Source organism: Clostridioides sp. ZZV14-6345 (genome assembly GCF_020657775.1).
Classification (GTDB): domain Bacteria; phylum Bacillota; class Clostridia; order Peptostreptococcales; family Peptostreptococcaceae; genus Clostridioides; species Clostridioides difficile_D.
In genome coordinates, this window is sequence record NZ_JAGWCX010000024.1 from 1 (window position 1) to 51,457 (window position 51,457).

Sequence of the window (51,457 nt, forward strand, 5' to 3'; positions counted from 1 at the left end):
TTAGAACTTAACACAAATAATGTGTTATAAAATTATAAAAAATGGAGGGAACAACATGTATAATATTTTAAAAAGAATGATTGAACAAAAGAATTTTATTACTAAAGAAGAGTTACAAACTAAATTAGATGTATTCTATGCTATGAACAGAATAAAGGAAAATGAATATACAGAGTTAACAAATTTATTGAATAAAGAAGAAATACCAGTAGAGCCAATTATTTAAGAAGGTTCTTTTTTTATGGCAATTTTAGAGGATTGATTAATTTCAATTCTCTTTTTAATTAAAAGGAGTGGTAATTTTGAATATAAAAACATTAACTGCCCATGCAGGACACAACCCAGATGGTAGAATAGGTTCTGGAGCAGTAGGGAATATAAAAGAATCTACAGAAGCAAGAAATGTACTAAAAGAGTTAATACCTTTAGCCCAAAAAGAATGTAAAGTTTATGATACTACATGTAATAATGGAACTTCTCAAAGTGACATATTGAATAAAATTATAGCTAAATGTAATTCATATAATACAGATTTAAATGTAAGTATCCATTTTAACTCAGGTGGTGGTCGAGGTGTAGAAGTTTTAGTATATAATTTAAATGACAAAGAAACTGTTGAAATAGCATCAAGAATATGTAAAAAAATAACTGAAACTTATCATGCAAAAGGTGATAAAGATTTTAAAAATCGTGGAGTTAAAGAAAAGAAAACTCTAGCATTTTTAAGAAGAACGAAGGCAAAGTCAATTTTAGTTGAGTGCTGTTTTGTAGACACATCTGACACTAAAAAATATAATGCTAAAGATATGGCCATAGATATTTACGAAGGAATATTTAATAAGTCTATAAATAACACACCACAAGAAGTAAAAAAGAATAAATATACAATAGTTTATGAGGGTGAAGTAGATAAAGTTATAGCCCAATTAATGGCCATGAACTATAAAATTAATGAAGTTTATGTATGTGAGTTAAAAAATTATGTTCCTGGACATTGTGAAAACCTATATGTAATAGGTGGAGCATCTAGCAAAATTAAAACTAGTGAGAGATTTACTAAGCTACAAGGTAGTGATAGATGGGATACTTTACATAAAGTATTGAATTTTATAAAAAAATAGGAGATGATAATTATGGATATAATGCAATTTATACCTGAAAATTTAATAATGTTAATAGGTGGGCTTTACATATTAGGAACATTTATAAAAGAATCTAATATTAAAAATAAATACATACCTTTTATATTGTTAGTTATAGCAATGATAAGCAGTTGTTTATTTATGAAAGAACTGTCAATAGAAGCTGTCTTTGAAGGTATTTTATGTTGGGGTGCATCTATAGGAATAAATCAAATACAAGTACAAAACAGAAAGGATAAGTAAATGTTATCAAAGGAAATAATTGAGCTATTAAGCCAGTATGGATTTACAGCTATATTATTAACTTTGCTAATGATATGGCTTGGAAAATATTTAGAAAAGAATAGACAACTAGAACAAGATGATAGAAAAAAGGAAAGAGCTTATTTTTCAAGAGAAATTAAAGAACAGAGAACTTTATTTGGTAATACAATAGATAAGTTTGATGATAAATTAGATAAATTTGCTGAAGCATTAAATACTAATAACAGCAGACTTGAAAGAGTTGAAACAGACATAACAAAGATTAAAGATAAATTAGAGACTAGAGATTAATTTCTCTAGTCTTTTTATAAGGAAGTGAAGTATTTGGCAAAACAACGTAGTAAAAGAATAAGTATAAATGGAGAACCAAATCCAGAGAATGTTAAATTATGGAGGCAATACAAAAGAGCAAAACAAATAGCTGGGAAAAGTGAAAAAACAATATATAATTATGAATGTGATATAATGCAATTTTTTAAGTTTTTAAATATAGAATGTTTTGATGCACTATTGACAGATATAAATGAAGAAGAAATAGAAGCTTATATAGGTTATTGCATGGAACAGGGAAACAATGAGAAAAGAATTAGACGTAGAATAAGTTCTATTTCTTCTTTACTATCATTTTTAAAGAAGAAGAGGAAAATTACTGACAATTGGTGCGAAATGATAGAAAGACCAGGAACAGGCGAAGAAGTTCAGAAAAGAACTTTTTTAACTGAAGAACAGTTAAGCAAATTAAAAGAAAAGCTTTCAGAGCAAGACAACTTACAGTTAGAAGTTTATATAAATTTAGGATTAGCTACAATGGCTAGAAGTAATGAGATAAGTCAATTTAGATGGGACAATATAGATTTAGATAATAGATGGATTCATGGTATTACAGCTAAAGGTGGAGTTTCAAGAGATTTTAGATTTTCAGAAGAAGTCCAGCATCTATTAATAGAATGGAAGGATTATTTATCTCAAAATAATATAGATTATCCATATATATTCTTTACAAGATATGGAGGCAAATACAATCAAGTCAATTCAAATGTCTTAAGTTCATGGGTTAAAAAAGCTTTCAGGTTAATTGGTATAGAAGGTGGATATAATCATGACCTTAGACATAGTATGTCTAATCTTTTAAAAGACAGAGGAGTTCCAATAACTACAGTTTCAAAATTGCTTGGCCACAGTGGGGTTGATGTAACTATAAATCACTACACAATAGAAAATAAAAATAAATTAGCTGAGGAATATGATAAGTTTATGTAAATTGAAAGGAAGTGATATAATGGCATGTAAAGGCCGTAAAAAAGGTAAGAAAAAGAGATAGATAATAAGCCCTCTAGGGATTACTCTTAATTGAGTTTTCTTTAGAGGGCTTTATTTTTTTGTCTACAATAGCTCTTTGTTTAATATACTTGTATAACATATATTTAATAATATTATATGTTATATAAGTATATTTTTGACATGTATAACATATTATTAAGATAAATAAACTAATATAATCTAATAAGGAATGATAAAAATGTTAGAAGATGAAATATATAATATAATTGGTAAAAGAATAAGAAATTATAGAAGAAAAGCAGGGTATAATCAAAATACACTAGCAAAAAAAGCTGGTTTATTTCCTGCTTATATTGGTCAAATTGAAAGAGGTGAAAGTAAAGCATCACTTCGTTCAATTTTTAAAATTGCAAATGCATTAGAAATACCTTTAGAAATTTTATTTGAAAATATTATACAGAATGAAAATGATGTTGAAACTCTTTCGTCTGAAGCCTATGAGTTAATTGATAGCTTAACAGTAAAAGAACAAAAAGCGATAATTAGATTGATAAAAGAAATAATTGAGTATCGAAAATTTGAAGAATAGAAATTTAATAAAGAAGATGTCTTAAGATTGAGGCATCTTCTTTTACTTTATGTTAATATATACTTATAACATATATTTTATTATTTTAATGTCTATATATGTTTCTATTCTAATTGCAGAAAGGAATGTACTTATCTATGCTAAAAATACCACAAGCTGAATTTAAAATTATGAAGTTTATTTGGAGTAAGAATGACATAGTAACATCAAAAGAAGTCATAGAAGCTATGGAGCTTAGATGTAGCTGGAAAGCAACAACTACATTAACTCTTCTTTCGAGATTAGTTAATAAACGTTTCTTAAGTTCTGAAAGAATAAGAAGAATTACACACTATACAATACTTATAACAAAAAAAGACTATAAAGTGTTTGAAACAAAAAGATTTCTAGAAGAAGTACATTCTAATTCTGTAGAAAGTCTAATGAGTTCTTTAAAAGATATTTTAACATAGAAAAAGCTTATCTAATTAAAACTAAAACACACTTATTTTGTATTTGTATAAAAGTGTGTTTTAGTTTATTATTCTCTAAATAGATTTTTAAGGAATAGTATATATTATCTTTATTCATCTTCTTCCCAGTTTTTTACCCATTCTTCCAATGAAGTTATTTTTTCATTTGTTAATTCTTCTTGAAACAATGATGCTAAAAGGCTTTTTATAGAGTTAGAACCTAGAAGTTCATGTATTTTTTTTGATACAAATTCAGAATACTCATCTTCTCTAATTGCAATTGTATAATATGTACATTTGCTTGTTTCCTGAACATATAGAAATCTTTTATTTGATAACTTAGACAAAGTCTTTAATGCTGTTTTTTCTGACCGGCTATATTTTTCTTTCATATAATTAACAACATCATATGATTTTACTTTTGTATCTAAATCCCATATAAATTTCATTACAGTTAATTCTGATTTTGATAATCTTCTTAAATACATAATTATCTCCCCAATCATTCGTTTGTTTAACTAAATATTACAGCAATAATTTCATACAATCAAATCCAATTTATTCCAAATAATTAGAGCAACAATTAAACAGGTATTTACAAAATTTTGTTTTAATATTCTTAATTTGTGGTATAATAAAAGCAAGGAAACATATTTTACTTAACTTTCGAGCGATGTTTCCAAACTAAATTAGTTTATTTGGATTTTCTTTGGAACTTAATATTAAGTTCCCAGTCACTCTTAGTTGGTCGCTCAGAGTGGCTTTTTAACTTATCGTAGATATAACTAGCTATAACACCAGCTATAATACTTATCATTAGATTTTCCATAGTTTTTCACCTCCTTTCACAAGAAAGTGAGGAAAATTTTCTATGGAAACACCACTCATAGCTTTTTCAAATATTATTCCTTGCTATATTTATTATAGCATAAACACTGGAAATATATAGATACAATAAGTATAGAAAATAAATATACTTTTAAAGAAAGGAAAAATTAGTATGAAATTAAAAATGATAGATAATGCAATTGATTCGCTTAAATTAGTGAAAGAATATTTTTATGACTACACTACAGGCAGTAAGCATAAGAAAGATAATACGAATTTAGAATTGACTATTATATTTTTACATAACTCTATTGAATTGCTACTTAAATCAATACTTATAAATGAAAATGGGTTATTAATATACGGAGATTTATCTAAAAATAAACTTGATGATGGTACTGAAATGAGAAAATCATATAACGATACCCTATCATTATATGAAGTTTTAATAAAAAAAGAAGAAATTACAAACTTAATAACTACTTATTGTAGTATATTTGATGTTGATAAAAGAATTCAAATAGTACTTACTGATTTAGTAAAACTAAGAAATACTGTAGTTTGTCTTAATATAGATGAGTCAGATAATTTTGAACATATTTTAATCACTATTTATGAAAGCATAAATATAATTCTTGATGTTTTATGTGAAGACTTGAAGAAAATTAATAATTATTTTGAATATGATGATGTTAAAGATATACTAGAGCCACTTGTAGAATCTTATAATAATATTTTCGCTCCAATTCAATGATTTTTTAAAAATAAATAGTATAACTTTTGAAGTTTATAAAAATTTCTACCCTGAATTTTAACAATTTGATTCAACAAATAGTATACTTTAATATTTCTTTTTATAGCTTCACTCAAGTAATCTTATAATAAAATGAGTGAAGCTATAAAAAGACGCTCTGTATGCCATTCTAAGGCGTTATAAAATTTTCCCTTTACGTTTATACCTTTAATTTTTATTATTAATTTTATATTTATTGATAATAATTATTAATTGACCTTGAATAAATTTTCAGATATTCTATCTGAAGCTTCTTTATCCATTTCCTTAAGTACATGTGAATATACATTAAGTGTGGTATTAATATTTGAATGTCCTACTCTTTCAGATATAACTTTTATAGGTACTTTAGAATTTATAAGTAAAGTAACATGTGAATGTCTTAAGTCGTGAAATCTAATATGAGGTAAATCATTATTCTCTAAGAATTTTCTAAATTTCTTACTCATTACATCTTCAGCAATTGGATTTCCTTTTCTATCAAAGAATAGTAAGTTATGTTCATTTCTAATAATACTTCTTAATAATTTTTTATTCTGCTCCAGCTTATAATCTTTTAGTAAATTCATAAGCTCTATTGGTGCAAATATTTTTCTAATCGAACTTTCTGTCTTAGGCTCTTTAAGTGTAACAGAGCCATCTAATCTGCTTGTTATCTTACTTATAGTTATTGTATTCTCATCAAAATCAATATTATCCCAAGTTAATCCTAGAACTTCTGAAAGTCTCAAGCCTAGACCTGTAGCCAGACTGATAGGTAATTCCATGTTCGTATTCTTGGCCAATTCTAATAATTTTAGCATCTGTTCTTTATCATAAATTTCATTTTTAAACTTTTTAACTCTTGGACTTTCTATACCGTCTATAATATTTTCTTTTATTAACTTAATTCTATATGCTCTCTTGATGGCAAGTCTCAATACATTTATATGTACTTTAATTGTTTGAGGATTTAGGTTACCAGCTAAATCATCTATATAATTCTGTATATGAATATTTCTCAACTCTTGAAGACGATATCTCCCAATAGAAGGATTAATATGATTCTTACAAATAGCAATGTAGCTTTTATATGTAGATGCAGAAATATTATCTTTATATTTTTCAAGGAAGTCTAATAAAAATTCAGACAGTGTGATTTCATTTGGAACAAGAAAACTATCTTTATATATACTGTCCTTAACTTCAGCCAATCTTTTGTTGGCATCTCTTTTTTTATCAAAAGCTCCCATATTCTTTTGTTTTCTTTTTCCTGATTCATCATCTCTAAATTCTAAGTACACTACATAATTTTTATTTCTTTTTCTTATAAAAGCGTTCATAGTTACCCTCCTATCAAAATTCATATATTTATTATACCATACAGAGGAGGCAAAAAATAGTCATTTTAGCTGACTTTCAACTGACTTTTTTAATTATTTTATTTATATAATTATTGAAATTACTTAATTATAAAGAAATAAGACATAGAATACATAATTCTATGTCTTATACTAGCAATTTATTATTTTTTTATATTTTGCGTTTTAAGCAATCAAATTTCTGAATAGGATTAACTATAAGCATTAATTTTTACAAAGCCTTAAAATGGAATTTAAGAGGTCGTTTTTTATTTTCTAGTGTATTTACATTTTGGATACTGACTACATCCCCAAAATTCACCATACTGACCTTTTCTTTTAATCAAATGTCCAATTTGACATCTAGGACATTTATCCTCTTCAGTAATATTTTTTAAATTTCTAACATGCTCTCTAGTATTTTGATTAGTGGTTTTCATACAATCAAAAATTTTATCTCTAATATTTTTTATTTCCTCTTTATCAATGGTCATGTCTTTGTATCTACTTATTGTACTTAATATTTCACTTTCATTTATAACTCTAATATTATTTCCATTTATCATTATATTTTTTAGAGTAGCTTTATCTGAAAAAACAATTATTGAATATATATTATATTTATTTCCTATTATATTTTCTATTGCTTTAATATGAGCATAGTTTTGCCTTACTGGATTATAGAATGTATTTTTAGTTTTTCCTACAATTTGAGTCCATACTTTATCTTTATCATTTCCATAAATATAGCCACTAAAATTTTTACATTCTATAACAAATATTCCATACATAGAAATCACAATACTATCAATTTGTGTAGTCTTATTTGAGCCTGGTACAATAATGTCTTTAATTATTATGTAATCTTTGCCTAATCTGCTAAGTATAAAATCTAATCTAAGTTCTCCAAATCCACCTTTTACTTGTATCTTAGTATCCTTAATAATATTATTAACTTCTTTTACAGTTTTACTAACCTCTTCTGACATAAATACCTTTTCAAATATCTCCTTAAACATCCTCACCATCTACCTTTCGACATATATTTTAATTATAGCATCTAATACAATATGAAGTAGATGAAATATTCGACATAAATAAAAAAGCCACCTAAATTAATAGATGACTTAATCAGTTTTATGCTACTTTTTCAATGTATTTTTCATTAACAACATACATTTTAAACTTATGAACAACCATAATATCTTGCATATTTTCCAATGTCATTACAACTCTAACACATTTATTTCTAATTTCTTCTGGTAACTCTAAACTATTTGTCAAATTAACATAATCATCATATTTAAACATATTAGCACCTCCAAAATTAGTATTGAGGATATTATATCTCTTTATTTGATTTTCTTCAACAGCAAATTTCTCTCCAGTTTTAACATTTTCTAAACAATATAATTTTTCATAAGTATAATCATGATAATAATTAATTTTTTCTATTAGTTTACATGTTTTTTTGCTCAATTCATCACATATCTTTTCTAATATATCACAAGAACTATATAGATTACTCACTTCTTCACCAAATATACACTTATTGCAAGTTTTGTCCTCACATTCAAATCTAATGTCATTCACTTCTTTTAGTATTTCAATTTGTTTATCAAATTCAATATTTGAATGTGATAGCTTAAGAGATTTTCTTGTTTCTTCTAGCCACCAACATAATGTTTTTTCTATTTTATTTGTAACTATACTTTTATTTAATATACAATCATTACATTTTAGATTGCAGTTTCTAGTAGATTTCAATACATCTATCACATCTTTAATAGTATACATATAGCCTCCTATCTTATACCAGTGCTTCCAAATCCATTATCTCCTCTTTCAGAGCTAGTCAATTCATCTACAACTTTTAAAATAGCTCTTGGAACTTGTTGAAATACACCTTGTGCAAGTTTAGTATGTTTAGGAATTAGAATTTCAAAGTCTTCTTCATTATATGTAATTATTTTAATTTCACCTCTATATCCTGAATCCACTGTACCTAACCTTACAGTTGGATATACTCTAGTTAAAAAATCTTCCTTCCATGCAAATTCCTCTTTTTCTATTTCTCTACTAACAAGACTTGTAACTTTAAATAGTTTCTTCCAAGCACCCAAACCATTTAAGCTTATACCACTTCTAGGTCTGACTTGCATTTCATATCCATATGGAATTTCTAATGCTATACCTGTAGGTATTGCTACTGTTGATTTAGCTGGAATTAATGTATCTTTCAGTGTATATAAATCTATTCCACTATCACCTTCTTTTGCATAAGATGGTACTATTGCATCTTGGTTTAATTTTTTTACTTTAACATTTATACTCATTAATTTAATCTCCCTTTTTAAAATTATTTATTAGTATTAAGTTTGTTTAAATAAGCTATCCCAAGTGCTATAGCATCATATATATCACTTGTTTTAGCCTTACAAGTCCTATCAATATATTCTCCAATATCAATAATGTTTTCTCTTACATATGCAGCTACTTCTTCCTTTTTAGCTTTACCATTATTCATGAGATATTTTCTAATAGAAACTGGATACATATATTCAATCTCTATATTATTTAATTTTACAGTCCTCATTATTGCCCCTAAGAGTTTTCTTAAACTAAGAATTGTTTTAGAATTTCTTGAAGTGAATTGGTCTTCAACTAAGACTATTTGAATATTATGAGTTGTAATTATCTCTTGAATTGTATTACAGATATAGCACATTCTCTCATCTTCAGACTTGAATTTATCTTTTTTAGTTACTATTTTTCCATATTTTAATACCTTTTTATTTCTATTTATAACTGCCCATCCAGTTGAGGACATGGATATATCTAGGGCTAATACCATTCAATCCCTTCTTTCATATGTATTTTGACTTGCTCCACTGCATTAATTAGATTAGTGTTGTTTGGTATTGCAATATAACTTTCATTATTTAGAAAATCATTAAATTTAAGTTTATCATCTGCTAATCTTCTCTCTATTTCTTTAGCATTATCACCCCTATTAATAAGTCTTTTTCTTAATGTATTCTCATCTGTATTTATAAAAAATGGTATTAACTTAGTTTTTGTTCCCATAAAATATTTTTCTAACGCCTTATATCCACATGCATCTACTATAGCCAAAGCATATTTTTTATTCTCTAATTCAGATTTATGTATACCATATAGCCAAGTACTGCCATCATGAACTATATATTTTCTCATTTCTATAAAATTATTTTTTTCTTTCTTAAAGAATTTATTGTCTACAAAATGATATGTTTTATTGATGATTTCTGATTGGCCACGAGGAGGTCTTGTTGTATGTGATATTAGAATTGGAATATTGAATTGCTTTGAGATTTCTGTTACTATACTATCTTTACCTGAACCTGAATATCCTAAAAATACAAATATCTTATTCATTATATTTCCCCTAATTAACCGAATTTTGGATTGTAGCCAGATGGGTCAAAGATTCTTTCTTCTTCTTTACCTTTATTTGATTCAAATACATTAGGATTATCAATAATCACTTGATGAAGCCCTTTAGCTAATACATCTACTAAATATTCCTCATCTTCACTCTCTATACATCTATCTCTAAATATACAGTGAAATAACTCATGTAAAAATGTAGCTTCTTTTACTCGTTCTGATTGTAAATTATTAGATAATTTAATCGTTTCAGTTCCATAATCTGCTAATCCATAACATAATTGATTGTTTACTAGAATAGGTTCTTCTGTCTCTTCTATTTTATAGGATAAACCTCCTACTTTTACTTGTTTTGGTATATTCATTTAAACACTCTCCAATCTTATTAAAAATTACATTTTATTGTGATTCATACTTTTTAAAACCCTTGTTTTGCTGGATTTCAATACTATTTTCTTTAATTATTTCTTTATATAATTCATTAGATATTGTGGCGTTTATTTCAATGCTTTTTTCTACTAACGTTTTATTAAAATTATTAATAAAATTATTCGTAATATCAAAACCAGCCAACATAAATGAAAAGAATATTCCTATTGCCATTATAATATCTAATAGATATTCTTCCACACATGACGGACTAGAATAAAAGCCTATATCTGTATTCCTTCCAAAATATAAACTGTACCCTAAGTTAAAAATCAAGAAAAATATCATTAAATACAATGCTCTATACTTACTATTAATTATCTTTTTCATTTTCACCACTCACCTTTTTTATATCTATTAAATCCCATGCATAGATTGTTTTTTCTGTTGCACTATATTTTTCACTTGTATCTAGTTGGATAAATTGCTCATCTACATTTTTTAATCTTCCCTTACAAAATTGTTCTTTTATATCTTCCATAGTTTTATATTTTACATTTATAATGTCTCCTGTATGTAATATGTCTCCATTTTGTAATAACACTTCTTGTCTGACTTCTTGTATCATACAATCATCCTTTCTTCTTTTTCTAATAATATAGATATTAGAGATTCCGATATAACATCAGCTAAATCAAGTATAAGTTCAGGGTCTGAAATATCATATATATCATATCCATTTCTACCTATAACTCCAACTATTGAATAATCTCCAACACATTGTAAATTTTTATGAACTCCTAAACCTGGCTTAACAGGCTCATTTCTAACTACAATTGTTCCTTTATCTGAAACTTTACTTATACAAGCATCAATGGCTATTATATTTGAATTTGGATAATTGTTTTTTATTGCTTGTATTTTTTGTTCTAAATTTAAAGCATGTATTGTATCTCCAAGCACTCCAAATATTTGATTTTTAATGGCAGACCTTTCTAATATACTTCCAATCATAGGAGCTAATGAGTCAGCTAAAACTCTATCAGTACCTATACATACTATTAAAGTATCCTCATTTACAATATCCCTTAGTACTTCTGATATTTTTGATACAGCATTTAGATTGTTGTAACTGATTTTTAATATGTCCATATAACACCTCTTAAATATAAAACTCTTTCATATCATCTAATCTTAAACAAGCCAATTTACCGTTATCGAAACATGCTCCACAGTCTATATCTATTAGTCCTTCTTGTTTATATATTTTAGCCTTTTCATAATCTTTAATGTTTTGAGTTGGTGTATGACCAATAATAATTGTGTATCCTTTTATATGTTTATTAGTATTTAATATTGTTCTGTCCCATACACAAAAGTCTTCTTCTTGTAACTCAATTATTTGTTCTATATTGAGATTCTCATAGTTATTTGGAAGGTATAGTCCAGCATGAACCAATATAAAATTATCTACTATTTCTAAATATGGAAGATTCTTAATATATTTATAAAAACTTTCTTCATATTCAAATTTTTTATTTTTTAGTTTATAAAAAGTATCATCTCCTCCATTATAAAACCAAAGATATCTATTATTAGTATCTCTCCAGCTTTCCTGAAACATTAACTCATGATTACCTTTAAGAAGTGTTATATTTTTGTGATTTCTTATATAATCTATAATTTCTAAAGATTTGTCTCCTCTATCTAATACATCTCCTAAAATATACAAATGGTCATTTGAATTGAAATTGATTTGCTCTAACATTGAAATAAATTTATCATACATACCATGTAGGTCACTCATTACATATTTAATAATTACCACCTCCTATTAAAACTAACTTTTTAATCTAAATAGCTAACATCTAAAATACAGTCACCAACTATTTCAAAAGCACATAATATTTGTTTACCATAATCAGATAGCCATGACCCCCAAATACTACTACCATGTTCTAACAACCCATATGAATTTAAAGCATTTAATATAAATTCTTGTATCAAATTATTTTTACTACCAATTATTCCACAAACATTATTAAACTCTATTTCAAATATGTAACATCTTTCTGTGTATTCTAAATTACATTTTTTTTCTTTATTTTGTATTGCAGTCAATACTCCTTTTATCATAAAAGATATATCTTCAGGAGAACCACAACCACAAAAGTCCATTATTTCATATCTTAGATGTAATATCATTTTACTTGCTATTTTTTTTAATTGATAATTATCATATATATTCATTTCTTTTAACTTAATCAAATCTATCTTATTTATTTTGTCCACATTATCTCCCTTCTTTTTATATGTTACTTTCTTATATCTTTCATAAGCAAATATATTATCATATCTTTAGATAAATTTTCTTTTGAATATGCTATTGCTTTATTTAAGATTTCTAATATTTCACAATAATTACGACATTCATCAAATAATAATTGAGAAAATGTGTCTGAAAATCTAATCTTTTTCATTTGATTCATAAACATTCTATGATAATATTCTTGTTCTCCTAATTTATATAAGGCATACCATTTAAGTTTAGAGTTTACTTCGGGGAAAATCATTTGTATATGTACTTTTAATTCATCAAAAGTCAACTCTTCTAAAAATACTATTTTTTTAGCAACTATTTTATCTATTTTATGACCAAATGAAAAATAACTTGGAGGAGAACTCATTGTTCCATAGTTATTTTTATCAACTTTTTTAACTAGAGCCTTTACTTTAAAAAATCTATTGCTAAAATTCAAACCATAGTATTGAAATACATCAGCTAAATCTAAACATAAATGGAATCCACAATTACATATACTAATATCATCACCATTTATACTATAAGTTTTATTTAGTTCATATTGAAAATCTCTACATTTCATATTTTCATCTGTACCTTTATATCCTTCAACCCAAACCCACTCATCATCTTCTTTCTTCTTTTTCTCTTTTTTTAACTCTATTTGTAATTTCTCAACATCTAATAATTTTATTTCCTTTTCTTTAGCATATCTTTTATTGAAGATATTCAATATAATATCACCTCACTTTATTGTTTAGAGACTATTTTAATTTTATATCCTAATTCATCTTCTATTTCTTCTTTAGTCATTGATTTAGGATTACTTTCTAACTCTTCTTTTAATGGATTACTATAGTAATTTGCTAACATAATACATTCAATAATCCCTCTTTCTATTTCATCATATTTAGACATGTCTGGATATATTCTACCTCCATTCTTTTTTATACAAATCTCTAGTCCTAGATTATAAAATGACTCATTATTAAGGAAATTCATTAGTATTTTATTAGAATTATTTTTTTCTGCTAAATAAACACCAATTAATTTATTTTTATCTATATATTTCTCTAAATTTTGATAATAGGCAATTCCAATTCCTGATGTATCTAACACTAGTTTATCGCAATTATGATTATTAAAAATTTTATAAATTTCAAAGATAAATTTATCAGATGTTATATTTCTATTGGATAACTCTCGAATGTGCCCATTATCAAGAATACAAATACACATATTCTTTAATAGTAAATCTATACTTATGCTCATTATTTTCATCTTATCTCTCCTCTATTTGTTATTCTAGCTCATATTAAAACACATATTTTATTTCATAAATTCTTCCCACAAATGAGAATTATTAGAACTGTCATTATATTCTGGGTCTATTTTATCTGGTTTAATATTTTCAACTAACCATTTAATACCTTCTTCTTCTGAAGAAAATACTATTACTCTCCCATCTTCATCATATTTAAATCTTTCCGAAGAATACTCATAATAATCTCCTGGATATAATTCAAGTAGTTTCACTTTATTTTTACAGCTTATGAAAGGGTAATATACAGGCATAACATCCCTCCTTTATCTTTTTTTATATTTTTTCCAAGCTTTAAATCTAATTTCAGATTTGAAAGCTATAACATCATATTCTAATATTTTTCTTCTCCTCTGCTGCTCTTTAAGAAATTTAGTAGTAAATTCTTTTTTGGTCATAACAATCATCCTCTAAATATTATTTTTTATTTCTAATAAATAATTAAGTATAATTTTTTCTGGAAATGTCTTTGCTGTTATTATATCTATTGATTGTATAATTATAAAAACAACAGAAAGAACTATAAAAAATAAACCAAGAGCTATAAATACTGGAAAATCCCCTTTATCATATTTCCAATCTATATAAATCAATAAAGCACCAACAACTATTCCAATTACACATATAACTATCCAAAATATACTTGTAGATACCTCATAATTAATATATTTAGTAGTTAATGTTTGTAAATATGGAATTACATTAGTATTAGACCAGTCTATAGTCATCCCAACTTTATCACTTAAATTATCTAAAATTTTTATAATCTGTTCACTAAATTCCATTTAACTCACCTCCAAAGAGGGAATAATCCCTCTCAATTTAATTACATTTACTCCATCCACAATCAGGACAAGTCATACATCCTTCCATCATTTGAATCTCTAGCCCACATTCAGGACATTTTGGCTCAGATTCTTTATATTCTTCTATTTTTTCTCCTTGTTTTTCTTTAAGAAAATCTTTTATGGCATTTAAAATAGCTATTCCACAATGATTACCTTTATCTAACATGTTTCCTTTTGCTCTACTTGAAGCAAAACTAGGACAAGTATTAACACCTTCTAAAGCCTTTTCTATATTATCTAAAGTTCCTCCAAGTCTAAGTATTCCAGACATTGAGATTGTTGTAGCTTCAAGAAGTTTTTCGCACCCACCTGAACCAGCTTTTTTTACATATAACTCTTGTATGCTTTTTTCTTTTTCTGAATAAGATATGAATAAAACTAATTTACCACATCCAATATGTAACTTTTTCTTATATGAAACAGTATCATTTGATATAGGCTTCCAGTCTCCTCTCTTAAGCTCTTGTGTATTATTTATAGCATTAGTGGTTGTAAGAATCCCTTCACGTTTACATCCAGCTCTATATATTGTTAATCCTTTCAATCCATTAACCCATGCTAATAAATATAACTCTTTAACCTGTTCAATAGTTGATTCATATGGTAAATTTACAGTAGAGGAGATACTTGCATCTATATGTTTCTGAAATGCTGACTGCATTAAAATACGTTCTTTTGGAGTTAGCATTGTTGCTGTTACAAAGTAATCAGGAAGTGTATTTTCATCTTCAATGTTGTTTTCTCTCATATATTTTTTAACTATAGGTGTGTAAACTTTATAATATTTCTCTTTATCATGTAAACTTTCAGTTTTTCTAGTGTAAGAAAATGCGAAGATTGGTTCTATTCCTCCAGATATTCCTAACATAGTTGATATACTTCCAGTTGGAGCTATTGTTAAAAGTTGTGAATTTCTAAGACCATATTTTTCTATTAATTCTAGTGTTTCATGAGATGCATTTTCTTGAATAAATTCTGATTTTAAAATACATTCTTTATATTTTGGATATGTACCATATTTTTTTGATAATAAGGCTGATTGTTTTAGTGTTTCATCTGCTAAACATTTACCTATCACATTACATAACTCAATAGCCATTTCTGAACCATATCTTACATTCATTTTTATGAGCATATCAGCTATTCCCATAACTCCAATACCTAGCTGTCTGTAATCTCTAACTGTATCTCTTTGTATTTTTAATGGATGCAAAGGTAAACCTTCATCTAAAACATCATTCATTACTTTTACTACTATTTTTATATCTTTTCTAAAATCATTATAATTAAAAGTTTTATCTTCTTTAACATATTCGCTTAAGTTAAATGAGCCTAAAAGACAACTACCACCTGCTGGAAGCGGCTCTTCGGCACAAGGATTTACACCTGCATATTCAAATTCATCATCTTCACTTAATAAATTATAATTATTTATTTTGTCCCAAAATAAAATTCCTGGTTCTGCATAATTCCAATTATTTTCACATAGTTTATTAAATAGTTCTTTAGCATTTATTTCTTTAACTATAATTTCACCAGTCTCTTCTCTTGTAAAAGAACAATTATACATTGGATTTGAATCTATCCCTGTAGCTTTTTGCATAAATTCATCTGTTATTCTTACAGATATATTAGCTTTAGTAATTTTATTTAAATCTGTTTTAATATTTATAAATTCTTCAATATCTGGATGATTAATATCGAGAGATATCATTAAAGCAGCTCTACGACCACTTTGACCTATTGTTTCAGCAACTAAGGAATATGTATCCATAAATGAAACTGCACCAGTTGTAGATTTAGCTGAATTATTGACTTTTGCTCCTCTAGGTCTTAACTTAGATATATCGATTCCTACCCCTCCTCCATAAGAAAAGGTTCTTGCAGTATCACTACATGTTTGGTATATATCTTCAATAGAATCACCAGTTGCTAAAACATAACAGTTTGAATAGGTTATTTTTCTTCCATCATTTTGTAATCCTCTATTAGCTAATATTCTACCTCCAAATAAGAATTTTTTTTCTTGTATTAACTGTCTTACTTCTTTATCTCCATTAGACACTCTATTGAGCCATTCATCAAAAGTTTCATTATTATTCCTATATTTATTATTCCATATTGCATTTTGCATTTCATTCATTTCCCAACCTATCATTAAATCGCTCCTTTGTATTTTATTTAGTTTATAAAAATTTTATAAATTTAATTAAGTTTAATACAAGTATAACACTCAACTAGATAAAATGCAATACTAGATTTTAAAAATTTTCATTTTAAAATCTAGTATTATCTCTATTGTTTCTGTTGCTGAATTGCAAATTGCTCTAAATATATATCTTTTAAGGTTCTTCTTGTACTTGTATTATTAATAATACTTAATCCAGAACTTGTTTCTCTCATAACTCTACTCCAAATAGAACTACCTTTATCCATATCTATATATTTAATACATTGCATCTTCTTTTTCCAATTTGAATGTCTCCATAAATATAAATTATGTGCAAGACCCAAATATGCATAAAACATGAAATTCTCACAAGTTAATGAAATTTCTTTAGACATTATTCTTCCTTCATAAGACATCATTTCAGGATAAATTTTAAATAATTCTTCAAAAAACTCTTTTAAAAATTTAAAACATTCTTCTTCCATATTTTTGTCTTCGATATCACTAAAAGTATTTTTGAATGCTGTTACAAGTGTATTTAAACTAACAATATTCATCATATCATTTTTTGCAATAGATGTTTTAACCATATCTATTTTATTCTTTAATACCCCTTTTTCATTCAATTTTATCATAATACGATTTACTGCATCCTGTTTATTAAAAGATTCAATTCTCGACTTAGAAAGAGTTTCATGCAAGTTTAATTGCCAAAAATGCTCCATTGCAACTTCCATGTTATGGCAAGTTATTAAAATAGGAAATTTAAGAGTTTTTAATATTTTCATTATTCTCTCTCCATCTTTGCCTTCTATTACTTTAGCATCTTGATATATATTATGTATTGCTTTTGTTCTATGCTGTCCATCTTGCATACACATTAAACCTAATATTATTGTTAGTTGTGAAGTATTTTCATCATATATTACTTTTCCTTCTTTTCCGTTTTTATCAAGTATATTTATTGTCAGTTGGTCTGGAAAATACTTTTCTTGTAATATCTTTTTTTGAATACTTTTGACTCTTGTTTTATTAAAAACTGCTTTATATTTAAATGTTCCATCTGCTTGTTTTTTTGCTAATAGACCACGTTGTGTTGCAGGATAGTATATTATTTTTTGTTCATCCCATAATTTCGCTATTTCATATGCAGAAATATTTATAGTCCACATTTTTTTATATAAGTGGTCTACTCCTTGAAATGTATAGTTTTCAGTAAGTTTATGTTCATTAGGATTATATATATTATCAAATGTTATCGCCAATTAAATCTCTCCTTGTTTTGTATTTTATTATATTATTATTATATACTATTTTTAACCGAATTACAATTTATCTGTTTTTATTCAGTTTATAATTTACTCTAACATCCTTATTTTATACATAATCCTAAGTTTTAAATCTTATTAAAATAGTGATTTTAATTACTTTTTTTCTTCTTAGATTCCTCCTGTATCTTTTTCTTATTTTTTAAATTTTTTGCTTCTTCCTCTATTAATTCAATCATAGTATCAATAAAAATTTTTACAAATATCTTTTTATAATTTTTAAATTCTTTATCTGTTAAATCCAACTCTTGTTCATCTACAATATTCTGAAATCTATCATTTGCAAATCTTTCTAAATATTTTTTTGAATATGTTACAGTAAAGCATGGTTTAAATGCTTTAGTATATTCTTTAGTCCAACTTTCTAAATTGTTTAATTCTATTCTTAGTCCCATTTGAAACTCCTTTTATTCATAAGAAATTAATTCTTCTATTAGATTTAAAACACTTTTAAAAACGATAAAATTCTTTTGTTTTAAGTATTTTTTCTATATTTTCAACTGTTCTTTTATACATATTTAAATCTTTTTTATTGTTTTGAATTTCTTCATTTAATCTTGAGATTTCTTTTTTATAAAACCCTTCTTTATCTTTTGATAACTCTATATTAGGAGTGCTATTGTTGTTAATATTTAATTCTATGTATCCAAATGTCTGATTTGTTGCATCTTTTAATTTTATCAAGTTGTCTCCATTTATGCTTCCATGATTGCAATTTCCACAAGACACATGAATTATTGTGTCTTTAGGGTAGTTTCTGAGTGTTTTTTCTAATTCTTCTACATTCATATATTTGCACCTCATTTTTAAATTTTATTTAATTCTTTTACTTAACATTGCTATTAGAATTTGATTTTTGATATACCTATTCAATTATCCAATAAGAGCTTACCCATATATCAATCCCATCCACATCTATATACTCATCATTTATGAGTCTCTTTTTTGACTCTGCTTTAGTTTTATTTAGATATACTTTGTCAAACAATTCAATTGGATTATTTTTAAATGTTTTTTTCTTTATCTTGCATTCTTTTATTCTTCCAGAGCGTATATTATAAAATATGATTTTGGGAGAGTATTTTGTGTTGATATCTACAGCTATACAATGTCTTGGGTTTTCATCAGATTTAATAACATTACAACTTCCTACATTTTCATAATGAGCTTTAATTAATTCTTCAATCGGAATATCTTTGTTTTCAAAAACATCTTCCATATATTCACACAATGCTAAAGTATTTATATCCTTGAACATTTTTTCAGTCTTTCTATTTGCGAACTTTTCTATATGTTTTGCATGAATATTATTCTTCTTTAATTGTATTTTTCCATAAAAATCACTAAATACTTGCACAATATTTAATAATTTAGATGTCTTACCAAACTCTTCAAAAAAGTTTAACTTAATTAATATTTCTAATTGTCTACTATTGATGTTTTTATTTAAATCTATTAACAATTTAGTAAAAGTATTATATTCATTATCTCTTAATGAATATAAATACTCAGCAACTTCAGTATTTAAATATTTAATACTTGATATGCCTTTATATATAGTATTTGTTTTTCTGTCCATGAAATACTCTGCTCTTGAATATCTAAATTTACAATTTTTAATTTCTATCCCATATTCTTTTGCCAATTTTATGCCATTATTAAAATCTTCTTCGTTGTCTGCCCAATTTAAATATGATGTTGTAAATTCTAGAGGATGGTAGTATCTTAACATCCCACATATATAACCATTCATAGAGTACCCAGTTGAATGATTATATCCAAATTGATATTCTGAAGAGTCTGATATTATTTGTATAAATTCTTTTGCTTCTCTTTCAGCTACTTCTTTAGGTCTATTTGAGTGTTTACAATAACCATTTAAAATCTTTGGCAATTGTTTTTCTAATTCAACATCATCTTTTTTTCCTATCGCTCTTCTAGTTGTATCAGCTAAAGAACCATTAAAATCACATATATCTGTTAAGAACTTTATTGTATCCTCTTGAAATACTAAAAATCCGTTATTATCCTTCAATAGCTCATCTATCTCTTTTGATGGATTTTTATTAAATTCTCTATTTATTAATCTTTCTCTATATGATTTTCCACTAGGTCTTAAACTTGCATTTACCAAAGACATATCATTTACGCATTTTGCTTTATATGTGCTTAATAAATCAAAAGCGTAATCACCTTCAAATTGAAAAATTCCAACATTAATTCTATTTATATCTTCCCAAACATGTTTGTCGTTCCAATTTATTTCATGAGCATATTTCCATTTTTTATTTATAAGTTTATACGTATCTTGAATTATGCCTATAGTTTTTAATCCTAATATATCAAATTTTACATAGTTCAATGAGTCTACTGCTTTCATTGTGCAAAATGACACTGGACTGCTTTCATCTCCATCTTTATAAAATACACCTAGGTTGTCATACAAAGTTATTGGACTACCAATCATTCCTGCTGGATGTGTACCCTTAGATAGTATAACCCCTCTAATTCCATCAAAATAATAAAATAAATCCTTATTATCTTCTCTTAACTCATCCCACATTTTTTTTAATTTAATCAATCTTTGTTTTTTCTTATTGTTTCTTATTGTATGCAAATATAATTCATGGTCTATAAAATCTGGTGATTTGCTTTCTTTACCCTCCAATTCTTCTATATTTATTTCTTCTATGATTATCTTGGAATATTCTTTAAATATATTATCAAATGTATCTTTTATATTCTTAACCAACTTTAAATTATCATAGTTTAATCCTTTAGCAAGTACATCTATACTACCTCTATCTTTTATAGTTTGAAATGTTAGTATATATGATACTTTATCTTTACCAAATCTGTTAATTATATATTCGTAAACTCTTTGTCTATCTGATGGACTAAAATCTAAATCTATATCTCCAAGTGATATTCTGTCAGCATTGCAAAATCTTGAAAATGCAGTTTTCCATTTTATAGCATCCACATCTGTTATGCCTGTTATATATGCTATTAAAGAACCCCCAACTGAACCTCTGCATGGACTAACATGAATATCATTATCTTTGCACCAATTTACTAGTTCGGCTACAAATAACATAAAACTAGCCATACCCTGATTACACATTATTTCATACTCTTCTTGTATTCTTAATTTATATGTGTCTATTTTTTCTTTTTCAATAGCTTTTATATTTATTAATTCTAAGAGATTTTTATCTATATAATCTTTCCATATTTGATTAGCATTTTCCCCATATAAATTTGGGTATTTAAAAGTTTTATCTAATGTAAAATCTTCAACCATAGCAGCTAATTTATTTGTATTATTGATTGCTTCCAATATAATATCAGTAGGTAGAGTATTTTGTTTTTTAAACTCATTAACTAAATCATCATAACTTTTCCATGTTAAGTCAAACTCATCTTCTTCTCCATAGAAGCTATTTTTAGATTTTTGAAGCACTTTTCTACATTCTGCTTTATATTTAGATGATGAATGAGTATCTGTTCCTGCTATCAGTGGTATTCCATACAAGTTGCTCCACTCATAGAGCATTTTATTATACTCTTTTTGACTATCACAGTTGTGATATTGTATTTCTAAAAAACATCTATGATTATTTTTAGACATCCATTCCAGCAACTCTTGTCTTTTTTTTATATTATAATTATATTTCTCAATACCCTCAGTATCTATTATATTTGTATCACCTAGCTTCCATAATGGTGATGCTAGACAAGCAGAAGTTATTATTATATTGTCGCTTGTATTCATTAATTCATCAAATGATATTCTTGGATTGAAATAAAAATGACGGTCACTATTATCTTTTAAAATCCCTTTAGATGTAGCTTTTGACATTAGAGAATTTAACTCTCTAACACCTTTTAAATTTTTTGCATATAAGCCAATATGCCAACCTCTATTATTATCTTCTAAATTTATGCATGTATATAGTTCTACACCATGAATATACTTTATTTCTGCTTTATCACACGCTTGTTTCTTTTTTACCCAGTCATAAATACCACCATGATTGCTAAATGCTATTGCTTTCATGTTATTTTCTTTTGCTAATGATATATATTCATCATATTTGCTACAGGAGTCAGCAAAACCATTACAATTAGAAGTATCATCGTGTAAGTGGTATACAACATAATTATTTGTTGATATTTCTTTTTGTATTTTATTCATTTACAACACTACTTTCAACATCTATTATATCTATATAAGAATATCCATTTTCATTGTTTTTAATAGAAAATAATATATTCATTATTAAATCCTTAGATTTAAGATTATTATTATCTTCGTTAATCATTTTGCTAAAAAATTTTTTACTACAAAAATCTTTTTTAAATAAAATTTTATCTTTCATAAAACTATAATTAGCATTTCCATATTTTTTTATATCCATTGTATTTATTCTTAAGTCTTTAATTATAAATTTAGGTCTTTCAATTGTCCCACACCAAACATCTTCTAATTCTCCTATACATATTAAATCATTTATGTTTATATTGTTGTCAAATACAAAATCTACTTCTACATTATTTGTTATTGTTATATTTTTAAATTTATCATTTGTATATTTTATAAACTTATTTATATTTTCTTTGGGAAACTCATATCCAAAACTAGATTCATGTCCTTTACACCAATTAAATAATTTGCTGTCTTCGCAAATAGATTTAAAATTATCTATATAATTAGGACATCTTACTGAACCTGTATAATTATTTTTATTGTCAGATTCTCTTATCATAAGTATTGGCTTGTTGAATATATTCATAAATTTATTTGCTACTAATCCTGTTACTTTTGCATCTATACTATTTGAATCAATCAATACAACCTTATCATTCTCCATTGAAAATAGCTTTACATTTCCCTTTATTGCTTTATCAGTTATATCTTTTTGCTTTCTTTTATAGTTTTTACCTATTCTTATAATAGCATCTTGTAATTTCTGTTTTTTAATTTCACCTTTTGATTTATAGGTAATTATTTTTTCTTCGCCTATAAAAGCTCTAAACAACAATTCTTTATCTTCTACTGTTCCATTTCTAATTATTGCATTTATTATAGGCGAAACACCCCAAATAACGTTGTCTATCTTTAAATAATCTTTTATTTTTAAATCATGAACAAATGATAATATTAAGGGATTGGTTATATAGTTTACTTGCTTACCTATATTGAATATATATCTGTTTTCTAGTGACCTCATATCCATAGAGTCACTTATATTTGCAAGATTAGCCAAATCAATATATTTATATCCTATATCTAAATTTACTTTATCTACTATGTATCTTATAAATTTATATGTAACCATTGCTCCACTACCATCTATATTTTCTACTTCTCCATCTTTATTATTAATTATTATACTTGTATCTGGCGCCTTAGTTAAATCATACATATGATGGTCTAATGCAATGAAATCTATTCCATTTTTATTTAATTCTATTTGTTCTTTAAAATTTTCTGATGAGCTATCTGGAGTAATTAATAGTTTTGTGTTGTTTTCAATTACTTTATCCATAACCTCCTTTGTTAGTCCATGAACTTTTGCCTTTTCAGTATGTTGTATATAATACACATTGTCATATTGTAGGTCAAATTTAATAAACATATATATCATTGAAGAACTACAATAACCATCAACATCTGTATCCACTAGTATACCTATTTTATTATTATTTCTAATATTTTTTAATAAACAATTGTAGGCTCTATCAATGTTGGTGTAATTATTATAATCTTCCCAATTTAAAATATCTGCATTTAAAAGCCAATTTATTTTTTGATTATCAAGACCTCTATTTTTTAAAACAGTATTTAATACTGTATCTTCTATATGATTTTTTAGTTCCCATTCCAATCAATCACCTACTTTAATTTTATTTTTTAATAATCTTTCAAAAACGTCTTTCCCTTTATCTATTGGAGAGTCTTTGTACGATAATAAGTTCTCTACATCCCATAACACATATACATCTACTAACCCAGATAGATTTTTAGTCATTTTTTTTATTTTATTCCACCATTTAGTACAATCATCATCTTCTAATTCTTGAAATTGTCTATCATATGCTATTATGATTTCTGTTACTCCTAAATCCAAAATCATTTTTTTCTGATAATTAGAAAATGAACTTCCACAAGTCGCAACTGCTATATTATTTTTAGGATATATGGTCTCAAACTTTAATACTGATTTTTCGCCTTCAAATATAAAAACTTTTTTCTTATATTTTATATTTTCTTTGTTTTTATTTAATCCATACAAATTCTTTCCTAATGGATGATTATATCCTTTATCATCCAACCATAATGGATAATATTTTCCATACCTTTTTGCTAGATATTTATTAAATGCTCTTACTCTTATGCCTACGACCTCATTATTAATATTCATATGTGGAATTACAACCCTATTGTTCTCTATATCATACCTTACATCAAAATTTTTTATAGCCTCAAATGATATTCCTTCCTCTTCCCATTGCTTAATGCGTTTTTGTGGGTATATCCTGTGTAAAAAAGGTTTATCTATACGACTTAATATTTCAACTTCTATATCTAATATAGATTTGCTTTTAGTTGCATTAGGTGTACCAAAACCTACTTTTGGTTCATAACAATATGTGTATTTTATTATATCTGTGATAAATTTAATGGAACTTTTAAAATCTATATTTTTAGATGTCATAACCAAATCAAACAAAGACATATTTCCACAGTTAGTAAAACAAGTAAATAACTTTGAATCTTTGTGATAATACAATTTATAGCTACATTCATCATTTGGATTATTATGACATATTGTTTTAAATATTAATTCTTTGTCATTACTTTTTTCAGATAAATCACTTCCAAGTTCACTAAGTATTTTTATTATATCTTCTTCAGTTATGCTTTTTAAAAGCTCTTTCGCATCTATAGATAATCACCTCCTAATAGGTTAATTGCCCAACGAATACATTATCACAATATGCTTTTTCTATAAATCTTCCTGACCTTCCATCCATTTCATACAATAATATTTTATTATCATCATCGCCAGACCTAGTTTTATTTACAAATAACAGAATGTGTTTTTTCCTAATATCTATACAATTTTTATCAAACTCTCTTTCTTTCCCTTCTTTTGTGGAACTATCTATAATCTCTAAATATGACTTTTGAAGCTTCCCTTCTAACCTACCTTTTTTCCATCTGTAAGGTTTTAAAAAATATCTATCTTTTTCAGGATTTAGTTCATCTGGTATTATTTTTCTCATTAATGTTATTGTATGCCCAACCTCTTTAATTTGTTTTGCATTTGATATACAAGCAGCAGTCAAATAACTGACTTTTCCTTCAGTATAAGTTGCTAATTGTATAGGAAAAATTATCCTCATCTTCATTTGTTTTCCAAACTTATCAAAATCTCTAGCTGCTTCATTCATTTCACCTGTAGAATTTCCTGATGAAGCATCTTCAGCTTTAAAAGTATCAAGTATTAAAGTATCATAGCCTTCACTCAAACTTAATTTTTTAGCTATTTTTTTTATTTTTTCAGTGTTAAAATCATACATTGATATGAATTTAAGTTTTCCTGGTATTGAATATTTCTCTTCAATAAACTTATTTGCTAAGTAGAAAGTTTTTTCTTCTTCAATTGTAAAATCAAAATTTTTAACTTTTCTTCTAGTCATTGTATGACAATTGAATATAGCATTTGATATATATGTTATTAATATCTGTTTGTAGTATTCGCTTTGTTGTTCATTACTTATTATCAAGACTTTACAATCAGATTCTACTAGTCCCATAGCCATATTTAAAGTAAAAGTTGTTTTTCCAGTGCCACTATGACCTGCTATAAAATATATACCATTTGAGTGTCCCACTCCATCTATTATGTTACTCAACATAGGCATACCCTGAACATATCTTTCTTCTCCAGTATCAGTTTGCCATCTTAAAGCTATTGCAAAACTAGCTGAGTTATCATCTTCATTATTTTTCTTTTTTAATATTTCTTCTGAAGTATAATGCAAGTCTTCTATAACAACATCATTTCCAACTAAATTAATACTACTATCTGCTAATAACATTTCATAAAAATCATGAACTTGAGATGCACTCATAGAAGGAAATAAGTCTATTGGTTTTACTTTTATACCTTCCACTTCAATTTCCTTATCTATATTAAAGCCTTTACTTTCTAGCCTTATTATAAGATTAGATTTTTCTAAATCATCTATATATTTTTTTTGATTGTGTATATTTCCTAAATCTCTAACTTTTTGTATGCTTTCCCAACCACCATATTTTTCATATGATTCATTTAATGAAGGAGATATTCCTACAAATGCTGAAACCGTCACTTCATCTATCTCTTTATATTTTGTACTTAATTTTCTTATGAGATTGTAAAAAAATTTAGTTTTCGGAAAAGTAAAGTCATTTTCAGATAGAGGATAGTCAGCAATTATACTTATATCTTGCAACAAAACCGATATCACAAGGCTTTCAATATTCCCTCTATTTTCTAATACCATTTTCTCCAACCTCCTTTATTAAATCCTTTAAGGTTGTTGTTCTTTTTTTTCTCGCTACTGGAATTTTCATTGTTTCTTCAGGTATGTCTACTAAATCCATCTCAGTTTCTTTTTTCTCTTTTCTTTGTATATTTTTCTTTACAACTGTAACATCTCTTATATTATTTTTTAATATTGTAAATATATAGCATAGTTTTTGATATTCATTTTCTATATCTTTTCTAAACTCTAAAGCGTCAATTATTTGAGTTTTCATTTCTAAAATACAATTATAAACATCTTCTCTTGTATAACCGTTATCTAACATCTCTTTTATCATTTTAGTCTTATTTTTTGCGATACATTTGTAACCAATAATACTATCTATTCCTAATAAAATTTGATTCCATAGCCATTTCTCTCTTTCTTCTAATCTATAGTGTAATTCACAACAATAATTTCGTTTTTCTTCTCTGCCCGTTTTAGTAATATGAATCACTGAGTATATATCTTCAGCTAGAAATTTTTCTTTACAGTATCTACAAGTTATTTTTCTTCCCAATAATTCTCCTCCTTCTTATTGTTAATGTTAAAAAGTCGCCCTAATTGAGCGACCTTTTAAATTATTCTATATTCTTCCAGAACGCTTAGGTTGGGTACTTTGAATATCTTGAGATGTATTTTTTTTACTAGGAGGTTTAACTTGAGAATTGCCATCATCATCATCCTCGCAAAATGATAATTGAAGTAAGCTACCTAGTGCATAACGCTTACTATATGTTTCTGTTGCTCCATATCCTTGAATATCTAATTTACTCGGTTTTATAGGTACACTATCAGACTCCATAAACTGACCACTAGAATGCCATAATACAGTTTTAATTGATACCGAATTGTTTCCACCAGAAATAGGAAATTGAGTTATACATAAATCAAATTTTGCTAATATTGGTCTTATTGTTGTTAGAATATTATCTAAATTTGCATATTTGCTATTATAAAATGGATTATTAGAACTCTTTTCAATACTTTCTACCTCTTTTTGAAAATCAACTAAACTTACTAATAAATCTTTTATATTTTCACTTCTGCGAAATGGTATTAATAAATCTTTATTCTCATTTTCTTTTAAATCTCCAACCATTTTTCTTATTACATCTTTTAATTGTTTTACTTCACTCTCTATGTTAGCTATTTGTTCTTCCATAAAACTCTCCTTTAAATTTTATTTAGTTTATAAATATTAATTAAAATGGTAAATCTGATTCTTCAATATTTATGTTATTCTTTTGTGCATCTTTTTCTTTCATGGCATTTTCTTTTTCTTCCATTTTATCTATCATGGCTACTATATTATCCTTATAGAATGGATTAGGCTTCCCATCTTCACCAAAATCATTTTCTTTTGATATCTTATTTCCTGAACCTCCAGTTATTCTAAGATATTTTATTATTTTATCTTTTTTCCCTGTACCAAATCCACCAGTTCCTTCTATTATCTCAGTTACTATATCTCCTTCTAATTGTGGTACATCTCCCACTTTATATAGCTTTTCAAATTCTTTTATTACTTCTGTATTATCAATTACAAGTCTAACTCTAAATCCATTATCATTGTATTTATTCATTATTCCTATTACTTCTAATCCTTCTTCTATTTTTATTATTTCCTCCAAGTATACATATGCCCTCCATAATATACCTGCCTTTATAGGTAGTTTTGCATCTTTTTGTCTGTTACAAAATTTACCTTGTATTCTAAACCCTTCATGTTTTTCTCCATCACTATAATATGTATTATCATCTAACTGACAAGTGCATCTAACTATTTCTCCTCTACCCTCTTCTGCTCTAGTTACAATATCATTCACAACTGTTTCTAATCCCTGTGATATCTTATTAACTCCTCCAGCAGATGTGTATATGCTTCCATAATAATCAACTATTTCATTCTTATCTTGTGATATAGCAACATTAAGTTTAAACTTTATTGCTTCTTGTGGAGTTCCTTCTTTTACTCTTTCTGCTGCTAATATATCTAACACTTCCCCACTAACAAAAACCTCATTGTAATTTACATTTTTTTTCGCCATAAATATTCTCCTCTTTGATTTTGTATTTTATTTAGTTGTAATTATTCTTAATTTTTCTATATACTTATAATAACATGTTCTATTTATTATTTCAATACTTATTTTTAATTTTATTTATTTTAACTAAAAAATCCTCCCTAATACAATAAACCAAAAATTATTAGCTTTGAAATTGTAGATACTCCAAAACTTATTTTCATTTCTTTTACTTTTCCATTATTAGCTAAAGACGTTCCTAATTGCATAACGTATATTATTATTACTAAAATTTGTGGTATTCCTAATTTCATTTAACCTCTCCTTTTAATATGATTACATCATTAATTCTTTATATTTTGGTAATGTTTTAAAGAAATCACATAAAATTCTCCATTCTTCCATTTTATGATTTTCTCTTTGATTTATCATAGATTTTATTTGTAGATAATTTAATGTAACTCTTGCAGTTAACATTAATCCTGATGGGCAATTTGATATTATAATTTTCCAAAGAGTTTCCTTTGTAGCTCTAATATTTTCTCCATTTCTAAGAGTAACTTCATCAGATGTGGTTAATTTTAATTCCTGAAAATTATTATAATCGTAAATCAATTCATTCAGGAAATTTATTGTATTTTTAACAACATACTTATTACACATATCATCAATATTAAATTTGGTTAATCTGTGCATTTTACTTTGACTAGATACATAGTCATTATGATGATATCTATCCCACTGTCTCCACATATATTCTGACCATTGCAAATCCATTTGGACAATAATTCCTTTAGAGAAGCAATCATGGCCTGAACCTTGTTTTGATTTGCCTAATTGACATGCTCGTTGTAAATCTTTTTCTGAAATATTTACTTCTCTCATATCTTTAATTTGTTGCTGCATAGGATAACCACTCGAAATTATACTTTCTTTAATTCCATAAACACACACATTTGATACATCAATAATTCCTGGTATTTTTATTCCATTTACTTTCAATTTATCAACTCCTAACCTTCCACAATAATATAACCTTCTTTATAATGTCTTCCCATATTGTTCACCCTTTTATAATATTTATAATCACTCTCCCCTTTTATTCTTGGTACAAATACATCTATTGCATTAGAATTTCCAAAATATTTATTAGAACCTCTATCTTTAACCACCTTTAAATTTCCATCAACTAATATTTTAGTTCCAAATTTAAGATGATTATTGGCCACAAACCCATATCGTAATTTTTCTCCTGTAGCTGTAATAGCTCCATATTTACTATTTTCACAGTTTAAAGAAGTATAGTAACTTACTTCCCATGTTACAGGAATTAATTTTTCTATTTTTACTTCTAACTCTTTTTCTAAATTAATTCTTTTAATTTCTAATTTGTATTCTTTAGTGTTTTTATATTGTTCCCACTCGTACTTATACATTAAATTAATGTTCTTTGCTGTATCTCTAATAAGCTCTTTATTCATATTATTATTAATAACATCTTCTGTATTAGCAAATACATGTATCGTGCTACCAACTATCAAAGCTCCTGTTACTGCTATATTTCTCCACCTCATAAATACCTCCACTCATATTAAAATGATAATTTTAACTACTCATTTATTCTACACGAGCATCATCTAAATCTTCTTCAGATGGCTCTTTTCCTTCTCCATTCCATTCAAATGCATCCTCTAAATATGCATTTGGATTATAACAACAATAATCACAACAGCTATTTTTATTTTCACATATATCTTTAAGTTTACAAGTCATTTTTAGTCCTCCTAAATTTATTTATTATTTATTTCATCTAATAATAAATTTAATTTATGTTCTGCTTTTTTAACTTCAATTCTTGCCAGACATAACTTAATACCTTTATTGAAATCAAACTCATCTGAATCATGGCAAGTAGCTGATGCTTTAAAATCTCCCATTCTAACTTCTACTTTCTTTCCATTTGTTCTATACTTATAAGTCTTATTTGTTCCAAATACAGTCGCAGTTCTCCACTCACTCCAAATATGTTCTTTTTTCTTAGTCTCTATTGCAACTTCAAAATACTTTTCAAATTCACTATAATTCATAAATCCCATTCCATAATCTGTTTTAAAATGTATATTTCCGTTATTTTCTACTGATGTAATTACAAATATATCTCCTATTTCTAACATTCTAAAGCCTTGTATTTCTTTCATTAGTTTTATTTTAGTTCCTTCTATTAACATACTTTCTTCATCCTTTCTATTCTACTATTATATTTATCAATTGCTTCTTGTTCTTTTTCATTAACATCTCTATTATATTTCCCTCTAGCCTGTACTATTTTGTCATCTCTAACTTCAATTGTTACTAAGCTCTTACTTAGATTATCTTTTTTTCTCATAAATAATATATGACACTTTCCATCTATAACATTTTGGATATAACTACTTACACAATTATTTTGTTGTACTGCTTCATCTTTAATTTCACTCGTGCTTTTTGGATATATGAATTTATAATCTTGATAGGAATATTCTAATGTTTTGTCTATTCTTTTATTGAATATTTCTTCTTCAAATTCAGTTTTAAGACGATTATAATTTCGAGTTGCTATTTTATGAGTTGTTAAGAAATTTCTTGGATATTTTTCATATTTATCACTTATTGCACTCATCATAACAACATAGTCATATAATTCATTTAGAGTACTTTCAAGTCCATTTAATGCTTCATATGTCATTAGATTATCTATATAATTTATAAGTGATTGAGGTTTGTATTTATATGTATCTATTAATCTATCAAATATCATTCTATCGTAACCAGAATCAAGAATTGAAATTAAATTAGTTTTTCTTATTGAATTCAATTCTAAGCTTAATAAATTATTATATAAATTTGGGTTTTTACTATACCCTTGTATCAATCGGTCACTCAAAGTAATACTATGATTCCTACAGATAGAAATAAGACCTTTAGGTATACTCTTAATATCACAATGTATCGGATAAATTATTTTTTTTAATCCTGCTGAGAATAATTGTTCATACTCAGAATAATTATTTATTTCATTTAAAAAACTTCCTATATTTCTTATTCTTTCAACCCTCCTTCCCCAAGCTCTGCTACTCTTACTTCTATTTACTCTTCCATCTACAAAATTTAAAAAACACTTATAATTTTCATCTTCAAAAGAATTTATTACCTCATGTAAATTATATCCTCTAAGTTGAGCACACACATCTTTTACAATCCTTCCAGATTTACCAACGTACTCGCCTGTTGCCAAATTATACTTTACATTCTTCCCATCTTCAAATTCAAATACTAAAAACTGTTTTTCTTTATAGGATTTCAAATATTAATCACTCCTTTACATCTTGATGACAATTGTATGACATAAGTTATTTTTCTACCTATGTAATAATCATTTTAGATTTTTTTAGAATTTATATATTTTTCTTTTAAACCTTTATTACCTCTTGTTTCCATGAGTTTATTTATAGATTTTATATAGTTTATATCATTAGAAATTCTCTTAAGACTTGTTATAAAGTAGACAGAATAGCTTCTTGGTATCTTCTTTTTGATAGCTAAATCAATTACTGTTCTGGCAGCATTATAACTTTTTAAATGAGTATGCCCTTCTTCAAATTTTTTATTTGTATTATAAACAATATATCCAGTTTTAGATTTGATAATAATATATTCTTTTTTCTCATATATTTTATTTGTATCCATTACAAATCCTCAATTTTATGCCATATCATTTCTAACTTTCCATGTTTTCTATTTAGCCTTCTTCTAATTTCATATGCAGATTTAATTTCTTCTTTTACACTTTGCCACTTATCCAAAACTTCTTCATACTCTTTATTCTCTTCTTGTAAAAATAGCATTTCTTCATTTAATTCACCAATTTTAATATTTAATTCCCTGTTTTCCTCTAATAACTCACGATATCTTTGCTCATCTATAAGTATTGAAATCACTACCTTTCATAAACTTCGTATATGCCATTTTAAGCAATAAAGGTATAAACACAAGCAGTCATTTATATACATCTTTAGAATGGCATATACGAGACCATATTTTTTAATTTAAAACTGACATTTTATAATTATTTAATTATCTATGTATTCCTGTAATAGTTTTTTGAATATTTCTTCTAAGACTGATACGCAAATTGAATTACCTGCTTGTTTATAGAGTTGAGTATTGGACATCTTGGCTTTTATACATTTATCTATATCTTCATCATAAAATCCCATTAATCTCCAACATTCTTTTGGTGTGAGTTTTCTTATCTTAAAATTATTATCTAAACTTTCTACTATTTTGGTTTGCCTATTTCCACCTTGACAAGTATCTAAAGATGGGCTTAATCCTTTAGGATTATAACAAGTATTACTTTGATGTGCTTTGTTGCTATTTGGATATTTAAAATATCCCTCTTTAATTGCTCTTTCTTCTAGTATCTTAGGCTGTCTATTCCCACCAGTCATAGCATTTAATGTTGGAGATATTCCATCACCCCCATATACTCTTTTTAATAAATCATATCCCTTTATATTTAATTCTCCTACTTGATTTATTTTAGGTTCGATAATAACATTATCCTTTTGAACTGTAGTTATTGTATTGGAACATTCATCTTCTCTTATTTCTAATTTCTGTTCAATATCACCTTGTTCATTGTATCTACCTCTTATAGCTCCATTAGACACATCATTTTCCTTAATATATCCCATAGCATATCCATGTGTACCACTGCATAAAGTCATAGATAATCCTTCATCTGATATAACTTGACCTGCTTGAGATTTAGGATGTTGAGATACGTTACCTTCTTTAATTATTTTATCTATAATTTGTTTGGGTTGTTTATAGTCTCTTGCAGATAAGGTTGATATGCATTTATCTGGATTATAACACCATGCAGATGTACATTTATCAAATATTAAATCTCCTTTATCATTGTATGGGTTCGGTGTGGTTGTTCCAATAACTTCTAAATCGTCATTATTTAATCTATCTGTTGGAAATTTAGTAAATCTATCTTGTATTTCTTTTGATAAATAATATTTTTCATCTACTTCTTTTTCAAGAAAATCTTTTAATCTATATTTTAATGGAAAACCTATTGGAAATTCATAAGGAGTGTGTTCTCCTAGTATTGATATGCAGAAAATTCTTTCTCTATTTTGAGGTATTCCAAAATCTTTTGCATTTAAGATTTGATAGTATGAGGCGTATCCTAATTCTTTTAAATCATTTATATACTGTTCAAAATTATGTTTATGTTTTTTACTTAGTACATTTTTTACATTTTCCCAAACTACATATTTGGGTTTAACATATTTAACTATTTCGACTGTATTCCACATCAGAGAAGAAGCAGTCCCACTTCCTTTATCTCCTCCATCTCCTTTTCCGGCCACAGAATAGTTTGTGCATGGACTTCCATGTGTAATTATATCTACATCTCGTGAAAGCTTAGATATATCAATTTTTGTTATATCACCTAAATTCATATCTTCACTTACATCATGTATAACTGAATATGATTTACTTGCATATTTATCAATTTCACAATAATTTATTAATTTATACCTTACATTAATATTTCCTAGTGCTTTTTCAAATGCTCCTATTCCCGAAAATAAACTTAGTAATTTTAACTCTCTTATAATACCATCTCCTTTGAATTGAATATTGATTGGCTTCTTTGAATTGTTTTATATTGAATTAAACTTTTAGATTTGTTTGGTCATTTAGAATTGATACCTTATAATCATTTAAAACCATGATTTTAAACACTTTTTATATTTTTGACTTGCAGATTTCTGAATTGTAATTAAATGGATCATCAACTCTATATATCATTTATTAAAATAAATTACATCCTCCATAAGTAAATTCTTTTACCTTTTCTACATAATCTTTATTACTTATATTTAATTCTTTACATAAACATTTTTTGCACAAATAAACTCTATTATCATTTTTATTTTCATAAGTTCCAAATATTTTTAAATTCATTGCTATTTCAGATGGATTTAATTTTTTATGACATTTACACTCTTTATTGAAATATTTTAGAGCTGTTTCTTCAGATATGTTTTTTAGATCTGCTAATTGACTAACTCTTTCACTTGTTGCCTTTTTATTTATTAATTCTTGCTCTTTTGAAGTACCTTGCTTCCACTTTCCACCATATGTCCATTCTAGTAAACTCCATTTTAATCTTCTTTTGATTCCAAATAGTTCATAATTTTTAGTTAATATATCTCTCCATCTTTTCCATTGAGTGGGATAATATTCTCTGATTAATAAATCTATATAATCACTTTGAAATGGACAGATTAAACAGCCAACTCTATTAAATCCTAAATCATACATTTTATTATAATTGAAATTATTATGTAAAATAAATAACCATATTTCAGCATCACTCCATTTTACAATTGGTAAAAATCTAATCCAATTTTCAGGTACATTCAATTTTTTACCTTTATCAATTTGAGCCTTATTTAAATTCCAATCATAATGACTACGTTTAGAACTTTCTTCTGCTCTCATTCCTAAAAATATTAATATATTATCTTTTTTATCCATAACTTTAGTCATTTGACCTTCTTTATATGTACTACAACAATTTCTATTCATTACTGTAGGAGTAAAATATTTTTTCTTCTTTGTTATCCATTGATAGTAACCTAATTTGGGGCTTATAATATTATCTTTGCTCATATTATGTTCTTGTTTAAGATATTTATAAGTCTCTGCTGTATCATTAGATGTATTAAATGCTATTAAATTATACTGAATATCTTCTCCTATTTCTTTAATTGATTTGTCTACAATGTATTTTGTAATATCAGAATCTTTACCACCACTTATACTTACAAACAATTTATGGCTATTTTTATATTTCAAAATCCATCTTTTAGTCATTTCTACACTTTGTAAATATTTTTCATTTAATACTTCTTTTATCAAGTTATATTCTTGCTCTAATGTATAGCTCCTGTAATCCATATTATTTAAACTATTTTTCTTGATTTTTATTTCGTCATATAGTCCATCAACTTTAAATGTAATTATTGGACATTTATCAAAGTGATTTAAATATATCTTAGATCCATGTCTCCAACAATCATTTGGTAAAGTTATTCCTAGTTTTAATTCTAAAAATTTCTTTTCTTCATTAAATATTGGCTTAATAATATATCACCCTCAATCTTCTTAAAATATTTATTTTAATTCTATTACTACCTTGTCACCTTCATCATTAGTTACAGTTAATTCATATCTTAATTTTATCCAATCTTGAATGCCTCTAAGTATACCATCCTCATCAAAAAATGTTACATACTTTAAGTCGCTTGATGGATACTCCTTATTAGTCCTCATATCATAAGCCATTGTCTTAATCATTAGTGCCTCCTTTAAATTTAACTTCCTCCTGATTTAACAATTCTTCTAGTAATTTATTATATAGTTCTCTACTTATATACTTAAATTCTGGTTTCCCTCCTATTTGCCTAAGACCCATACTATAACTATCTGTTTTTATATCATTAACTAACGTAACTTGTAAGTTACCATTTTTTAATATAACATTTCTTTCAAAATCCATAGCTCCCTCCAATTAAATATTATTTTACTCTTTCATTATACTTAGCTCTTAAGTAATGTAAATCTTTCCATGCTCTGTCAAATTTACTATCTCTTTTAAATATGTACTTCCCCTCTTCGTTTTTTGTATATTCAAATCCTAACCAGACTAAAAAATCAGCAACATTTCTATAATTAACAATTCTTGTCTTTTCCATTTTATAATTCTTCCTCAAATTTTCTAATTACATCAATTCTTTTTTGTAGCCTTTCATTATCAAATTCGTCATCCTCCATCATATACTCTAAGTTATCAAGTAAGTAATTCACTGCTGTTATATAGTTTTTAATTCCTTTATTCATTTTAAATATCTCCTTTTTATATTATTTTTTATATTCCCCAACTACCATACGCCCAATGTCCAATTTTTTTATTACAACTTTTACATATAGCATCATATTCACAAACTGGAGACATAAATCCATCTAAATGTTCCTCATTATCTATTTTTATTTTTTTACATCCACAATAGAAACATTTAACAGGATGCCTCTCTGAATCAATATAACCTTTTTGTTCTAAATATTTTATATACTCATCAAAACTATTCACAGAACTATATCTTGTAATTTCATACCTTTTAATTTTTCTCATAAAATTTCTCCTTTCATTTTTACCTCCTATTAAAGTATCATTTTAGTTAATTATCTCTTGTATTATCCATGACTTCTTGTACAGACTTTTTCATATCATAATCATATACATCACCATTTTTATATCTAACATCTACTATATGCCCAGGAATACAATTAAAATCTTTTATATCTTTAGAAACTTGTTTACCACAATATGGACAATAGTTTATATGTACTGATTCTGAACATGGAGCAATTATTACTTTTCTAATATTTTTGTAGTAGTCAATATTAACATATATATATTTCCTCTACTTTTATATCCATTTAATTTAAAATATTCATAACATCCATCTTCACAATTATCACAATTATCTTCCGCTATAATTTCACATGTGTTATCTTCTAATAATCTACTTCTTGAGGTTAAAAGTATATCTTTTGTATTATCAACTATACTTTCACAAAACTTACACATATTCAATTTACCTTTCTTGTAAAGTATTATTTTTATTTGTTTATACTCATATAATTGCCTTCAGGTTGTCTAAGTCAATTCCATTTAATTCACAATCGTATGCAAATACAACGCTTAGCTTACTATTAGGTGAAATAATATACGCTTTCATAGAACACTCAACCCTAGATTTGGAATATTTAAACCTTTGAAATGTCATATCTGTATTGATAAGTATACTCACAACTTCTCTTATGTACTCTATACTTAAATTATATAATTCTATTATTGGTGATAAATGTGGGAACTCATTATATAATTCATAATTAAATTTATCTATCATTATTATTACACCTCATAAATTATTAGTTTCATTTTATATATCATAGTTATTAAAATCTAAATTGTATTTAATACATATTGGCTTTAACAAATCATCTAAATTACTTCTATTTTAATATCATTTTCTTAAAATACTTATCTCTCAATAAAAGTAAAATTTTATGTTATATTAATCTAGTATTAATTTAAATCTATCATTTTGAATAAATCGCGTTTGTTTATCGAATTGTTTCATTAATTCTTCAATTGATCTAAAGCCAAAACTACAATCACCAGTATCTAAGTTCACATATCCAAAATAATTTAATATTGATACTATTAAATACTTGTTATTACCTGCAAGTATAATGTCTCCAACTCTAACCTCTCTAAAAGATTTAATCATGTTATCTTCAAATTTCATATGTACCTCCATTTAAAATTAAGATTTTAATTAGTTTTTAATTCTATCAAGATTTTTCTTCTTTTTTGTAGTCCTGTAACACCATATATATATATGGGCTTCTCTGTTTCTTCTAAAAGCTCTATCACTCTATCACTAATATTGAGTTGATTATCTAAATCTTCAACAAATCTAGGTATTGTCTTTCTCACATCTATACCCCTTCTAGCAAGGTCATAACATAAATTTATTCCATAATATCTTTCAGTAAAATCATCTACATTGATTACTATTATACCCTCTCCTACGATTTTTCCTCTCCATTTATTATCCCATTCATCTTCATACTTAGTTACAACCCCTGTTCCTAAGTAATATATTTTTCTACCTCTATCATCTAAATATAATTTACCTAATTCAAGATTCTTTTTAGGTATTGCTCTTTTAGACTTTCTTTCTTGTTCTTTCTCACTTTTAACATTCTCATATTCTCTTTCGTATTTTAGTATATTTTCTTTTATAGTTAATTCATCAGATGATGGATTAACTATTTTAAACAATTGAGTGTAAGTTGCTGAATTATTATCTTCAAATTTTATAGAATTTTTTCTAATTAAGCCCACCCTTAATCCCTTATTATATCTACCAGTACCTTTTACCACTACTAAATCATTTTCTTTAGTTTCTCTTCCTAAAATATCTTTCATATATTTCACCTCTTTATTTAAGTATTGGTATTGCTATAGCGTAATAATTCTGTAATATATTTAATATTCCATTAAGCACACCATCTAAATCATTGTGTGTTATTAATTTTATCATAATCTTTTTTCTCTTTATTTTTCTATATTCTTAGCCAATTCATTTTTAATCATTAATTCTATTACTGAATCATCTACAAGTTCTACTTCTTCCCAAGAATATTGAGTAGCTCCATAGTATAAATCATATACTTCTCTATCATCACCCTTATTATTGTAAATATCTTCATATGTTTCTAATGCTTCATCATAAGTATCTATATCTAATTCATCATAACTTTCAATTATATCTTTCCAATAAGCATATCCATTTGCTAAATATTCAAAAACATCTCTGTCGTTATTAGCAACTACATATTCTTGTATTGAAGAATGTAAGTCTTTTGGTGCAAAATGTGCAACCTTTATTTTAAATAATTTCACAATACTCTCCTTTTAAAACCTGTATTTTAACTTGTTATTTATTATCCCTCTATTAAATCCTGTACGTCTACAGTCACCGAACCTTTTCTTTCGAGTTTTATAAATTTTTCCATTAGTATTTCAGGAAGTCTATTCTCCCCATACTCTTCTTTTATTTTATCTTTTATTAAATTTATAATATATTCCTCCATTTCTTTATCTGTCATATTAAGATATTTATCCAGGTCATAAATGACGAGTTGTTCTACATCTCTTCGATAATGGCATAGTATATCTTTTAAAAATATTTTTTTAATTATCTTAATTCTTTTTTCATAAATCAATAATTCTAAATTAAAATATGTTCTTTTTTCTTTGATTCTTATTTCATATTCAAAAATTCTTTCTAATGGTTTTATTGATTCGTTATTTTTTATATATTTTGACTTTATTAATTTCTTAAAAGAGTTAATTATATTTGCTCATCTCCTTCCATTTTAAGTTTTATATTCCATACATATTAAAACTAAATTCTACCCCTTCATCATCCTCAAATTCTTCATTGAAGACTTCTTCTACTGTTTTATCCTTAGAGATAACTATATGTAAATAACCTTGTTTACTAATAAAAGAAGTTTGATAAAGATTATCTAAACCCAAGAAATCCCCTTCTTGTTTATAAGGTACATATATCCTCCACACTTCCGTCTTCGTATTCTATCTTTACATTTGTAATATCCTTATAATCATGTAATCTTTGAATTTCATCAACACGTTTATGTATTTGTATATGTAAATAATCTGCCTGTTTGCATTTACCTATATAACTCAAAGTAAATCCTCCAATAATTTCATGTATATTATCTAAATAAAAATCCCCTACATCTCCAATACCCAACTCTACATTCTCTAAGTTATCTAATCCTAAAATTATTTTCTTTATTTTCATAACTCATTCCTCCATTAATTAAACTCTTAAAAATTATTGATGACGCCACACTTAGAGCATTTCCATCGTTTCTTTAATTTATAATTATCAAAATAAGAATTAAAATATCCTACAAATTCTTGAAATTCTATCCTTTCACATTGATAACACCATACTTTTACTACATCACCTTTAGAATACATTTATTGTCTTTCTCCTTAATATAATCTCAATCTTTTAATTGTAGATGGTATTTCATCCTCATTAAATATTCCTAAGTTAACACATGTTATGCTATTTTTAGGAATTTCTGTTAATCCTCTATCCACTATAGTTAAATAACCTTTTTCTTTAAATTTTAATAATTGTGCCTCTTTAGCTTTTAATATACATATTGTATCTCCATTATTCTTAAATGACGTTAAATCACATTTTAAATCTATTAATTCATGTGCTATTATTTCTGTTTCATAAGAGCAAGAAACAGTGTCTAAAATTTTGTTATACAAATAATCATAAACTGCATGTGCAACTTGTGCTCCAACTTTGCCTGGACTCATATTTAAGTCTGAATTAATTGCTATGTACATTTTTTTCATTATTATAAACCTCCAAATAAATTAAAATTATTATCTTAATACCAATACATAATAATTAAACTATGTTTTTCAAAATCAATTATGTTTAACATTTTTTGAAATTCTTTTAATACTAAATCCCAAAACTCCTGTGTATATCTATCATCAACTGTTACTTTTTTATCATTTTTATAATAATACTCTTTATCCTTATTGTATATCTTAGAATTTATATCTTTTTGTTTAAGAAAAGGAATTATATAATCTTCCAAATCTTCCTTTGTAATAAGTATGGCTTCATCTTCATAACTTTCATAACCTTTTTCCCATTTGGCTTTATATATCATACGAATAACTGACCAATCTTCTAAAGATATATCAATATCTAATAATTCTTCAAACTTATAAAACTCTTCTTCATCATTATTCGATTCCTTATATTTCTCACCTCTTGTTTTATTTAAATAAGTATCTAAATCTGTAACTTTTGTTTTTACTGAATAAAAACCTAAATCTAATCCCATATGTATCACCTCGCTAATTAAAACTGTTTTAATTAGATTCTAAATTCACTTTTTCTTTTATGATGTTTAATAAAGGTTTATAATTATCAATACCTATTGCTCTCATTACTCCATTATTTACATGTTTAATATATTTCATTAAATCCCTCACTTATTATTTTTAATTCATCACAATCATGCTCATTTTCTAATTTATTTTTTATAAATTCTGCTACCTCCTCTTCTTTTAACTTTTCTATATCTTCTTGATGATTTAAGATAACCTTCATAATAGATGACAAAGACATCCCATAATCATACATCGACTCATCTCTTATAATATCCTTCTTTTTATTCTTATATATTATCATTAAGTCTGTTGTATAGCAGCTGCCATAGTCACACGTTTCACATCCACTCGAATATTCTTGCTCTGTTGTTATGTCTACTATTGCTCCATTCGTTAACTGTATTAATACCTTATCATCCATATTTATTAATTCTCCTTTTTAATTTTATTCATTTAAAACTGTTATTTTATTTAAATTTCATTTGACTGTAAATACTCAAGATTTATAATATCTAATGATTTTAATATTCAACTTTATACTCACCAAATATTTCAATACCTTCATTTTTTAAAATAATATTTCCATCTACAAAAACTGTTATTGTAACATTTCCTAATTCTACTTCCCCACTGCTTAATTTACCTTCAATAGAAACACAATACGTTCCCTCTTTAAGTATCTTAAAAACTTTTTTAAGTATTTCTCTTTTATCTTCATTTTCTAGAATTAAGGTAAACTTAACATTATGTTTCTTAGATGGATAAATTATAAGATTAATTCCATCTTCTATTTTATATTTAGTCATTCAAACCTCCTTTTGATATAACACTATAGCTCTTATTTCGTTTTGATTTAGCTCTATTGTTTTCATAAATCGCTCCTAAATACTTTTTTAATTCATACATTCTAACATTTCTTTTCTATATATACTGCTATAAACTATTTTCTTTGCTATTATCTCCATTTCTGATTTAGCTTGTTTTTCTTTATAGGAAAATGTATTAATATACTTACTAAGTACTTTTAAACTTTCATTCATAACATCTAAAGTCTCTTTTAGCGTTTCTATTTCAGATGTCAATCCTTCTCTTTCAGCTAATAATTTGTCCTTTTCAGATGATATTTCATCCATTATATTAATATATTCTTTTTCGGTTTTATTTAACTTTTTCAATAAATTTTCAATTATCATTAAGTCAGTTTCTCTGTCGATTCCATATTCAACCCTATACAATGTTATTATTTTTGTATCTCTCAAATCTGTTATTAGTATGATATTGTCAACTAGCCTAAAATTTGTTTCAGTATATTTATCATTAAATCTTCCTGTGTAAATCAATCTACTTTGTTCAAACATCTTATTTAAATCTTTTTGATATTGTTCTTTGTTTAAATTCAGATTCTGCTCTACATAATTTTTCTCACACTCTTTAATTCTCTCTATATATCTTCTTAGTGCATGATTAGTTACATTTATCATTTTATCTTCTCCCAATCTACAAATTTATGAATATTAAAATTTAAATCTATATAATATAAATCATATTGTTCAATATTTTTATTTTTAAGTGTTAACGAAGCTCTCAAGCCTCCTAATGTCTTAAAACCAATTCTATTACCATTGCCTATATAAAAATCTTCCATATCTTTATTTTTCGCAAAATAAATCCTATCCATACATTTATACCTCTATTGTTTTGTATTTTATTTAGTTTATATCCTTAACATATTGTATTTAGCTCCTCTTCCTTATTTATAATAATAACATAACTTCTCATTTATTTCAATAGTTATTTTGTATTTTATTTAGTTTATAATTTTATTATTTATATTCGCACAATTAAACACTTTGTGTATATCTTTTTAAGAATATGAAACTTCTTTACCTTCCTCTCTAACTCTTAGAAAAACAGGAAATCTTAAGGATAGTTCACCTTTTTCATTGTTGGTTTCCTCGAAAAATTTTACTTCTATAACTCGTCCTAATATCTTATTTTGATTGATAAAATAATACTTACGTTGTTCATCTGTAAATCCAGAGCCAACTCCTAATCTATATCCTTTGTAATCACATATTATATTGCCTAACAAACCCTTGTATTTACCATCACCTTCTTCTATAGCAATACATCTTATATCACATGTATTAAACACCTTTACTTTAAGTAAGCTTTTTACACGTTTACATTGATATGATTCATCAGATATATTAATCATTACTCCCTCTTCATTATTGGATATTATTTCACTTAAATATTTATTAATCATTGTAACATCTCTACCTTGGTAGAGCGGTTCTAAATATTCAACATATTTTAGTTCATTGATAAGTCTTTTAAATATCCTCTCAAGTTTATTTTTTCTAATATAACATGGCGTTTTATCTTCTCCTGCATAAAAGTCATTTATATTTTGAATATAGTCATAACAAACCATTTTTAATCCTGTTTTAATACCTTTAACTCTACATCTTTTTAAAGTATCTTTAAATCGCTCTTTAGAATCTTTATAGATACCTTCTGCAAGTAATTCACCATCATAAACTCCTACAGGCATTTTAATAAAATCTTTCTCTATATCAATTAAATTTTCTATTATCTGTCCTTGTCTACTAAATATTTTAATGGAACTTTTATCTTTAACTACTATTATTCTTGTTCCATCCAATTTAGTTGTTAAAATAAATTCTTTATTAGCAAGTTTATCCTTATTTTTATCATAATTTTCTGCTAACATTACCCCAAATTCTCTTACAAGTCCTGGCATTATTTTATTTGCAGTTTTTGATGTCAAACCTAATTTAATTGATTTTATTGCCAATCCAATAATAAATTCTTTTAAGTCTGAATCCTTTTCAGAAAATACCTGTATAGACTTAATATCTGTATCTCTACCGCTATTATTTTTAGTTAAATAATCAATCATGTCATATACAGTTTCAAGATTATTATAATTAACATTATTCAATGACTTAGATATTTTCTTTTTAGATATTCCAGTTACAACATATGGATCTAAAAGAAATTGCAAACATTCAACAAAAATCCCATTATTTTTATATTTTTCTAATATTCTCTCTTTTTCTTTTCTACTAGATGTAGCTGCTAAACTATCAAATATTTTTTTTACTTCTAAAAGCTCTTTCATTGAAAACCTCCTTGTACCTACTAGGTAAAATCACATTAAAACATTTGTTTTAATTACTTTGTTATATATTCATGTGCTTTAAATTCACTAAGCTTTCCATCTTCTTGTTTAATAAATTTATAGCTTATTGGGAATAGATATTTTTTCTTCATAAAAATAAATGTCTTTATTTTTTAATTCTTCTTTATTAATTACGCTCATGTTTACACCTCTTTGATTATCTATCTGTTTAACACTCTATTAGTCATATACATGACCAGTTCATTTACTTTTTTCATATCTGGAGAATTAGGTAGACAAGAATTCCTTTCTGCATACTTAAAGTTTTTATCTAATTCATTTACAATCTCAAATATTTCATTATAGGTATATCTTCCCTTTCTTATATCTAATAAAAACTCCTTATCATTCTCTCTATATGTATTAATCCCTTTTCCTTCTAGTATTTCTATACCCATTAAAAACAATCTAATTAAATGCATAGCATGTTTATTAAGGTGTAATTCATCTTTTTTATTATTTCTATGATTTAATTTAGAATAATCTTTTAGTATATTATTCATTTCACTCCACATACCTTTTAAATCTCTGAGTGGATACTTTTTCAGATTAACATCTATAAAAATTTCTTCTTCTAAATCTGTTCTTTTAGATTCTTCAATATACAATTTTATTTCTTCCTCAGATACGACTTTATATCTATCCTCAAATGTTTTCATTTGCCTGTTTACGCTGTTCATTATGTGTTCTTCTTTTTCTTTTTGTTCATAATTATCTCTCGCTAAAGCATTTTGTAATCTTCTTAGTTGTGATATTGCATATCCACCAAAGCTATTAGCAGCTCTTTTAGTTAAAAATAAATCTACATTATCTTTTAAAAGTCTACCTTCTTCAGTACAAACAAATAAGTCTTCTTTTCTTGTACCTAATATTTCTATTACATTTGGATTCACATTTAATAATAATGTTATTATTTGCTTTAATGGGTATATAACTGTATCTGTTTGTTTATTTTCATATGGCTTATTTATACAATTCATAGTTAATATTTCTTGTGCTGAATTTAAATATATCCCTCTTATGTCTAAATCAGATATATGTTCAGGGGTTTCTATATTAGTTCCATATGCATAGCTACCTCCAGTTGTAAGAAGTATCATTCTTTTTAATCTTTCTTCTTCTCTAAGAAAATTATATTCATTTGATTCTAACCTTGATTTAATGTTCAAAATTATACCTCCTTATGTAGTAGGTCACGTATTATTAGCTATTTAGTATCTTATAATTTATATTTATTACATTAAGCTCTCATGAAAAAGCGACCATCCATCTCTGATAAATAATCTTCTTCCAAGAATTCCTTTATATTCATCTTCTAAATCAACAGTATTATTCATATTTTCAATTCTATTATTAAAATATAACAATAGATATTCTGTTTGATATACATTTAATATATCTTGAAATTCTATATTTTGTATATCTTCTAAAGATGTATCTTTACATATATAAGCTAAATTATGTACAAATTCCATAGTTGCTATAAAAGTTTCATATTTTAATGTTCCTCTAAACATCCTAAACTCTATTGTTTTACTATGTTGTAAATTAACCACATTGTATTTAGATACGTAACTCCCCTTTGCTTTAATTAAAAGTTCAAACATACTTTCATTATCTTTAATTCCAAATCTTTTAGAATATTGGTTTGACCTTCTTCTAGCTATTACTGTTACATATTTCCAATATTTTTCTATTAAATATAAAATCTTTGTAATACATAAGTCTTGTATAGTTAAATCACTGCTAAAAAAATCTCTATTAATGTGTATATGATAACCACAAGTTGATGTATCATGAGATTTATATCCCTTTTCTTTTAATTCTTCAAATAAATCTTTATATTCTAATTTTTTATGATATTGTAGGGTACAAGGATGAGTTACTATTTCTAAGCCATTATTTAAACTTCCATCGCTAACTATATAACAATTTTTTTCTCCTAAAAATTCCTGAATAAACTTTGCATTTTCTTCATTTTTACCACCACTGTCCACTTCTAATTCTATTCCTAAATATAGATTTTCATCATTTGTAATATTATTAAAATTAAATTCATCAGGAGTATAATAGTGTGGATTCAAATATTTTCTTGTCACATCTTCTATTCTAACTTTTTTTATTGGAGTAAGTTGAGCAAAAAAATCTTCCATATTCCATCGTGTAAATTCATTTGCTAGACCTCCAAGCTCATTATTAAATTGGTCAATAATTGTAGGATTAGAGGCGTGTGGGATGTTTCCAGCAATCCAATCAGCTAGGCATCTATTTCTAAATTCTTCATTTCTCCACCTTTCATCTTGTAATCCGCTTAAATCTTCTATTCTATATCTATTAAATGTTGGCATATTTACACCTCTTCAAACCTATATTCTTGAACAACACTAGGATATTTTTCTTTATCTACTTTAGATAAAAACATTTCAATAGGTCTTGCATAAGCTCCAGTTCCATCATATAAAGTTTTATATATTACTAAATTCGTATTATTGTCAACATCTTTATAATGATATAAATTGCCTTTATTGTCTCTATATATAATTACATTTTCCTTAGTTTCTGTATGTCTAGAGCCAAATCTATATTCAAGTACATCTAGTCTGTTTATGCATCCTATATTTTTAAATATCTTATCAAGTTCATCACCAGTAACAGCTTTACTAACTCCCATAACTACATAAAATCCACCTTTGAAATGTTTATATATAGCTGGATACTTTAATTTTCTTTCTAAATCAATCTTTTCTTTATTTTTTTCAATAATTCTTTTTACCATATCATATATACCAAATGATTCTATGTCTACATAAACACATCCACTTTCAAGATATCTACCATAATTAGCAAATTCACAATTAGTACATGCTCCTGACTCTTTACATTTATACTTTTCCATCATTTCATCACAATGTTTCTCCATTTTAGCTAAAATATTATTTAATTCTAACAATAAATTATATTTAACCATTATTAATCCTCCTCATATTTATTTTTCTTATATATCTCTTAAAGTAACTCTATATTCATATTTCTATCTCTAAAAAATAATTCTCTAATTATCTTTTTATTTTTATACTCAGTATCTAATATTTCATAACATTTATTACATAATTCTATGCTTACCTTATCCCACCCCTCTCTTAATTCATCTCCACATCTAATACAAACCTTATTTTCTTCACAAAGCATAAGAAACTTTTTTTCTTCTCTGTCATTCGCATTTCCAGTTAAAAACATTTCATTTTTATCAAATTCAAATTCTAAATTTTTACCATAAAGACGTCCAATTCCAAAATCACTAAAACCATTCAACATTCTATTTGGTGCATCTTCGATACCTAAAATATTGATGCCTCTTCCTCTTACATCTCTAAAATCCCTATTCTCTGTTAAATCAACATTACTTTTCATTTTTAAATACTCTATTTTTTATTTTTTTAAATATATTTAATTTAGGTGGTTCTACACTAGAGTTTTTTGTAGTAGGTAATGGCTTTATATTGGCAAGTTGCTTATATGTATCATTATTTTTTTCTAAAGAATCTAATTCTTTTTTTAACTCATCTAATGATTTAGGTGTAATTATATGTTTTAATATGTCTTGTCTTCCTTTTTTCTTATAATCATTTATCATTTTCTCTAATGTTAAATCACAATACTCATCCTCCCAATCTCCAAGATAATAAAATCTATCTACAATAGCTCTACTTTTCTCATCTGAAAAAACTCCAAATAGTATTGGGTCTTTATCTCTCCTCTCTTTGCTTATTTCCTTTGTAATTTTACCTGTATAATCAGTAAACAAAACATACATTTTATCAAATATATCTTTTGTTTTTTCTATTATTTCTACTATTTCATCTGGTATTTCTCTTTCATAATTTTCAAGTTCTATTATTTTTACTGTATTTTTAGATATATCATCAATATATTTTTCTATATCTTCTTTATACACAAATGTATCTATTCCCAGCTCTATTACATTTCTTTCTTTTTCAATACATTCAAGTAAAAACATTAATTTCTTAGCACCCTTTTTTTGACCAGTTACAATATATTTGTTTAAAAGAATCAAAGAGTTTTCATATACTATATCAAGATTTTCATTTGTGTTTTTTTGCTTTCTATTTTTTATATCCTCAAAATAATTTCTAGGTGTTAATTCTATATTTTCCATATTTAATACCCTCCTTACATCACAGCAATTATAAATCTACAATCCTCTAATCTTCATAAGTATTTTCATAGTATTCCTCACAACTTACACTAATTACCTTGTTTTCATCAATCTCCAAACCTTTTGCTATAATTTTCCTATAGTAATCACTATAATATTTAAAAGTTTCTAATGATGTTATTTTATCAATGTCTCCAGTAATTTCTTTAAAATTTGTTTGAGAATAAAACACATCCTCAAATTTTTCTAAATCAACTATCTTGTAATAAAAGTGTAGACTTATACATCTTAAATCCATTATATTACTCTCCTCTCACTTCCATTTTAGAAAGTTACAAAACACTTCAACAATTTTACATCAAAAGACACTTTGCAATTTTCTAAACTGTTTTAATTAGATATTTTTACTTATATTTCTTCCATCATTTCTTCAAGTTTATTTTTTATATTTCTAAATGCGCAATACATCTCTTTTTTTATAAAATTCTCTTGTTCATCATCAGAACTTAAATCTAAGTCGTATGTTAGACAATCGTCAAAATCAAATTTTATTTTTAATATACAATTATTAGAATCTAATTTTTCTAATACTTCGTCAGCAATTTGTTTGTATTCTGTTATTTCTTCAAACTCTTCAATTCTTTTTAAAGCTACCTCATATTCTTCATATTTCATAACCTATTCCTCCTAAACTGTAATTAGATATTTTATAATTTTAAAGTTAATCATTTTTAGTACCCTATTTTTTTTACAATTTAATATTTTCTACTGAAAACACCTTGATTTTAAAGCTTCTAAAAGTTGAATACCTTAATTTATCTATTCAAGAATCTCTACATATTCAAATGGTATATACTTACATAACCAAATATTGTTTTCAGATAAATAAAATTTATAACCATTTTCACACATTTTTCCTGTATTAATTTTTAAAACTACAGGTACACCATGCCTTTTCCCAACCTTAACAGCCGTATCTATATCATTTGATAAGTGTACATACAATCTACTTTGTCTAACAATACCTTCCTTTTTAATATTCTCTAAAAATCTAGTAGCTGTTCCATGATAAAGACATTTTGGCGGTTCTAATTCTTTCAATTCAACCTCAACATTAATTGAATGTCCTTGATTTGCTCTAATCTTGCTTCTATCATCATTAAAACTGTACCTCTGCTTATTATCTTCTTTAACTATTTGCTCAAGGATTTCTATATTAATATTTCTACCAGCATTATTTATTTTTTCAATCAATTCATTAACATCTGCATATCCATACTCATCTAGTTTAATTCCAATAATTTCTGGTTTATGTCTTAATATTAAACTGATAAAAACAGATAACTTATCTTTTTTACTAATTGACTTCACCTCATCTTCTTTAGCTAATATTTCAGCACTATCTATACATCTCGCCACAGCTTTTACATTGATACATAGTACCTAGTTGTGTATTAAGTTCATATATATCTCCACCACAGTCACATTTTTTAATATTTCTAAACCAACCTTTGTGTATTTTTCTTTCAGCACAAAGCTTTTTTATTAAGTTAAACTGATATTCTTCCACTTTTCACACTCCATACATTCTATTTTGCATTTTATTTATTTGTTAATTTTATTAAAAATATAAATTTACAATATATTCTATCAGCTATTCTAAGATTTAATAGTGACTTAGAATAGCTTAGTTTCTCTATGATAAATAACTTTAATCATTGTATTCTTCTAACTAAATAATCCATAGTTCTTCTAAATCCATTCTCTGCCTTTAATATATATGCATATTTAAAATCGTTTTCTATATTTTCATATCCATTTAATTTATTTATGTACTTAATTATTATATCAAATGAAACTATTTCAAAAAACAATATATTTTCTATGACATATTGAATTTTTTCTAAATCCTTTTCTTCTATGTACTTTATAAGTTTTTTAATTTTAATTGGCAAATCAGCATCATCTTTTGTTATTTTAATCATTTCAACACGCTGCTCATTCTTCTCCAATGAATTTCCCTGAAATTTATTTGTCGCTTTTATTATACTCATCTGCTTCTCCTCTCTAACCCAATATATTTATATTATACCATATCGAACAACCGTTCTGTATATTTTTTCTAAAATTATTTTTATTTTTTTATTTTTGATTTTATAGATTTGTTAAATCTTTTTATAAATTAGGGTGTAAAACCACTAACCTAAAGGTATAGTGGATGTAAGCCTATCCCTGACTTTGTATGTATTTTTCAATCATTTCTTTAGAAACATTTCCTATATTACGAGCAAAGCATCCATCTGACCAAAAAGTTTTTCTGTATTTACATACAAATATCAGATGTA

81 protein-coding genes are annotated in these 51,457 nt (G+C 25.9%); 8 read left to right on the plus strand and 73 right to left on the minus strand.

Features of this window, described 5'->3' with window-relative positions:
- Positions 1-55: 55 nt before the first annotated feature.
- The 7 genes from KGF39_RS08300 (at position 56) to KGF39_RS08330 (ending at position 3,728) form a co-directional block, all read left to right on the plus strand.
- Positions 56-226 (plus strand): hypothetical protein, encoded by a 171-nt coding sequence (locus KGF39_RS08300; RefSeq protein ID WP_227821926.1) that lies wholly within the window; start codon positions 56-58, stop codon positions 224-226.
- 67 nt (positions 227-293) lie between these two features.
- Positions 294-1,121 carry an N-acetylmuramoyl-L-alanine amidase gene (locus KGF39_RS08305; protein WP_227821927.1) on the plus strand — a complete coding sequence of 276 codons (828 nt, stop codon included), beginning with the start codon at positions 294-296 and terminating at the stop codon, positions 1,119-1,121.
- Positions 1,122-1,133: 12 nt separating this feature from the next.
- Positions 1,134-1,385, plus strand: a complete 252-nt coding sequence (locus KGF39_RS08310; RefSeq protein ID WP_021377024.1) for a phage holin family protein — start codon at positions 1,134-1,136, stop codon at positions 1,383-1,385.
- Positions 1,386-1,697, plus strand: coding sequence for a hypothetical protein (locus KGF39_RS08315; RefSeq protein ID WP_021402226.1), 312 nt, complete (start codon positions 1,386-1,388; stop codon positions 1,695-1,697).
- Positions 1,698-1,721: 24 nt separating this feature from the next.
- A complete protein-coding gene (locus tag KGF39_RS08320; RefSeq protein WP_227821928.1) occupies positions 1,722-2,666 on the plus strand; it encodes a site-specific integrase in 945 nt (314 codons plus the stop codon).
- A 259-nt stretch (positions 2,667-2,925) separates the two neighbouring features.
- The gene (locus tag KGF39_RS08325) at positions 2,926-3,276 is read left to right on the plus strand and encodes a helix-turn-helix domain-containing protein (protein ID WP_227821929.1); all 351 of its coding nucleotides are present in this window, start codon (positions 2,926-2,928) and stop codon (positions 3,274-3,276) included.
- A 137-nt stretch (positions 3,277-3,413) separates the two neighbouring features.
- Positions 3,414-3,728, plus strand: coding sequence for a BlaI/MecI/CopY family transcriptional regulator (locus tag KGF39_RS08330; protein ID WP_227821930.1), 315 nt, complete (start codon positions 3,414-3,416; stop codon positions 3,726-3,728).
- A 110-nt stretch (positions 3,729-3,838) separates the two neighbouring features.
- On the opposite strand, the gene KGF39_RS08335 is transcribed toward KGF39_RS08330, so the two are convergent.
- Both KGF39_RS08335 and KGF39_RS19880 read right to left on the minus strand, forming a co-directional pair.
- A complete protein-coding gene (locus tag KGF39_RS08335; RefSeq protein WP_227821931.1) occupies positions 3,839-4,216 on the minus strand; it encodes a BlaI/MecI/CopY family transcriptional regulator in 378 nt (125 codons plus the stop codon).
- 206 nt (positions 4,217-4,422) lie between these two features.
- On the minus strand, positions 4,423-4,557 hold the full coding sequence (locus tag KGF39_RS19880; RefSeq protein WP_255643269.1) for a hypothetical protein: 135 nt from the start codon (positions 4,555-4,557) through the stop codon (positions 4,423-4,425).
- 171 nt (positions 4,558-4,728) lie between these two features.
- Here KGF39_RS19880 and KGF39_RS08340 point away from each other — a divergent pair, with 171 nt between their 5' ends.
- The gene (locus KGF39_RS08340) at positions 4,729-5,310 is read left to right on the plus strand and encodes a hypothetical protein (protein WP_227821932.1); all 582 of its coding nucleotides are present in this window, start codon (positions 4,729-4,731) and stop codon (positions 5,308-5,310) included.
- Positions 5,311-5,558: 248 nt separating this feature from the next.
- Here KGF39_RS08340 and KGF39_RS08345 read toward each other — a convergent pair whose 3' ends face one another.
- From KGF39_RS08345 to KGF39_RS20235, 71 genes are all read right to left on the minus strand, one after another.
- The gene (locus KGF39_RS08345; RefSeq protein WP_227821933.1) at positions 5,559-6,671 is read right to left on the minus strand and encodes a tyrosine-type recombinase/integrase; all 1,113 of its coding nucleotides are present in this window, start codon (positions 6,669-6,671) and stop codon (positions 5,559-5,561) included.
- A 287-nt stretch (positions 6,672-6,958) separates the two neighbouring features.
- Positions 6,959-7,678 (minus strand): nuclease-related domain-containing protein, encoded by a 720-nt coding sequence (locus KGF39_RS08350; RefSeq protein ID WP_227821934.1) that lies wholly within the window; start codon positions 7,676-7,678, stop codon positions 6,959-6,961.
- 148 nt (positions 7,679-7,826) lie between these two features.
- Positions 7,827-8,486 carry a hypothetical protein gene (locus KGF39_RS08355; RefSeq protein WP_227821935.1) on the minus strand — a complete coding sequence of 220 codons (660 nt, stop codon included), beginning with the start codon at positions 8,484-8,486 and terminating at the stop codon, positions 7,827-7,829.
- 8 nt (positions 8,487-8,494) lie between these two features.
- The gene (locus KGF39_RS08360) at positions 8,495-9,025 is read right to left on the minus strand and encodes a deoxyuridine 5'-triphosphate nucleotidohydrolase (protein WP_227821936.1); all 531 of its coding nucleotides are present in this window, start codon (positions 9,023-9,025) and stop codon (positions 8,495-8,497) included.
- A 23-nt stretch (positions 9,026-9,048) separates the two neighbouring features.
- Positions 9,049-9,543: a crossover junction endodeoxyribonuclease RuvC gene (locus KGF39_RS08365; RefSeq protein WP_074124387.1), complete on the minus strand. Its 495-nt coding sequence runs from the start codon at positions 9,541-9,543 to the stop codon at positions 9,049-9,051.
- A complete protein-coding gene (locus tag KGF39_RS08370) occupies positions 9,534-10,106 on the minus strand; it encodes a guanylate kinase (RefSeq protein WP_227821937.1) in 573 nt (190 codons plus the stop codon). The genes KGF39_RS08365 and KGF39_RS08370 overlap by 10 nt, the downstream gene beginning before the upstream one ends.
- Positions 10,107-10,120: 14 nt before the next feature.
- Positions 10,121-10,483, minus strand: coding sequence for a hypothetical protein (locus KGF39_RS08375; RefSeq protein ID WP_227821938.1), 363 nt, complete (start codon positions 10,481-10,483; stop codon positions 10,121-10,123).
- A gap of 34 nt (positions 10,484-10,517) precedes the next feature.
- Positions 10,518-10,877 carry a hypothetical protein gene (locus KGF39_RS08380; RefSeq protein ID WP_227821939.1) on the minus strand — a complete coding sequence of 120 codons (360 nt, stop codon included), beginning with the start codon at positions 10,875-10,877 and terminating at the stop codon, positions 10,518-10,520.
- Entirely contained in the window at positions 10,861-11,115 is a 255-nt protein-coding gene (locus KGF39_RS08385) for a hypothetical protein (RefSeq protein ID WP_227821940.1), read from the minus strand. The genes KGF39_RS08380 and KGF39_RS08385 overlap by 17 nt, the downstream gene beginning before the upstream one ends.
- The gene (gene yyaC / locus KGF39_RS08390; RefSeq protein WP_227821941.1) at positions 11,112-11,639 is read right to left on the minus strand and encodes a spore protease YyaC; all 528 of its coding nucleotides are present in this window, start codon (positions 11,637-11,639) and stop codon (positions 11,112-11,114) included. Before yyaC ends, KGF39_RS08385 begins: the two co-directional genes overlap by 4 nt.
- Positions 11,640-11,649: 10 nt before the next feature.
- Positions 11,650-12,294, minus strand: coding sequence for a metallophosphoesterase family protein (locus tag KGF39_RS08395; RefSeq protein WP_227821942.1), 645 nt, complete (start codon positions 12,292-12,294; stop codon positions 11,650-11,652).
- Between the two features lie 41 nt (positions 12,295-12,335).
- A complete protein-coding gene (locus tag KGF39_RS08400) occupies positions 12,336-12,779 on the minus strand; it encodes a hypothetical protein (protein WP_227821943.1) in 444 nt (147 codons plus the stop codon).
- Between the two features lie 23 nt (positions 12,780-12,802).
- On the minus strand, positions 12,803-13,522 hold the full coding sequence (locus KGF39_RS08405) for a hypothetical protein (RefSeq protein ID WP_227821944.1): 720 nt from the start codon (positions 13,520-13,522) through the stop codon (positions 12,803-12,805).
- 17 nt (positions 13,523-13,539) lie between these two features.
- A complete protein-coding gene (locus KGF39_RS08410; RefSeq protein WP_227821945.1) occupies positions 13,540-14,070 on the minus strand; it encodes a hypothetical protein in 531 nt (176 codons plus the stop codon).
- A 48-nt stretch (positions 14,071-14,118) separates the two neighbouring features.
- Positions 14,119-14,364: a hypothetical protein gene (locus KGF39_RS08415; protein WP_227821946.1), complete on the minus strand. Its 246-nt coding sequence runs from the start codon at positions 14,362-14,364 to the stop codon at positions 14,119-14,121.
- Between the two features lie 12 nt (positions 14,365-14,376).
- Positions 14,377-14,508, minus strand: coding sequence for a hypothetical protein (locus tag KGF39_RS19885; RefSeq protein WP_255643270.1), 132 nt, complete (start codon positions 14,506-14,508; stop codon positions 14,377-14,379).
- A gap of 12 nt (positions 14,509-14,520) precedes the next feature.
- Positions 14,521-14,895: a hypothetical protein gene (locus KGF39_RS08420; RefSeq protein WP_227821947.1), complete on the minus strand. Its 375-nt coding sequence runs from the start codon at positions 14,893-14,895 to the stop codon at positions 14,521-14,523.
- Between the two features lie 37 nt (positions 14,896-14,932).
- Positions 14,933-17,116, minus strand: a complete 2,184-nt coding sequence (locus KGF39_RS08425; RefSeq protein WP_227821948.1) for an adenosylcobalamin-dependent ribonucleoside-diphosphate reductase — start codon at positions 17,114-17,116, stop codon at positions 14,933-14,935.
- 137 nt (positions 17,117-17,253) lie between these two features.
- Positions 17,254-18,393 (minus strand): DNA sulfur modification protein DndB, encoded by a 1,140-nt coding sequence (locus KGF39_RS08430; RefSeq protein WP_227821949.1) that lies wholly within the window; start codon positions 18,391-18,393, stop codon positions 17,254-17,256.
- A gap of 155 nt (positions 18,394-18,548) precedes the next feature.
- Positions 18,549-18,851: a hypothetical protein gene (locus tag KGF39_RS08435; RefSeq protein ID WP_227821950.1), complete on the minus strand. Its 303-nt coding sequence runs from the start codon at positions 18,849-18,851 to the stop codon at positions 18,549-18,551.
- Between the two features lie 55 nt (positions 18,852-18,906).
- Positions 18,907-19,245 carry a hypothetical protein gene (locus tag KGF39_RS08440; protein WP_227821951.1) on the minus strand — a complete coding sequence of 113 codons (339 nt, stop codon included), beginning with the start codon at positions 19,243-19,245 and terminating at the stop codon, positions 18,907-18,909.
- 76 nt (positions 19,246-19,321) lie between these two features.
- Complete coding sequence (locus tag KGF39_RS08445) at positions 19,322-22,654, minus strand: PHP domain-containing protein (protein WP_227821952.1); 3,333 nt, start codon at positions 22,652-22,654, stop codon at positions 19,322-19,324.
- Positions 22,647-24,347, minus strand: coding sequence for a DHH family phosphoesterase (locus tag KGF39_RS08450; protein WP_227821953.1), 1,701 nt, complete (start codon positions 24,345-24,347; stop codon positions 22,647-22,649). Before KGF39_RS08450 ends, KGF39_RS08445 begins: the two co-directional genes overlap by 8 nt.
- Positions 24,348-25,193 carry a hypothetical protein gene (locus KGF39_RS08455; RefSeq protein ID WP_227821954.1) on the minus strand — a complete coding sequence of 282 codons (846 nt, stop codon included), beginning with the start codon at positions 25,191-25,193 and terminating at the stop codon, positions 24,348-24,350.
- Positions 25,194-25,422: 229 nt separating this feature from the next.
- Positions 25,423-27,015, minus strand: coding sequence for a DnaB-like helicase C-terminal domain-containing protein (locus tag KGF39_RS08460; RefSeq protein ID WP_227821955.1), 1,593 nt, complete (start codon positions 27,013-27,015; stop codon positions 25,423-25,425).
- Positions 26,999-27,556, minus strand: coding sequence for a hypothetical protein (locus tag KGF39_RS08465; RefSeq protein WP_083289938.1), 558 nt, complete (start codon positions 27,554-27,556; stop codon positions 26,999-27,001). The genes KGF39_RS08460 and KGF39_RS08465 overlap by 17 nt, the downstream gene beginning before the upstream one ends.
- Before the next feature lie 66 nt (positions 27,557-27,622).
- Positions 27,623-28,201, minus strand: coding sequence for an ERF family protein (locus tag KGF39_RS08470; RefSeq protein ID WP_227821956.1), 579 nt, complete (start codon positions 28,199-28,201; stop codon positions 27,623-27,625).
- 40 nt (positions 28,202-28,241) lie between these two features.
- Positions 28,242-29,087, minus strand: a complete 846-nt coding sequence (locus KGF39_RS08475; protein ID WP_021402153.1) for a hypothetical protein — start codon at positions 29,085-29,087, stop codon at positions 28,242-28,244.
- Between the two features lie 137 nt (positions 29,088-29,224).
- Positions 29,225-29,377, minus strand: coding sequence for a hypothetical protein (locus KGF39_RS08480; protein WP_227821957.1), 153 nt, complete (start codon positions 29,375-29,377; stop codon positions 29,225-29,227).
- 22 nt (positions 29,378-29,399) lie between these two features.
- A complete protein-coding gene (locus KGF39_RS08485) occupies positions 29,400-30,065 on the minus strand; it encodes a hypothetical protein (protein WP_227821958.1) in 666 nt (221 codons plus the stop codon).
- An 11-nt stretch (positions 30,066-30,076) separates the two neighbouring features.
- Positions 30,077-30,637 (minus strand): hypothetical protein, encoded by a 561-nt coding sequence (locus KGF39_RS08490; RefSeq protein ID WP_227821959.1) that lies wholly within the window; start codon positions 30,635-30,637, stop codon positions 30,077-30,079.
- A 43-nt stretch (positions 30,638-30,680) separates the two neighbouring features.
- The gene (locus KGF39_RS08495) at positions 30,681-30,836 is read right to left on the minus strand and encodes a hypothetical protein (protein WP_227821960.1); all 156 of its coding nucleotides are present in this window, start codon (positions 30,834-30,836) and stop codon (positions 30,681-30,683) included.
- 17 nt (positions 30,837-30,853) lie between these two features.
- Entirely contained in the window at positions 30,854-31,291 is a 438-nt protein-coding gene (locus tag KGF39_RS08500) for a hypothetical protein (protein ID WP_227821961.1), read from the minus strand.
- Entirely contained in the window at positions 31,285-32,406 is a 1,122-nt protein-coding gene (locus KGF39_RS08505; protein WP_227821962.1) for a PcfJ domain-containing protein, read from the minus strand. Before KGF39_RS08505 ends, KGF39_RS08500 begins: the two co-directional genes overlap by 7 nt.
- 74 nt (positions 32,407-32,480) lie before the next feature.
- Positions 32,481-32,789 carry a hypothetical protein gene (locus KGF39_RS08510; protein WP_009900655.1) on the minus strand — a complete coding sequence of 103 codons (309 nt, stop codon included), beginning with the start codon at positions 32,787-32,789 and terminating at the stop codon, positions 32,481-32,483.
- Entirely contained in the window at positions 32,789-33,040 is a 252-nt protein-coding gene (locus KGF39_RS08515; protein WP_227821963.1) for a hypothetical protein, read from the minus strand. Before KGF39_RS08515 ends, KGF39_RS08510 begins: the two co-directional genes overlap by 1 nt.
- A 132-nt stretch (positions 33,041-33,172) precedes the next feature.
- Positions 33,173-34,768 (minus strand): DNA (cytosine-5-)-methyltransferase, encoded by a 1,596-nt coding sequence (dcm, locus tag KGF39_RS08520; RefSeq protein WP_308463832.1) that lies wholly within the window; start codon positions 34,766-34,768, stop codon positions 33,173-33,175.
- A 169-nt stretch (positions 34,769-34,937) separates the two neighbouring features.
- Entirely contained in the window at positions 34,938-36,050 is a 1,113-nt protein-coding gene (locus KGF39_RS08525; RefSeq protein WP_227821964.1) for a phosphoadenosine phosphosulfate reductase family protein, read from the minus strand.
- 255 nt (positions 36,051-36,305) lie between these two features.
- The gene (locus tag KGF39_RS08530) at positions 36,306-36,488 is read right to left on the minus strand and encodes a hypothetical protein (protein ID WP_227821965.1); all 183 of its coding nucleotides are present in this window, start codon (positions 36,486-36,488) and stop codon (positions 36,306-36,308) included.
- Positions 36,481-36,690 carry a hypothetical protein gene (locus tag KGF39_RS08535; RefSeq protein WP_227821966.1) on the minus strand — a complete coding sequence of 70 codons (210 nt, stop codon included), beginning with the start codon at positions 36,688-36,690 and terminating at the stop codon, positions 36,481-36,483. The genes KGF39_RS08530 and KGF39_RS08535 overlap by 8 nt, the downstream gene beginning before the upstream one ends.
- A gap of 19 nt (positions 36,691-36,709) precedes the next feature.
- Positions 36,710-36,886, minus strand: a complete 177-nt coding sequence (locus tag KGF39_RS08540) for a hypothetical protein (RefSeq protein ID WP_227821967.1) — start codon at positions 36,884-36,886, stop codon at positions 36,710-36,712.
- 1 nt (position 36,887) lies between these two features.
- A complete protein-coding gene (locus tag KGF39_RS08545; RefSeq protein WP_227821968.1) occupies positions 36,888-37,031 on the minus strand; it encodes a hypothetical protein in 144 nt (47 codons plus the stop codon).
- Positions 37,032-37,059: 28 nt separating this feature from the next.
- Positions 37,060-37,323: a hypothetical protein gene (locus KGF39_RS08550; protein WP_227821969.1), complete on the minus strand. Its 264-nt coding sequence runs from the start codon at positions 37,321-37,323 to the stop codon at positions 37,060-37,062.
- Positions 37,324-37,563: 240 nt separating this feature from the next.
- Positions 37,564-37,782 (minus strand): hypothetical protein, encoded by a 219-nt coding sequence (locus KGF39_RS08555; protein WP_227821970.1) that lies wholly within the window; start codon positions 37,780-37,782, stop codon positions 37,564-37,566.
- A 46-nt stretch (positions 37,783-37,828) separates the two neighbouring features.
- A complete protein-coding gene (locus tag KGF39_RS08560; protein ID WP_227821971.1) occupies positions 37,829-38,104 on the minus strand; it encodes a hypothetical protein in 276 nt (91 codons plus the stop codon).
- A 168-nt stretch (positions 38,105-38,272) separates the two neighbouring features.
- Positions 38,273-38,506 carry a hypothetical protein gene (locus KGF39_RS08565; protein ID WP_227821972.1) on the minus strand — a complete coding sequence of 78 codons (234 nt, stop codon included), beginning with the start codon at positions 38,504-38,506 and terminating at the stop codon, positions 38,273-38,275.
- Positions 38,507-38,532: 26 nt separating this feature from the next.
- The gene (locus KGF39_RS08570; protein ID WP_227821973.1) at positions 38,533-39,192 is read right to left on the minus strand and encodes a hypothetical protein; all 660 of its coding nucleotides are present in this window, start codon (positions 39,190-39,192) and stop codon (positions 38,533-38,535) included.
- Positions 39,193-39,321: 129 nt separating this feature from the next.
- Positions 39,322-39,669 carry a hypothetical protein gene (locus KGF39_RS08575; RefSeq protein ID WP_227821974.1) on the minus strand — a complete coding sequence of 116 codons (348 nt, stop codon included), beginning with the start codon at positions 39,667-39,669 and terminating at the stop codon, positions 39,322-39,324.
- Between the two features lie 41 nt (positions 39,670-39,710).
- A complete protein-coding gene (locus KGF39_RS08580; protein ID WP_227821975.1) occupies positions 39,711-39,992 on the minus strand; it encodes a hypothetical protein in 282 nt (93 codons plus the stop codon).
- A gap of 160 nt (positions 39,993-40,152) precedes the next feature.
- Positions 40,153-40,308, minus strand: coding sequence for a hypothetical protein (locus tag KGF39_RS08585; RefSeq protein WP_227821976.1), 156 nt, complete (start codon positions 40,306-40,308; stop codon positions 40,153-40,155).
- A 16-nt stretch (positions 40,309-40,324) separates the two neighbouring features.
- On the minus strand, positions 40,325-40,597 hold the full coding sequence (locus tag KGF39_RS08590) for a hypothetical protein (RefSeq protein WP_227821977.1): 273 nt from the start codon (positions 40,595-40,597) through the stop codon (positions 40,325-40,327).
- 26 nt (positions 40,598-40,623) lie between these two features.
- Positions 40,624-40,779, minus strand: coding sequence for a hypothetical protein (locus tag KGF39_RS08595; RefSeq protein WP_200807561.1), 156 nt, complete (start codon positions 40,777-40,779; stop codon positions 40,624-40,626).
- Between the two features lie 15 nt (positions 40,780-40,794).
- Positions 40,795-41,175 carry an aminoacyl-tRNA hydrolase gene (locus KGF39_RS08600; protein WP_009900664.1) on the minus strand — a complete coding sequence of 127 codons (381 nt, stop codon included), beginning with the start codon at positions 41,173-41,175 and terminating at the stop codon, positions 40,795-40,797.
- Positions 41,176-41,210: 35 nt separating this feature from the next.
- On the minus strand, positions 41,211-41,678 hold the full coding sequence (locus KGF39_RS08605; RefSeq protein WP_227821978.1) for a hypothetical protein: 468 nt from the start codon (positions 41,676-41,678) through the stop codon (positions 41,211-41,213).
- Between the two features lie 28 nt (positions 41,679-41,706).
- Complete coding sequence (locus KGF39_RS08610) at positions 41,707-41,817, minus strand: acyltransferase (RefSeq protein ID WP_227821979.1); 111 nt, start codon at positions 41,815-41,817, stop codon at positions 41,707-41,709.
- Positions 41,804-42,148 (minus strand): hypothetical protein, encoded by a 345-nt coding sequence (locus tag KGF39_RS08615; RefSeq protein ID WP_107597792.1) that lies wholly within the window; start codon positions 42,146-42,148, stop codon positions 41,804-41,806. The genes KGF39_RS08610 and KGF39_RS08615 overlap by 14 nt, the downstream gene beginning before the upstream one ends.
- 100 nt (positions 42,149-42,248) lie before the next feature.
- A complete protein-coding gene (locus KGF39_RS08620) occupies positions 42,249-42,533 on the minus strand; it encodes a hypothetical protein (protein WP_207013486.1) in 285 nt (94 codons plus the stop codon).
- Positions 42,534-42,620: 87 nt separating this feature from the next.
- Positions 42,621-43,208 (minus strand): hypothetical protein, encoded by a 588-nt coding sequence (locus KGF39_RS08625; protein ID WP_227821980.1) that lies wholly within the window; start codon positions 43,206-43,208, stop codon positions 42,621-42,623.
- A complete protein-coding gene (locus tag KGF39_RS08630) occupies positions 43,205-43,405 on the minus strand; it encodes a hypothetical protein (RefSeq protein WP_009900679.1) in 201 nt (66 codons plus the stop codon). The genes KGF39_RS08625 and KGF39_RS08630 overlap by 4 nt, the downstream gene beginning before the upstream one ends.
- A 186-nt stretch (positions 43,406-43,591) precedes the next feature.
- Positions 43,592-44,875, minus strand: coding sequence for a hypothetical protein (locus tag KGF39_RS08635; protein WP_227821981.1), 1,284 nt, complete (start codon positions 44,873-44,875; stop codon positions 43,592-43,594).
- A 221-nt stretch (positions 44,876-45,096) separates the two neighbouring features.
- A complete protein-coding gene (locus tag KGF39_RS08640; protein WP_227821982.1) occupies positions 45,097-46,104 on the minus strand; it encodes a DNA polymerase beta superfamily protein in 1,008 nt (335 codons plus the stop codon).
- Positions 46,105-46,170: 66 nt separating this feature from the next.
- A complete protein-coding gene (locus tag KGF39_RS08645; protein WP_227821983.1) occupies positions 46,171-47,283 on the minus strand; it encodes an amidoligase family protein in 1,113 nt (370 codons plus the stop codon).
- A 2-nt stretch (positions 47,284-47,285) separates the two neighbouring features.
- The gene (locus tag KGF39_RS08650; protein WP_227821984.1) at positions 47,286-47,903 is read right to left on the minus strand and encodes a DUF1653 domain-containing protein; all 618 of its coding nucleotides are present in this window, start codon (positions 47,901-47,903) and stop codon (positions 47,286-47,288) included.
- Between the two features lie 38 nt (positions 47,904-47,941).
- Positions 47,942-48,346, minus strand: a complete 405-nt coding sequence (locus tag KGF39_RS08655) for a hypothetical protein (RefSeq protein WP_227821985.1) — start codon at positions 48,344-48,346, stop codon at positions 47,942-47,944.
- Positions 48,336-49,112, minus strand: a complete 777-nt coding sequence (locus tag KGF39_RS08660) for a hypothetical protein (RefSeq protein ID WP_227821986.1) — start codon at positions 49,110-49,112, stop codon at positions 48,336-48,338. Before KGF39_RS08660 ends, KGF39_RS08655 begins: the two co-directional genes overlap by 11 nt.
- Before the next feature lie 46 nt (positions 49,113-49,158).
- Positions 49,159-49,410 (minus strand): hypothetical protein, encoded by a 252-nt coding sequence (locus tag KGF39_RS08665; RefSeq protein ID WP_227821987.1) that lies wholly within the window; start codon positions 49,408-49,410, stop codon positions 49,159-49,161.
- A gap of 110 nt (positions 49,411-49,520) precedes the next feature.
- Positions 49,521-49,787 (minus strand): hypothetical protein, encoded by a 267-nt coding sequence (locus KGF39_RS08670; protein ID WP_227821988.1) that lies wholly within the window; start codon positions 49,785-49,787, stop codon positions 49,521-49,523.
- Positions 49,788-49,931: 144 nt separating this feature from the next.
- Positions 49,932-50,531 (minus strand): RNA 2'-phosphotransferase, encoded by a 600-nt coding sequence (locus KGF39_RS08675; RefSeq protein WP_413927080.1) that lies wholly within the window; start codon positions 50,529-50,531, stop codon positions 49,932-49,934.
- A complete protein-coding gene (locus tag KGF39_RS08680) occupies positions 50,512-50,682 on the minus strand; it encodes a hypothetical protein (protein WP_227821989.1) in 171 nt (56 codons plus the stop codon). The genes KGF39_RS08675 and KGF39_RS08680 overlap by 20 nt, the downstream gene beginning before the upstream one ends.
- A 145-nt stretch (positions 50,683-50,827) precedes the next feature.
- Complete coding sequence (locus KGF39_RS08685; RefSeq protein WP_227821990.1) at positions 50,828-51,166, minus strand: hypothetical protein; 339 nt, start codon at positions 51,164-51,166, stop codon at positions 50,828-50,830.
- Positions 51,167-51,338: 172 nt separating this feature from the next.
- Positions 51,339-51,452 (minus strand): transposase, encoded by a 114-nt coding sequence (locus KGF39_RS20235; RefSeq protein ID WP_413927081.1) that lies wholly within the window; start codon positions 51,450-51,452, stop codon positions 51,339-51,341.
- Positions 51,453-51,457: the final 5 nt, after the last annotated feature.

What these genes read in the sequence shown, in the direction of transcription:
- KGF39_RS08300 (WP_227821926.1), top strand. Translation starts at nt 56, where the DNA reads ATGTATAATATTTTAAAAAGAATGATTGAACAAAAGAATTTTATTACT.
- KGF39_RS08310 (WP_021377024.1), top strand. Translation starts at nt 1,134, where the DNA reads ATGGATATAATGCAATTTATACCTGAAAATTTAATAATGTTAATAGGT.
- KGF39_RS08315 (WP_021402226.1), top strand. Translation starts at nt 1,386, where the DNA reads ATGTTATCAAAGGAAATAATTGAGCTATTAAGCCAGTATGGATTTACA.
- KGF39_RS08325 (WP_227821929.1), top strand. Translation starts at nt 2,926, where the DNA reads ATGTTAGAAGATGAAATATATAATATAATTGGTAAAAGAATAAGAAAT.
- KGF39_RS08330 (WP_227821930.1), top strand. Translation starts at nt 3,414, where the DNA reads ATGCTAAAAATACCACAAGCTGAATTTAAAATTATGAAGTTTATTTGG.
- KGF39_RS08335 (WP_227821931.1), bottom strand. Translation starts at nt 4,216, where the DNA reads ATGTATTTAAGAAGATTATCAAAATCAGAATTAACTGTAATGAAATTT.
- KGF39_RS19880 (WP_255643269.1), bottom strand. Translation starts at nt 4,557, where the DNA reads ATGGAAAATCTAATGATAAGTATTATAGCTGGTGTTATAGCTAGTTAT.
- KGF39_RS08340 (WP_227821932.1), top strand. Translation starts at nt 4,729, where the DNA reads ATGAAATTAAAAATGATAGATAATGCAATTGATTCGCTTAAATTAGTG.
- KGF39_RS08345 (WP_227821933.1), bottom strand. Translation starts at nt 6,671, where the DNA reads ATGAACGCTTTTATAAGAAAAAGAAATAAAAATTATGTAGTGTACTTA.
- KGF39_RS08350 (WP_227821934.1), bottom strand. Translation starts at nt 7,678, where the DNA reads ATGTCAGAAGAGGTTAGTAAAACTGTAAAAGAAGTTAATAATATTATT.
- KGF39_RS08355 (WP_227821935.1), bottom strand. Translation starts at nt 8,486, where the DNA reads ATGTATACTATTAAAGATGTGATAGATGTATTGAAATCTACTAGAAAC.
- KGF39_RS08360 (WP_227821936.1), bottom strand. Translation starts at nt 9,025, where the DNA reads ATGAGTATAAATGTTAAAGTAAAAAAATTAAACCAAGATGCAATAGTA.
- KGF39_RS08365 (WP_074124387.1), bottom strand. Translation starts at nt 9,543, where the DNA reads ATGGTATTAGCCCTAGATATATCCATGTCCTCAACTGGATGGGCAGTT.
- KGF39_RS08370 (WP_227821937.1), bottom strand. Translation starts at nt 10,106, where the DNA reads ATGAATAAGATATTTGTATTTTTAGGATATTCAGGTTCAGGTAAAGAT.
- KGF39_RS08375 (WP_227821938.1), bottom strand. Translation starts at nt 10,483, where the DNA reads ATGAATATACCAAAACAAGTAAAAGTAGGAGGTTTATCCTATAAAATA.
- KGF39_RS08380 (WP_227821939.1), bottom strand. Translation starts at nt 10,877, where the DNA reads ATGAAAAAGATAATTAATAGTAAGTATAGAGCATTGTATTTAATGATA.
- KGF39_RS08385 (WP_227821940.1), bottom strand. Translation starts at nt 11,115, where the DNA reads ATGATACAAGAAGTCAGACAAGAAGTGTTATTACAAAATGGAGACATA.
- yyaC (WP_227821941.1), bottom strand. Translation starts at nt 11,639, where the DNA reads ATGGACATATTAAAAATCAGTTACAACAATCTAAATGCTGTATCAAAA.
- KGF39_RS08395 (WP_227821942.1), bottom strand. Translation starts at nt 12,294, where the DNA reads ATGAGTGACCTACATGGTATGTATGATAAATTTATTTCAATGTTAGAG.
- KGF39_RS08410 (WP_227821945.1), bottom strand. Translation starts at nt 14,070, where the DNA reads ATGAAAATAATGAGCATAAGTATAGATTTACTATTAAAGAATATGTGT.
- KGF39_RS08415 (WP_227821946.1), bottom strand. Translation starts at nt 14,364, where the DNA reads ATGCCTGTATATTACCCTTTCATAAGCTGTAAAAATAAAGTGAAACTA.
- KGF39_RS19885 (WP_255643270.1), bottom strand. Translation starts at nt 14,508, where the DNA reads ATGACCAAAAAAGAATTTACTACTAAATTTCTTAAAGAGCAGCAGAGG.
- KGF39_RS08420 (WP_227821947.1), bottom strand. Translation starts at nt 14,895, where the DNA reads ATGGAATTTAGTGAACAGATTATAAAAATTTTAGATAATTTAAGTGAT.
- KGF39_RS08425 (WP_227821948.1), bottom strand. Translation starts at nt 17,116, where the DNA reads ATGATAGGTTGGGAAATGAATGAAATGCAAAATGCAATATGGAATAAT.
- KGF39_RS08435 (WP_227821950.1), bottom strand. Translation starts at nt 18,851, where the DNA reads ATGGGACTAAGAATAGAATTAAACAATTTAGAAAGTTGGACTAAAGAA.
- KGF39_RS08440 (WP_227821951.1), bottom strand. Translation starts at nt 19,245, where the DNA reads ATGAATGTAGAAGAATTAGAAAAAACACTCAGAAACTACCCTAAAGAC.
- KGF39_RS08445 (WP_227821952.1), bottom strand. Translation starts at nt 22,654, where the DNA reads ATGAATAAAATACAAAAAGAAATATCAACAAATAATTATGTTGTATAC.
- KGF39_RS08460 (WP_227821955.1), bottom strand. Translation starts at nt 27,015, where the DNA reads ATGGTATTAGAAAATAGAGGGAATATTGAAAGCCTTGTGATATCGGTT.
- KGF39_RS08470 (WP_227821956.1), bottom strand. Translation starts at nt 28,201, where the DNA reads ATGGAAGAACAAATAGCTAACATAGAGAGTGAAGTAAAACAATTAAAA.
- KGF39_RS08475 (WP_021402153.1), bottom strand. Translation starts at nt 29,087, where the DNA reads ATGGCGAAAAAAAATGTAAATTACAATGAGGTTTTTGTTAGTGGGGAA.
- KGF39_RS08480 (WP_227821957.1), bottom strand. Translation starts at nt 29,377, where the DNA reads ATGAAATTAGGAATACCACAAATTTTAGTAATAATAATATACGTTATG.
- KGF39_RS08490 (WP_227821959.1), bottom strand. Translation starts at nt 30,637, where the DNA reads ATGAGGTGGAGAAATATAGCAGTAACAGGAGCTTTGATAGTTGGTAGC.
- KGF39_RS08495 (WP_227821960.1), bottom strand. Translation starts at nt 30,836, where the DNA reads ATGACTTGTAAACTTAAAGATATATGTGAAAATAAAAATAGCTGTTGT.
- KGF39_RS08500 (WP_227821961.1), bottom strand. Translation starts at nt 31,291, where the DNA reads ATGTTAATAGAAGGAACTAAAATAAAACTAATGAAAGAAATACAAGGC.
- KGF39_RS08510 (WP_009900655.1), bottom strand. Translation starts at nt 32,789, where the DNA reads ATGGATACAAATAAAATATATGAGAAAAAAGAATATATTATTATCAAA.
- KGF39_RS08530 (WP_227821965.1), bottom strand. Translation starts at nt 36,488, where the DNA reads ATGATTAAGACAATGGCTTATGATATGAGGACTAATAAGGAGTATCCA.
- KGF39_RS08535 (WP_227821966.1), bottom strand. Translation starts at nt 36,690, where the DNA reads ATGGATTTTGAAAGAAATGTTATATTAAAAAATGGTAACTTACAAGTT.
- KGF39_RS08540 (WP_227821967.1), bottom strand. Translation starts at nt 36,886, where the DNA reads ATGGAAAAGACAAGAATTGTTAATTATAGAAATGTTGCTGATTTTTTA.
- KGF39_RS08545 (WP_227821968.1), bottom strand. Translation starts at nt 37,031, where the DNA reads ATGAATAAAGGAATTAAAAACTATATAACAGCAGTGAATTACTTACTT.
- KGF39_RS08550 (WP_227821969.1), bottom strand. Translation starts at nt 37,323, where the DNA reads ATGAGAAAAATTAAAAGGTATGAAATTACAAGATATAGTTCTGTGAAT.
- KGF39_RS08555 (WP_227821970.1), bottom strand. Translation starts at nt 37,782, where the DNA reads ATGTGTAAGTTTTGTGAAAGTATAGTTGATAATACAAAAGATATACTT.
- KGF39_RS08560 (WP_227821971.1), bottom strand. Translation starts at nt 38,104, where the DNA reads ATGATAGATAAATTTAATTATGAATTATATAATGAGTTCCCACATTTA.
- KGF39_RS08565 (WP_227821972.1), bottom strand. Translation starts at nt 38,506, where the DNA reads ATGAAATTTGAAGATAACATGATTAAATCTTTTAGAGAGGTTAGAGTT.
- KGF39_RS08570 (WP_227821973.1), bottom strand. Translation starts at nt 39,192, where the DNA reads ATGAAAGATATTTTAGGAAGAGAAACTAAAGAAAATGATTTAGTAGTG.
- KGF39_RS08590 (WP_227821977.1), bottom strand. Translation starts at nt 40,597, where the DNA reads ATGAAAATAAAGAAAATAATTTTAGGATTAGATAACTTAGAGAATGTA.
- KGF39_RS08595 (WP_200807561.1), bottom strand. Translation starts at nt 40,779, where the DNA reads ATGTATTCTAAAGGTGATGTAGTAAAAGTATGGTGTTATCAATGTGAA.
- KGF39_RS08600 (WP_009900664.1), bottom strand. Translation starts at nt 41,175, where the DNA reads ATGAAAAAAATGTACATAGCAATTAATTCAGACTTAAATATGAGTCCA.
- KGF39_RS08605 (WP_227821978.1), bottom strand. Translation starts at nt 41,678, where the DNA reads ATGGGATTAGATTTAGGTTTTTATTCAGTAAAAACAAAAGTTACAGAT.
- KGF39_RS08610 (WP_227821979.1), bottom strand. Translation starts at nt 41,817, where the DNA reads ATGAAATATATTAAACATGTAAATAATGGAGTAATGAGAGCAATAGGT.
- KGF39_RS08615 (WP_107597792.1), bottom strand. Translation starts at nt 42,148, where the DNA reads ATGGATGATAAGGTATTAATACAGTTAACGAATGGAGCAATAGTAGAC.
- KGF39_RS08620 (WP_207013486.1), bottom strand. Translation starts at nt 42,533, where the DNA reads ATGACTAAATATAAAATAGAAGATGGAATTAATCTTATAATTTATCCA.
- KGF39_RS08625 (WP_227821980.1), bottom strand. Translation starts at nt 43,208, where the DNA reads ATGATAAATGTAACTAATCATGCACTAAGAAGATATATAGAGAGAATT.
- KGF39_RS08630 (WP_009900679.1), bottom strand. Translation starts at nt 43,405, where the DNA reads ATGGATAGGATTTATTTTGCGAAAAATAAAGATATGGAAGATTTTTAT.
- KGF39_RS08635 (WP_227821981.1), bottom strand. Translation starts at nt 44,875, where the DNA reads ATGAAAGAGCTTTTAGAAGTAAAAAAAATATTTGATAGTTTAGCAGCT.
- KGF39_RS08645 (WP_227821983.1), bottom strand. Translation starts at nt 47,283, where the DNA reads ATGCCAACATTTAATAGATATAGAATAGAAGATTTAAGCGGATTACAA.
- KGF39_RS08650 (WP_227821984.1), bottom strand. Translation starts at nt 47,903, where the DNA reads ATGGTTAAATATAATTTATTGTTAGAATTAAATAATATTTTAGCTAAA.
- KGF39_RS08655 (WP_227821985.1), bottom strand. Translation starts at nt 48,346, where the DNA reads ATGAAAAGTAATGTTGATTTAACAGAGAATAGGGATTTTAGAGATGTA.
- KGF39_RS08660 (WP_227821986.1), bottom strand. Translation starts at nt 49,112, where the DNA reads ATGGAAAATATAGAATTAACACCTAGAAATTATTTTGAGGATATAAAA.
- KGF39_RS08665 (WP_227821987.1), bottom strand. Translation starts at nt 49,410, where the DNA reads ATGGATTTAAGATGTATAAGTCTACACTTTTATTACAAGATAGTTGAT.
- KGF39_RS08670 (WP_227821988.1), bottom strand. Translation starts at nt 49,787, where the DNA reads ATGAAATATGAAGAATATGAGGTAGCTTTAAAAAGAATTGAAGAGTTT.
- KGF39_RS08685 (WP_227821990.1), bottom strand. Translation starts at nt 51,166, where the DNA reads ATGAGTATAATAAAAGCGACAAATAAATTTCAGGGAAATTCATTGGAG.